The organism is Streptomyces sp. NPDC050738 (assembly GCF_040654175.1).
Taxonomy (GTDB): Bacteria; Actinomycetota; Actinomycetes; order Streptomycetales; family Streptomycetaceae; genus Streptomyces.
This window is the reverse complement of the sequence record NZ_JBFAHN010000006.1, coordinates 281,057-334,768: the sequence shown is the minus strand read 5'-3', so window position 1 is coordinate 334,768 and position 53,712 is coordinate 281,057. Positions and strand designations below refer to the sequence as shown.

Sequence of the window (53,712 nt, the reverse complement as noted above, 5' to 3'; positions counted from 1 at the left end):
CGGGTCGGTGATGGCCTTCGCCGGGCTGTACGAGTTCTGGCGGGACCGGACGCTTCCTGACGATCATGAGCTGGCGTGGTGGGCGACCTGCACGATCGTGACGACCGAGGCGGAGACGACGCCGCTGGCGGGGTACGGGGGTGGGGCGGGGCCCGCGTCGCTGGCGGAGATCCATCCGCGGATGCCGTTGATGCTGCCGCGCGAGCGGTGGTCGGACTGGCTGGATCCGGCGTTGACCGAGGCGGAGGAGGTGCGGGGGCTGCTCGCGCCGCCGCCGGCTGGGCTCGTGCGGGCCTTTCCGGTGCCGACTGCTGTGAGCAATGTCCGTAACAACGGGCCGGAGCTGGTGACCGAGCTGGACGGGCCGGAGGTCGGGACGTTGTTCTGACGTTTTGCGGGTGCGGGTGCGGGTGCGGGTGCGGGTGCGTTGTGGTGCGCACGGCCTGGCGGCCGCGCGGGGTTCCCACCCGCACCACCCGTGCAGGTTGAGGGGACAGTGCGGGCCTTCTTGTGGGGTGCTGAGCACCGTCGGCGGCCGCGGGTCCGGCGCACCGGGCGCTTCGGCGCCCCCTGCCCTTTTGAAGTGCGCTGAGCGCCGTTCGCGGCTGCGGCACCTTCCACCGGCAGGATGTGGTCCGTGAGCCGAGTCGAGAGTGTTGAGACGGACATCGGGGAAGCCCGCGTCACCTGGTACCCCGGGAAGAAGCCGTGGCTGGTCGTGGCCCTGGGGCACGGGGCCGGGGGTGGGATCGAGGCGCGGGATCTGCAGGCTCTTGCCGGGGCGCTGCCTCCGCTGGGGGTGACGGTCGCGCTGGTGGAGCAGCCGTGGCGGGTCGCCGGGAAGAAGGTCGCTCCCGCCCCGAAGACCCTCGACGTGGGGTGGCGGGCCGTCTGGCCCGTACTGGAGAAGCCCGGGCTGCCCGTCGTCGCCGGAGGCCGGAGCGCGGGCGCGCGGGTGGCCTGCCGGACCGCGGGCGAGCTGGGGGCCTGCGGGGTCCTCGCGCTCAGCTTTCCGCTGCATCCCCCGGGCAGGCCGGAGAAGTCCCGCAGCGAGGAGCTGCTGGGCGCGGGCGTCCCCACGCTGGTCGTACAGGGCGGGAACGATCCCTTCGGGAAGCCCGCCGAGTTCCCGGAGGGGGAGTACGGGCTGGTGGAAGTGGGCGGTGGGGACCATGGGTTCGCTGTCCCGAAGCGGGGACCGCTGACGCAGGAGCAGGCGCTGGGCGTCATCACGGACGGGGTCGCCGAGTGGGTGCGGATGCTCCGGGAATGTTGAGCACGGGACCACTGTTGTGGCGGACAGAAGGTTCTTGAGGGTCCTTACGGGCCCCGAACGTGGAGAGGGAGTCCGTCGCATGGGTTCGACCATCTGCCCGCGCCGCCCGCAAGCTGCTGACCTGGAGTGGACGGTGCTTTCGGGGGCCAAGGCCGCTTCCGTTCGAGCGGCGGACGGGATGGATGTTCGTCTATCCTCCGATTCGAGTGGGTCCGCATTCGGACCTGCCATGGCGTTGGAGGAGGTGGGTCCGGTCACTGGTACCGACACAGGGACCGAAGACGGCCACGCGGAGGAGACGACCGCCGAGCGCAATGCACGCTTCGAGCGGGACGCTCTCGGATTCCTCGACCAGATGTACTCGGCCGCGCTGCGTATGACGCGTAACCCGGCCGACGCCGAGGACCTGGTGCAGGAGACGTATGCGAAGGCGTACGGATCCTTCCACCAGTTCCGCGAGGGAACCAACCTCAAGGCGTGGATGTACCGCATCCTGACCAATACCTTCATCAACTCCTACCGCAAGAAGCAGCGCGAGCCGCTGCGCAGTGGTGCGGAGGAGATCGAGGACTGGCAGCTCGCGCGTGCCGAGTCCCACATGTCGACCGGACTCCGGTCGGCCGAGTCGCAGGCGCTCGACCACCTGCCCGACTCGGACGTGAAGGAAGCACTGCAGGCGATCCCGGAGGAATTCCGCATCGCCGTGTATCTCGCGGACGTAGAGGGCTTTGCGTACAAGGAGATCGCAGACATCATGGGGACACCCATCGGAACGGTGATGTCCCGACTGCACCGCGGCCGCCGGCAGCTGCGCGGCATGCTCGAGGACTACGCCCGTGACCGCGGGCTGGTTCCGGCGGGCGCCGGAGAGTCGGACGAAGCGAAAGGCTCGGGCTCATGAGCTGCGGAGAGCCGCACGAGACGGAATGCTCCGAGGTCCTGGACCATCTCTATGAGTTTCTTGACCATGAGATGCCCGACACGGACTGCACCAAGTTCGAGGTGCACTTTGACGAGTGCTCGCCGTGCCTGGAGAAGTACGGCCTCGAGCAGGCCGTGAAGAAGCTGGTGAAGCGGTGCTGCGGCAGTGACGACGTGCCTGCCGACCTGCGGTCCAAGGTCATGGGGCGGATCGATCTGATCCGGTCGGGGCAGGCGGTGCCCGAGCAGGACGTGACGGTGGCGAGCGCGGATTCGCCGGCTGCCGCCAAGGAGTGAACTTCCCCTTTCCGCAAGGGACTTGAAAGAGGCCGTGACGTCCGCGTCGCGGCCTCTTTTGCATGGGGAAAGCATCGGTCTGTCACCCGAAGGTGCTGCACGAAGCCCGAATCGGCCCCCTGGTGACCTCAGCGCGCCTATTCTCCCCAACCTGTACGAGGAAAGGGTGAGGAGAGGGTGAGGGCTGATGCGGGGACTGCCTGCAGGGGCGCGCGTCTACGTGCTGTGCGCCGTACTGGGGGCCCTGATGTGCGCCCTGCCCGCGGAGATGGACGGCGGCCGTACGCCGTGGCGCGCCGTCGCCCTGCTCGCCGCCCTCTACGCGGGGTGTGAGCTGCTCGGCCGCCGGTCGCTGGGGTCCGGGGCCTTCTTTCCCGTGCTGCTGGCCGCCGCCCTGCTGCTGCCGCCCGCGGCTGCCGCGCTGGTGGCTGTACCTGGAGCGCTCGCCGGCAAGGTCGAGGACCGGCCGTACACGGTGCGCAGAGTGTGGCGTGCCGCCCAACTCGCCCTCGCCGTATGGGTGTCGGCGCAGGTCTACGGGGTGGTGGGGGAGCGGGGAGCGGGTGAGCTTCCGTGGATGCTGGTGCCCGCACTGGTCACCACGCTGGCCTTCTGTCTGACCCTGACCGTGCTCGACGGCGGGATCCTCGCCACGGCGGAGAGGCTTCCGCTGCGGACCGCCTGGCGCGGGCTGCTGGTGCCCTCGCTCGCACCGCACCTGGTCCATGGTCTCGCGGGGCTGATGATGGCCGTCCTGTGGCGGAGCGTGTACGGGCCGGGGGCCGCGCTTTTCGTGCTGCTGCCGATGTACATCTCCAGTTGGGTGTTCGCCCAGTACCACCGGGAGCAGGCCGCTCATCAGGCCACCATCCGCGCTCTGGTCCAGGCGGTCGACATCAAGGACCGGTACACCCGCGGGCACAGCGAGCGGGTCGGGCAGGCCTCCGCGATGATCGCGCGGGAGCTGGGGATGGACGGGGAGCGGCTCGAGGTGCTGCGGTTCGCCGGAATCCTGCACGACGTGGGGAAGCTGGGGGTGCCCACGCGGCTGCTGCGCAAGGACGGGCCGCTGACGCCGGAGGAGCGGCGGGTCATCGAGCTGCATCCGGAGTACGGGCACGAGATGGTGCGCGGGATCGGCTTTCTGGGGGAGGCCCGGGCGGCGATCCTGCATCACCATGAGCGGCTGGACGGGAGCGGGTATCCGTACGGGCTCGCCGGGGAGCAGATTCCGGAGTTCGCGCGGGTGGTGGCTGTCGCGGATGCCTTCGATGCGATGACCTCCACGCGGTCGTATCAGCGGGCCCGGCCTGTGGCTGCGGCGGTGGAGGAGCTCCGGCGGTGTGCGGGGGTGCAGTTCGATCCGGGGATCGTCGATGCGTTTGTCGCCGCGCTCGGGCGGGAGGGGTGGCGGCCCGCCGTCACCGCCGATGACGGGGTGGGCGTCGGGGCGGGCGGGGCCGCTGGGCGAGGCCTTCTCCCGCACCCCGCCCCTTCCCGATCCTGGGGCTCCGCCCCGGACCCCGGACCTCAAGCGCCGGACGGGCTTGATCTGCCCGGGGTCGGTGCGCCGGACGGTCGCAGGGGGCTCGGGTGACTCGCCGGGTTCCGGTGGTCGTGCGCGGTGTGTACGGCGCCGCCTTTGCCGTCACCCTGCTCGGGGTCGGGTGGACCCTCTGGGGCGGGGTGGTCGAGCCCGGGGCCGCGCTCGCCTTCGGGGTGCTCGTCGCCGTCGGGGAGGTCGTGCGCCGGGGGCAGCTGGATCGCGAGCCGGCGCCGCTGGGGGCCGCCGGGGCGCTTGCGTACGCCCTTCTCGGGCAGGACGGGGGGCGTCCCACCAGTCACGGTGCGCTGCAGGTCGTGGCCGTCGTGGTGGCCGGGGCGCTCGTCGGGGCCGTGCCCCATGTGGCGCTGGGGCGGGGGCCCGACCTGGACCACATGGCCCGTCGGGTGCTGACCGTCGGGTTCGCCGCGGTCTGCTTCCAGCCGCTGTACAACTCCGGGCGGCTGATGGAGTGGGTGGGGGGCGGGCCGTACTTCGTGCTCGTCCTGCTGCTCCTCCTGGTGCTGACCGCACTCTGCGACGCCGTCCTCGCCGCCGCCATGGTGCGGGCCCGTACCCGCTATCCGTACGGCCCCCTCCTCCGCGACGAACTGCGCGGGCTGATCGGCATCGGCTCCGCCGTCTGCGCCACCGGCGTCGTCATGGCGCTGGGGGTGGCCGTCGCCGGGCTGTGGGCGCTTCCTGTCGTCTCCGTACCGCTCCTGCTCACCCAGCTCTCGCTGCGCCGCTACGCGGTCGTACGGACGACGTACGCCCAGACCATCACCTCGCTCGCCCGCGCCACCGAGGTGGCCGGGTACACCCCGCCCGGGCATGCCCGCCGGGTCGCCGCGCTCAGCCGGGCGGTCGGGCGAGAGCTGGGGTTCTCCGAGCCGGAGCTGACCGTCCTGGAGTACGCGGCCCTGATGCACGACATCGGGCAGCTGTCCCTCATCGATCCGGTGCCCGACGGGGCCACCGAACCGCTGCCCGCCGCCGAACAGCGCAGGATCGCGCTGCTCGGCGGGGCCGTGGTGCGCCAGACCGGGGTGGACGCCGAGGTCGCGGTCGTCGTGGAGCGGCAGGCGGATCCCTACCGGGAGCAGCCGCCGGCCGCCCGGATCGTACGGGCGGTCAATGCGTACGAGGACCTCACGGGGGGAAGCGGAGGGGTGGGCAGCCCCCTGGAGGCCCTGGAGAGGCTGCGGCTGGGGACCGGGCACGACTACCACCCCGCGGTGGTGGAATCACTGGCCCATGTCCTGTCCAGGGGCGGAGTCACCCCCGTCCCGCCTGGGTAACCACTGGGTAATGAGCGGGCATCCGGCCGGGCATGGTTGGATGCGAAGAGAGGGTGTCCGGGGGCTGTGACCTCAGCCTGAATACGACCTGAAAGCGACCGGCAGGCGGGAATCGTGAGGATCTTCGGGAAGGTACGGCATCGGCCCTCCGCCTCGTGGCGGCAGGCCACCGACCGCGCGTTCACGCTGATCGGAGACGGTCGGTACGAGGACGCGGGAGCGCTTCTGACCCGGGCGGCGGACCTGGAGCCATGGCTCTCGGAGTCCTGGTTCAACCTGGCCCTGCTGCACAAATTCCGGCACGACTGGGACCAGGCGCGGGCCGCAGGACTGCGGGCCGTGGCTCTCCTGGACCGGGAGACCGGCGCCCCCGACTGGTGGAACGTCGGGATCGCCGCCACCGCGCTCCAGGACTGGCCACTGGCCAGGCGGGCCTGGCAGGCGTACGGGCTGAAGGTGCCTGGCGCCACCGCTGCCACCGGTGAGCCGGTCGGCATGGACCTCGGTTCCGCCGCCGTACGCCTCTCCCCGGAGGGCGAGGCCGAGGTGGTCTGGGGCCGGCGGCTCGACCCCGCCCGCATCGAGATCCTGTCCATTCCGCTGCCCTCCTCGGGGCGGCGCTGGGGCGAGGTCGTGCTGCACGACGGCGTACCGCACGGGGAGCGGCTGACGGCCGCGGGCCCCTCCTTCCCCGTGTTCGACGAGATCGAGCTCTGGGCCCCCTCACCCGTCCCCACCTGGGTGGTTCTCCTGGAGGCGGCCACCGAGGCCGACCGGGACGCCCTGGAGCGGCTGGCGGCAGACGCCGGTTTCGCCGCCGAGGACTGGTCCTCTTCCGTACGGCTGCTCTGCCGGGCCTGCTCGGAGTCGAAGATGGCCAGCGACGAGGGCGACGGCGAGCAGCACCTGGACCCGCACGACCACAGCGAGCCGGGGCACCCCGGGCCCTATGGGCACCGTACGGCCGGCGAGCTCTGGTCCCCCGAGCGCGAATGCGGCCTCGCGGCGCCCGCGGGGCTGGTGCGCGGGCTGCTCGACGGGTGGGTCGCGGACTCCCCGGACACCCGTGAGTGGCGTGATCTGGAAGAAGTCTGCTGACCTCCCCCGTAGGCTGTACGGGATCGAATTCGGGTTTTGAGGAAGGCATACGGCGGACATGGCGCAGCAGGAGACGGACCAGCAGGCCGAGCAGCAGGTCAATGACGGTTTCGTCGTGGACACCGAGGACTGTGAGGCCCGCGAGGAGGCCTACCGCGCGCGCGGCACGGCCCGCCCCATCACCGTCGTCGGCAACCCGGTCCTGCACAAGGAGTGCAAGAACGTCACGGAGTTCGGCCCCGAGCTCGCGCAGCTGATCGACGACATGTTCGCCAGCCAGAAGGCCGCCGAGGGCGTGGGTCTCGCCGCCAACCAGATCGGCGTCGACCAGAAGGTCTTCGTCTACGACTGCCCGGACGACGACGGTGTCCGCCACACCGGTGTCGTCTGCAACCCGGTCCTGGAGGAGCTCCCCGCCGACCAGCGGGTCCTCGACGACGGCAACGAGGGCTGCCTCTCCGTGCCGACCGCCTACGCCGAGCTGGCCCGCCCCGACTACGCGGTCGTGCACGGCCAGGACGCCGAGGGCAACCCCATCAAGGTCCGGGGCACCGGATACTTCGCGCGCTGCCTGCAGCACGAGACGGACCACCTGTACGGCTACCTCTACATCGACCGTCTGTCGAAGCGCGACCGCAAGGACGCGCTCCGGCAGATGGAAGAGGGCACGCCGCGCTACGAGACCGTTCCGAACGCCTGACCCTTCAAGGTCGCGGGGCTAGGCGGCCGGTTCCGTCACCCGGAAGGTGCGGCGGTAGGCGTTGGGCGTCGTGCCCAGCGTGCGGAGGAAGTGGTGGCGCAGGCCGGCCGCCGTGCCGAAGCCGGCGCGGCCCGCGATCGCGTCCACTGTCTGGTCCGAGCCCTCCAGCAACTCCTGGGCGTACAGCACCCGTTGGCGCAGCAGCCAGCGGTAGGGCGTCGTCCCGGTCTCCTGCTGGAAGCGGCGGGCGAAGGTGCGCGGCGACATGTGGGCGCGGGTCGCGAGCTCCTCCACGGTCATCTCCTCCTCCAGATGGCGCGCCATCCAGGCGAGCACCTCGCCGACCCGGTCGCAGTTGGTGGGGGTGAGGGGGCGCTCGATGTACTGGGCCTGGCCGCCGTCGCGGTGCGGCGGGACCACCATCCGGCGGGCGATGGCGTTGGCGACCTGGGGGCCGTGCTCCTCGCGTACGAGATGCAGGCAGGCGTCGATCCCGGCGGCGGTGCCCGCCGAGGTGATGATCCGGCCGTCCTGTACGTACAGCACGTCGGGCTCGACGATCGCCTTCGGGTACTGGACGGCGAGCTCGGCGGCATGGCGCCAGTGCATGGTGCAGCGGCGTCCGTCGAGGAGCCCTGCCGCGCCGAGCACGAAGACGCCCGAGCAGACGCTCAGTACGAGGGCCCCGCGGTCCACGGCCCGGCGCAGTGCGTCAAGGAGCTCGGGCGGGAAGGTGCGCGAGGAGAAGTCCCCGCCCGCGGGCACCGCGATCAGGTCGGCCTCTTCCAGGCGGTCGAGGCCGAAGGGCGTGGTGAGGGTGAAGCCCGCGTGGGTGGTGAGGACGGGACCGGCGGCGGAGACCACCGCGAAGTCGTACACGGGCAGGCCCTCGTCGCTGCGGTCGATGCCGAACACCTCGCACACGACGCCGAGTTCGAAGGGCTGGACGTTGTCGAGCAGCACGACGGCGACATTCTTCAGCATGGAGCCAGTGTGGCAGTAATTCGAGGTTGCGTGACAGTCCTGCCACTCATTTTTCGGGCCGCCACGCGGGAAAGTAAATGCATGAACAACTTCCTGAACTACCTGACCGTCATCGCCGTCTTCGCCCTCATCGCCCTGCCGTCGCTCGCCGGGGTCGCCCGCGACCGGCGCATCGACCGGCAGATCGCACGGGCGGCCGCTCAGCGCCCCTCGGAGCGCTCCGCGGAGCGCCCCGCGACTCCGTACGAGCTGTCCGCCTGACCCCGCCGCCCGTCTCTGGGCGACGCCATGTCGAGCAGGACCATCGCATCGTGGTCGGCGCTGCCGGGCACCGCGTGGTACGCGACGAGGCGCTGCTCCTCGGTCCTGGCCAGGGTCATCGACTCGTACCCCAGGGTCACGTCGCCGACGTCGGGGTGGTGGAAGTGCTTGTGCCCGTCCACCCTCGCCTCCACGTCGTAGCGCTGCCACAGCCGGGCGAACTCCGGGCTCTTGACGGCCAGTTCGCCCACGAGCTCCACCAGGTCGGGTGCGTCGGGGTCGGTCCCGGCCATCGCGCGCAGCCGGCCCGCCGCGGCCGGGGCGAGCTTCTCCCACTCCGGGTAGAGGGTGCGGGCGCCCGGGTGCAGGAAGAAGAACCGCAGAATGTTGCGCTGCCTGGCCGGCCACTCCTCGATGCCGGCGAGCAGCCGGTAGCCGCCGGGGTTGGCCGCCAGGATGTCGTTGGTGCGGCTGACCACGTAGGCGGGATTGGGCCGCAGGGCCTCAAGCAGTTGGTGCACGCCGGGCCTGACGGTCCTGCCCGGTACGGGCTTTGAGCGCGCGGGGTCGCGCGCGGCGCCCTGTGCGGCGAGTCCCCTCAGATGCTCGTGCTCGTCGTCGTTGAGCCGCAGGGTCGCGGCGAGCGCGTCGACCACGGCGGGGCCCGGCCGGGTCTCCTTCCCCTGCTCCAGGCGTGTGTAGTAGTCGATGGACACCCCGGCGAGCGTCGCCAGCTCCTCGCGCCGCAGCCCGGGTGTGCGGCGAAGGCCGATGCCCTCGGGCAGACCCACATCGGCGGGGGTGACCCTGGACCGGCGGGCGCGCAGGAATATGCCGAGTTCGCTCATGAACGCCATTGTGGGGGAGGGGCGTTCGCGGTGGGGATCCGTGGGGGGCCCTGGCGCACCCAGGAACAGCGCGGTCTGCCGGGCACGGGCGGCCGGGACCAGGGTTGCCGCCATGGCTACCGAAACGCTTCTCCGCCCCTCCCGCCCGCAGGTCACCTCGCCAGGACCGGTCCTGGCCGCCTCTCTCATCGGCTTCTTCGTCATCGCGCTCGACGCGCTGGTCGTCAACGTGGCACTGCCCGCGATCGGCGGCTCGGTCCACGGGGGCGTGACCGGCCTCCAGTGGGTGGTCACCGGATACACGCTGATGTTCGCGGCACTGATGCTCTCCGCGGGCTCGCTCTCCGACCGGATCGGCGCGAAGAAGGCGTACGGCGGCGGGCTCGCCCTCTTCACCGCCGCGTCCGTACTGTGCGGCGTGGCACCGCAGTTGTGGCTGCTGATCGCGGCCCGCATGATCCAGGGATCGGCCGCGGCCCTCATGCTCCCCGCCTCCCTCTCCCTGATCCGCCAGGCCTACCCCGACGCGGGCCGCAGGGCCCGCGCCATCGCCGTCTGGACGACGGGCGGGGCGGTCGCAGCCGCGGCCGGCCCCATCGCGGGCGGTGCGCTGACCGGCCTCTGGGGCTGGCGGACGATCTTCTTCATCAACATCCCGGCGGGTGTGGTGGGCCTGCTCCTGCTCTCGCGCACGGCAAGCTCCCCGAAGCGCCCGGCACCGCTCGACCTGCCGGGCCAGGTGACGGGGGCGCTGACGCTGGCGTCCCTCACGTACGCGGTGATCGAGACGAGCCTGCCCGCGCTCGTCCTCACGGTGCTCACGGCGACCGTGTTCCTTGCGGTGGAAGCACGCCAGTCCCGCCCGATGGTGCCGCTGGGCCTCTTCCGTTCCCGTACGGTCTCCCTCGCGGTGGTGGCGGGCTTCGCGGTGAACGGGGCGTTCTACGGGGCGATCTTCCTGCTCTCGCTCTGGTTCCAGGAAGAGCGGGGCCAGTCGGCGCTCTCCGCGGGGCTGATGTTCGCTCCCATGACGGCGGTGGTGGCGCTGACGAACTACTTCGGTGCCGTACGCCTGACCGCCCGCTTCGGCGCCCGCACGATGATCGCGGCAGGCCAACTGGGCACAGTCACAGGCCTGTTGGCTCTGCTGACGGTCGACGCGCACACCCCGGCGGCCCTGGTCGCCGTGCTGATGGTCCCGGTCGGCTTCGCGGGAGCCCTGGCCGTCACCCCGCTGACGGCGCTGCTCCTGGAGAGCGTCCCCGCGGAGCGGGCGGGCACGGCGGCGGGCATCTTCAACACGGCCAGGCAGGCCGGGGGTGCGCTGGCGGTGGCCGCGTTCGGGGCGATGACGCTGCGAACGAGCCTTCTGGTGGCGGCAGTTGCCCTGCTCGCCACCACGACGGCGACACTGATGCTGCTGTCGCGCCGGCCGAAGGGCTAGTTGCCCGCGTGGTCGCCCGTGGCGCCGTCGATCAGCTCGCGCACGATATCCATGTGGCCTGCGTGGCGCGCCGTCTCCTCGATCATGTGGACGAGGACCCAGCGCATCGAGACGGTCTCCCCGTCCCAGGACGTACCGAGACCGTCGAGGCCGACTTCGTGGACCGCGAGGTCGGCTGCGGCGCGGGCTCGGCCGTAGAGGGCCACCATGTCGGCGATCGTCTCGTCGGGGCCGACGTTCAAGTCGTCCTCGGGGTCGCCGAGTTGTTCGGTCTCGCGCCCGAAGGTCCCGCAGAACCAGCCGTACTCCACGTACGAGAGATGCTTGAGCAGGCTCAGCAGATTCGTCCCCGACGGTGTCAGCGGGCGCCGCGCCTGCTCCTCGTCGAGGCCCTGGAGCTTCCAGAGCACCACGTCGCGGTGGCGGTTGATGCTGACGAGGAGGGTGTCCTTCTCGGGGCCGGCCAGGGGCGGAATGCGTTTCACCATGCCGGGACCGTAGCAGCGAGGAACCGCAGCAGCTCGGCGTTGAAGCGCTCCGGCTGCTCCACCCCGGGAAGGTGCCCGGCGCCCTCGATGACGGCGAGCGTGGCGTGCGGGACCAGGCGTTGGATGGACTCGGCGTCGCTGACGGGGGTGTATACGTCGTCGGCGCCGACCAGGATCAGCGTGGGGGCCGTGACCGCGGCGAGCGTCGCGCGGTGGTCGGGGCGTTCCGCGCGGCCGCGTAGGGCTGCTGCCGCGCCTTCGGGGTCGGTCGTACGCATCATGGCCAGGACATGGGCGGCCGCGTCGGGGAGTGCGTCGACGTTGTAGGCGGCGAGCATCATGTCGATCACCTCACCCGCGTATCCCGCCATCCCTTCGGCGAGGAGCCGGTCCGCGAGGGCGTTACGGTACGCCTTGCCCTCCTCGGTCTCCGCGAGAGGCGAGGTGTCGGAGAGGATCAGGGCCAACACCCGGTGAGGGTGGTGGAGTTGGAACTCCATGGTGATCTGGCCGCCCATGGAGACCCCGCCGATCACCGCGCGCGCCAGGCCCAGATGGTCGAGGAGGACCGCGATGTCGTCGGCGAAGTCCGACAGGAGGACCTTGCCGGGGGTGACGCTGGAATCGCCGTAACCGCGCAGGTCAGGGGCGATGACCCGGTGGCCCGCCGCGGCGAGGGCCTTCGTCTGCGCCGCCCAGAGCGTGCGGTTGAAGGGGTGCCCGTGGATGAGCACGACGGGCAGGCCGGACGACGGGCCGAGGTCGTCGTAGTGGAGCGTCGCCGCGTCGGCGGAGAAGTGACTCATGCGGCGCACTGTAGGGGCGGCGGGGTGCCGGGGCGCGATGATTTCGCTCCCCGGACACCCCCTGCGCGCTGTTAGAAGTCGTCGTCGAAGGAGACGGAGCCCTCGACCGCGACCTGGTACGCCGACGGGCGGCGCTCGAAGAAGTTGGTCAGCTCCTGGACGCCCTGCAACTCCATGAAGGAGAACGGGTTCTCCGAGCCGTAGACCGGCGCGAAGCCCAGACGCGTGAGGCGCTGGTCGGCGACGCACTGGAGGTACTCGCGCATGGACTCGGTGTTCATGCCGGGCAGGCCCTCACCGCACAGGTCGCGGCCGAACTGCAGCTCCGCCTCGACCGCCTCCCTGATCATGTCCGTGACCTGCTGCTGGAGCGCGTCGTCGAAGAGCTCAGGCTCCTCCTTGCGGACCGTGTCCACGACCTCGAACGCGAAGTTCATGTGCATGGTCTCGTCGCGGAACACCCAGTTGGTGCCGGTCGCCAGGCCGTGGAGCAGGCCGCGGCTGCGGAACCAGTAGACGTAGGCGAAGGCACCGTAGAAGAACAGGCCCTCGATGCACGCCGCGAAGCAGATCAGGTTGAGCAGGAAGCGGCGGCGGTCGGCCTTCGATTCCAGGCGGTCGATCTTCTCGACGGAGTCCATCCACTTGAAGCAGAACTGGGCCTTCTCCTTGATGGAGGGGATCTCCTCCACCGCGTCGAAGGCGGCCGCCCGGTCCTCCGGGTTGGGGAGGTAGGTGTCCAGGAGCGTCAGGTAGAACTGGACGTGGACGGCCTCCTCGAAGAGCTGACGCGAGAGATACAGGCGCGCCTCGGGGGAGTTGATGTGCTTGTAGAGGGTGAGGACCAGGTTGTTCGAGACGATCGAGTCGCCCGTCGCGAAGAACGCGACCAGCCGGCCGATCATGTGCTGCTCGCCGGGGCTGAGCTTCGCGAGGTCGGCGACGTCGGAGTGGAGGTCGACCTCCTCGACCGTCCAGGTGTTCTTGATCGCGTCCCGGTAGCGCTCGTAGAAGTCCGGGTAGCGCATGGGGCGCAGGGTCAGCTCGAAGCCCGGGTCGAGGAGGTTCTTGTCGTTGTTGCTCATGATTACTGGCACGCCTCGCAGGACTCGGGGTTCTCAAGGGAGCAGGCGAGCGCTTCGGCGTCGGTGGCCTCGGTGGCCTGCTGTACGGGGATGGGGGTCGACTTCGCGGCGGCGCGGGCGATCTTGGTGGCCGGGCGGGAGCGCAGGTAGTACGTCGTCTTCAGGCCCTGCTTCCAGGCGTACGCGTACATCGAGGAGAGCTTCCCGATGGTCGGCGTCTCCAGGAAGAGGTTCAGCGACTGCGACTGGTCCAGGTACGGGGTGCGCGCCGCCGCCATGTCGATCAGGCCGCGCTGCGGGATCTCCCACGCGGTGCGGTACAGCGCACGCACGTCCGCGGGGATCCAGCTGAAGTCCGCGACCGAGCCGCTCGCCTCGCGCAGCGCCTCACGGGACTGGGCGTCCCAGACGCCGAGCTTCTTCAGGTCCTCCACCAAGTAGGCGTTGACCTGCAGGAATTCACCCGAGAGCGTCTCGCGCTTGAAGAGGTTGGAGACCTGGGGCTCGATGCACTCGTAGACGCCCGCGATCGAGGCGATCGTCGCGGTGGGGGCGATCGCCAGGAGCAGGGAGTTACGCATTCCGGTCGCGGCGATACGGGTGCGGAGTGCGTCCCAGCGCTCCGGCCAGGTGGGCGTGACGCCGTAGTGGTCGGGGTGCAGGACACCGCGGGCCGCGCGGGTCTTCTCCCAGGCGGGGAGGGGGCCGTTGCGCTCGGCGAGGTCCGCGGACGCCTCGTACGCCGCGAGCATGATCCGCTCGGAGATACGGGTGGACAGCGCCTTCGCCTCGGGGGAGTCGAAGGGCAGCCGCAGCTGGAAGAAGACGTCCTGCAGGCCCATCGCGCCCAGGCCCACCGGACGCCACTTGTTGTTGGAGCGGCCCGCCTGGTCGGTCGGGTAGAAGTTGATGTCGACCACGCGGTCCAGGAAGGTGACCGCGGTGCGGACCGTCTCGTCCAGGCGCTCCCAGTCGATCCCGCCGTCGGCCACGAAGGAGCCGAGGTTGACCGAGCCGAGGTTGCAGACGGCCGTCTCGCCGTCGTTGGTGACCTCGATGATCTCGGTGCAGAGATTCGAGGAGTGGACGACGGTGCCGGGCTCGGCGGTCTGGTTGGCCGTACGGTTCGAGGCGTCCTTGAAGGTCATCCAGCCCTGGCCGGTCTGCGCGAGGGTGCGCATCATCCGGCCGTACAACTCCCGGGCGGGGATGGTCTTCAGGGCCAGACCCGCCGCCTCGGCCTTGCGGTACGCGGCGTCGAAGTCGTCGCCCCACAGGTCCACCAGCTCGGGGACGTCGGCGGGGGAGAACAGCGACCACTGGCCGTCGGAGTCCACGCGGCGCATGAACTCGTCGGGGATCCAGTGGGCCAGGTTGAGGTTGTGCGTACGGCGCGCGTCCTCGCCCGTGTTGTCGCGCAGCTCCAGGAACTCCTCGATGTCGGAGTGCCAGGTCTCCAGGTAGACCGCGGCCGCGCCCTTGCGGCGGCCGCCCTGGTTCACCGCGGCGACCGAGGCGTCGAGGGTCTTGAGGAACGGGACGATGCCGTTGGAGTGGCCGTTCGTGCCGCGGATGAGCGAGCCGCGCGAGCGGATGCGGCTGTACGAGAGGCCGATGCCGCCCGCGTGCTTCGAGAGGCGGGCGACCTCGTGGTAGCGGCCGTAGATGGAGTCCAGCTCGTCCAGGGGGGAGTCCAGGAGGTAGCAGGAGGACATCTGCGGGTGGCGGGTGCCCGAGTTGAAGAGGGTGGGGGATGAGGGGAGGTAGTCGAGGCGGCTCATCAGGCCGTAGAGCGCGGCCACTTCGTCCACGGCGCGCGGGGTCTCGTCCTCGGCGAGGCCGGAGGCCACGCGCAGCATGAAGTGCTGTGGGGTCTCGATGACCTTGCGGGTGATGGGGTGGCGGAGCAGGTAGCGGCTGTAGAGGGTGCGCAGGCCGAAGTAGCCGAAGCGGTCGTCGGCGGCCGTGTCGACGAGCGCGTCGAGGCGGGCGAGGTGTGCTTCGACGAAGGCGTGGGTGCGGTCCGCGATCAGGCCCTCGCGGTGGCCGACGGCGACGGACGTCGAGAAGGACGTGACGCCCTGGGTCGCGGCTTCCTCGGCGATGGAGATCGTCAGGAGGCGGGCGGCGAGGCGCGAGTAGGCCGGGTCCTCGGAGATCAGTCCCGCGGCGGCTTCCGTGGCCAGCTCCCGGAGTTCGGCCGCGTCCGACCCTGCGTGCCGGCCGCGGAGCGCGGCGGCGGCGACGCGGCCCGGATCCGTGTCGGTGAGGTCGGCGGTGAGGTCGGTCAGGGTCCGCAGCAGTGCGGTTCCTGGTCCATCGGCGTCCTGCTCGGTGCTGCTGGTGATGGGGGCAGCAGGTGCAGTGGGCGCAATGGTCACGGTGCGCTCTCTCTCGCTCGGCAGGCGGGCCGGCGGGGGCACACGGGTGACGTACGAGGGCGCGTGGGGGCAGCACTCCGTACAGCATCCGCAGGCCCAACCGCGAGGCCCGGACGTATCGTGTCCGCTTCGGTCGAAGCGGGCGTGCTGACGGCAGGTCTTCGGACTTTTCACACCGTTGCGGGACAGTTCCGGACTCGCACCGGATTCCCCTGCGGCGACAGCGAGCACGAGCATACATGTGGGGGGCGCTCGATGTGGCACCCCCCATATGTTGTGTCGGGTCGCGTCAGAGCTTCAAGCTGTACGTCAGCAAAGAGACGTTGGGGACGGGAGCCCAGTCGCGCTCCGGGGTCCTTGTGAAGCCCAGGCGGTCGTACATCCGGTGGGCCGCGAGCATGGTTCGCTGCGTCGAAAGAACAAGGTTCTCGACGTGGGGCGTGGCTCGGGCGCGGTCGATGCAGGCGCGTACGAGGGCTTCGCCGACGCCCTGTCCGCGGGCGGCCGGGTCGACGGCGAGGGTACGGAACTCCGCCTCGTGCGGGCCGGCGATGTCGGCCCAGCGGCTGCCGGGCGGGGCGTAGGTCACGCCGCCGAGGAGGTGGCCGTCGTCATCGCGTACGGCGACGAGGACGTCGGCGCCGATGGCGCGGGCGGGGACGTCGCGGAGGGTGTCGGCATAGGGGTCGTCCTCGCCGAGGTCGAGGAAGCCGGCGTGGAGGTAGACGGCGGCGGTGAGGTCGCCGAGGGCGGCGTATTCGGTGGGCTCCGCGCGGCGGATGGTGATGTCCATGGGCGCAGTGTGCCCAGGCGGCTGGGCCGGGGCGGGGGATTTTTTCCCCGATCCCGCCCCTTCCCGAAACCGGGGCTCTGCCCCGGACCCCCGGGCTCGGTTTGTATGCGCGGGTGCGCTGTGGCTGGTCGCGCAGTTCCCCGCGCCCCTGGCTCTGCGCATTTCAGCCCCCGGACCCCCGCTACGGGGCTCGGGGCCTGGAGCCTGCCCCAGTTCGGGAAGGGGCGGGTAGGGGACTGCGCCGCAGGCGACCCGCACCCGCACCCGCACCCGCACCCGCACCCGCACCCGCACCCGCACCCGCACCCCCAACCCGCCCCCGACGTCAGTGCGTGGTCGCCGTCGCCGGCGGGAGTTCGGCGTCCACGCCCTTGTCGCCCACGTCGGCCGTGTAGTCCGACGGGGACGTCTCGTCGACGCCCTCGGGGGCCTTGGCCGCCTTCAGGATGAAGGTCAGGACGACCACGACCACCACGTTCAGCACGAACGCCGTCAGGCCGATGTAGCCGATCTCCCCGATACCGGGGATCTCCTTCGACGAGCCGCCGAAGTGCTTCTGCGTCGGCGAGGCGACGCCGAACGCGGCGAAGGTTCCGTACGCCATACCGGCCGCCCAGCCCGCCAGCAGCGCCCAACGGTGGAACCAGCGGGTGAACAGGCCGCCGACCAGCGCAGGCATCGTCTGGAGGATCCAGATGCCGCCCAGGAGCTGGAAGTTGATCGCGACCGTCTTGTCCATCGTCAGGACGAAGGCGAGCGCCCCCACCTTCACCAGGAGCGAGACCAGCTTGGAGACCTTGGCCTCCTGCGCCGGGGAGGCGTCCGGCTTGATGAAGTCCCGGTAGATGTTGCGGGTGAAGAGGTTCGCCGCCGCGATCGACATGATCGCCGCAGGCACCAGCGCACCGATGCCGATCGCCGCGAAGGCGACGCCCGCGAACCAGTCCGGGAACATGTTCTCGAAGAGCTGCGGGATCGCCAGCTGCCCGTTCTTGACCTTGATGCCGTCCGCGATCGCCATGAAACCGAGCAGGGCGAGGAGCCCCAGCATCAGGGAGTACAGCGGCAGGATCGTGGTGTTGCGGCGGATCACGTTGCGGCTGCGCGAGGAGAGCGTCGCGGTGATCGAGTGCGGGTACATGAAGAGCGCGAGCGCCGAGCCGAGGGCGAGCGTGGCGTAACCCCACTGGCCCGCCTCGCCGGGGGCAAGTGCCCCGGTCGGTTTGCCCGTTGCCGGGTTCAGCGTCGCGAACTTCTTGCCCGCCGCCGCGAAGATGTCGTCGAATCCGCCCAGTTTGATGGGGATGTAGATGATCGCGACAATGATGACGAGATAGATCAGGCCGTCCTTGACGAACGCGATGAGGGCAGGTGCCCGCAGACCTGAGGAGTAGGTGTACGCGGCGAGCACCGCGAAGGCGATCAGCAGCGGCAGGTCCTTGATGAACCAGTTGCTGCCCTCGCCGCCGACACCCATGACGTCGAGTACCGCCTGGATGCCGACCAGTTGGAGCGCGATGTACGGCATCGTGGCGAGGATGCCGGTGATCGCGACCGCCAGCGACAGGCCCTTCGAGCCGAAGCGGCCGCGTACGAAGTCGGAGGTGGTGACGTATCCGTGCTTGTGCGAGACCGACCACATGCGCGGCAGGAAGGTGAAGATGAGCGGGTAGACCAGGATGGTGTACGGAACGGCGAAGAAGCCGGCCGCGCCCGCCGCGTAGACCGCCGCCGGGACCGCCACGAAGGTGTAAGCCGTGTAGAGGTCGCCGCCGAGCAGGAACCAGGTGACCCAGGTGCCGAACGACCGTCCGCCCAGGCCCCATTCGTCGAGACTCGCCTCGTTCTCGGCCTTGCGCCAGCGCGAGGCCATGAAGCCGATGACCGTGACGGCCAGGAAGAAGAAGATGAAGACGCCGAGAGCGACGCCGTTGACGCCGGTCTTCATGAGGACGCGCCTTCCGTGCGGGCCGAGTCGGCCTTGCGGGCGCGCTGGTCACGCTGCCACAGCTTGTACGCGACCATCGTGAGCGCGGTCGAGATGAGCACCCAGAGCATCTGGTACCAGTAGAAGAACGGGATGCCGATGAAGTCCGGGTCGACCTTCGCGTAACTGCTCACCCAGAGCATGGAAACGAAGGGCGCGATCAGGCAGAGCGCGATGATCACGCGCACCGGCGTGACCACGGGTGGTGGTGGTTTCTCTTCTGGCATGTGGTGGCTCCGTCCCCTCACTCAGCACCTGTTGTAATGCGCAGGAAATCTAAGCGAGGGGTCTCATCCGACGGAACCCCTGTCCGCATATCGGAATGGCATCAACAGCCCATGAAAAGGAGCCGAACCCGGCTCCCGGGTCCGACTCCTGGTGGTCCGTCCGCATCCGTGCCCGGCGGGGCCGGCCGCGTCAGCCGTTGGGGCGCTGCAGTGTCGCGACGAACTTGTAGCGGTCGCCGCGGTAGACCGAGCGCACCCACTCCACCGGCTCGCCCCGCTCGTCGATCGAGTGCCGCGACAGCATCAGCATCGGCAGGCCCACGTCCGTACCGAGCAGGCCTGCCTCGCGCGGGGTGGCGAGCGAGGTCTCGATCGTCTCCTCGGCCTCAGCGAGGCGTACGTCGTAGACCTCGGCCAGGGCCGTGTAGAGCGAGGTGTACTTCACCAGGGAGCGGCGCAGCGCGGGGAAGCGCTTGGCCGAAAGGTGGGTGGTCTCGATCGCCATCGGCTCGCCGCTCGCCAGGCGCAGGCGCTCGATCCGCAGGACCCGGCCGCCGGCTGTGATGTCGAGCAGCCCGGCCAGCTTGTCGTCGGCGGTGATGTAGCCGATGTCCAGGAGCTGCGAGGTGGGTTCCAGGCCCTGGGCCCTCATGTCCTCGGTGTACGAGGTGAGTTGGAGGGCCTGCGAGACCTTGGGCTTCGCGACGAAGGTGCCCTTGCCCTGGATGCGCTCGAGGCGGCCCTCGACGACCAGCTCCTGCAGCGCCTGTCGGACGGTCGTGCGCGAGGTGTCGAACTCGGCGGCCAGGGTGCGCTCCGGCGGCACGGGCGTGCCGGGCGGGAGGGTCTCGGTCATGTCGAGCAAATGCCTCTTGAGCCGGTAGTACTTGGGCACGCGCGCAGTACGCCCGGGCGTCGTGCCCTCAGTCTCCGTACTGCCCCCGTCAGTGCCCATGGCCTGCCTCTCCGAGTGCTGCGCTGCTGCCGTCACCGGCTCCTCCGTCTGTTGCGGCTCACATGGTGGCACGGTGCGCTGTCAGGGCGTCGGCCTCCCGCAGGTGTCGGTCCGATAACAGACGCGACAGGCCTTCTTATACACCCTTGACACCCCTAAAGGTCTAGGCCAAGCTCCCGGTACTGGTCTAAACCATTAAAGACCAGGTCCCAGCCCCACGTGCAGTACACGACGCATGGTTGTTGCGGCGGAACGGCGTTCTCGGGTGGTGGGGGGAATCTCTTGCATCCCTGAGGAGGGTGTCGTGAAGCGCAAGCTCATCGCGGCTATCGGCGTTGCGGGCATGTTGGTCAGCATCGCTGCGTGCGGCTCGGACAGCGACAAAGACAGTTCAAAGAAGGCCGGCGCGGACAGCTTCAAGGGTCAGACCCTGACCGTGTGGGCCATGGACGGCTCCACGCCTCCGAACTGGACCAAGGACCTGACCGCCGCCTTCCAGAAGAAGACCGGCGCGACGCTGAAGTTCCAGACCCAGAAGTGGGACGGAATCCAGCAGAAGATCACGACGGCTCTCTCGGAGTCGACTCCGCCGGACGTCATCGAGGTCGGCAACACCCAGACCCCGGCGTACGCGGCCACGGGCGGCCTCGCCGACCTGGGCGACCTGAAGAAGGAGATCGGCGCCGACTGGAGCGAGTCGCTCAACGCGTCCTCGGTCTACGACGGCAAGCAGTACGCCGCCCCGTGGTACTTCGCCAACCGCGTCGTCCTCTACAACAAGAAGGTCTGGGCGGACGCCGGCATCACCGGTACCCCCAAGACCCGCGCCGAGTTCTTCGCGGACCTCGACAAGATCAAGGCCAAGGGCAAGGCCGAGCCGCTCTACATGCCCGGCCAGAACTGGTACTTCTTCGACGGCCTCTCCATCGGCCAGGGTGCGGACCTCGTCAAGAAGGAAGGCGACAAGTACGTCTCCAACCTCTCCGACCCCAAGGTCTCCGCGGCCATGGAGCTGTACAAGAAGTACGCCTCCTACTCCAAGGCCCCCAAGGACAAGGACGAGGCCACCCCGCAGCAGGCCGAGGTCTTCGCCAAGGGCAACGTCGGTGCCTTCATCGGCATGGGCTGGGAAGCCGGCACGGCCATCACGGCCAACAAGAAGATCGAGAAGGACATCGGCTACTTCACCATCCCCGGTGAGACCGCCGAGAAGCCCGAGGGTGTCTTCCTCGGCGGCTCGAACTTCGCCGTCGCCGCGGGCAGCAAGAAGCAGGACCTCGCCAAGGAGTTCCTGAAGCTCGCCCTCTCCGACCAGTTCGAGGGCGCGCTCTCCAAGGAGAGCGGTGTCGTCCCGAACAAGACGTCGCTGAACTCCAACCTCTCGGCCAGCCCGGCCGGTGTCGCGGCCGCCGCGGGCGCCGTGTCCGGTGGCACCACCCCGCTCATCCCCGAGTGGGCCCCGGTCGAGAACGCCCCGAACCCGATCAAGAGCTACATGACCGCGGTTCTGAACGGCAAGTCCCCGGCCGAAGCCGCCAAGGCGGTCGAGGCGGAGATCAACAAGCGTCTCTCGCAGAAGAACTGATCGCACGCGCCGGGGGGCGGGATTCCGCTCCCCGGCGCTCTGCGCTTTTCTGCGCAGCCTTGACCGTACGGCCGAGAAAGAAATGGCGAGCATGTCAGTGCAGACTGAACACGCGGACAGGTCGGGCGCAGTCCCGGTGCCAGGCGTCCGCAAGGGTGATACGCCCCCCGGTGGCCTCTATAAGGCTTCGCGCCCTAAGCGGTCCGGTGCCTGGACCCCGTATCTGCTCCTCCTGCCGGCGCTGCTCGCCACTGCGGTGCTGTTGGGCTGGCCGCTGGTCAAGAACGGCATGCTGTCGTTCCAGAACCTGAACCCGCGCCAGCTGATCCTCCACCTGACCGAGTGGAACGGCGTCGACAACTACAAGGAAGTCCTGGGTGGTTCGGACTTCTGGAAGGTTGCCGAACGCACGGTCTTCTTCACCGCCGCCAACGTTGTCCTGACCATGCTCATCGGCGGTCTGGTCGGCCTGCTGCTCGCGCGGCTCGGCAAGAAGATGCGTCTGCTGCTCCTGCTGGGCCTCGTGCTCGCCTGGGCCATGCCGATGATCGCCGCGACCACCGTCTACCAGTGGCTCTTCGCCCAGCGCTTCGGTGTCGTCAACTACGTCCTCGACAGCCTCGGCTGGCACTCGATGGCCGACTACAACTGGACAGGCAGCCAGCTCTCCACCTTCTCGGTGGTCACCCTGCTGATCGTCTGGCAGTCGATCCCGTTCGTGGCGATCAACCTCTACGCGGCGTCGACGACGATTCCCAAGGAGCTGTACGAGGCCGCCTCGCTCGACGGCGCCGGGGCCTGGAAGAGCTTCACCTCGGTGACCTTCCCGTTCCTCAAGCCGTTCCTGCTGGCCACGACGTTCCTCGAAGTGATCTGGATCTTCAAGTCGTTCGCCCAGATCTTCGCGATCAACGGCGGCGGCCCCGACCGGCTCACCGAGACCCTGCCGGTGTACGCCTTCGTCGAAGGCGTGGGCAACCAGCACTTCGGGATGGGCGCGGCGATCTCCTTCCTGACGATCATCGTGCTGCTGGTGCTCACCGGTTACTACCTGCGCATCGTGCTCAAGCAAGAGGAGGACGAACTGTGAGGCGCTCACTGTTCAGCCGTTTCTGGCCCAACGCTACGGCGATCGTCCTCTTCGTGGGCTTCGCCTTCCCCGTCTACTGGATGTTCTCCACGGCCTTCAAGCCGAGCGGCGACATCATCACCGACACCCCGGTGTGGTTCCCGACCGATGTCACTCTTGATCACTTCAAGAAGGCCATGGCCGCGGACCACTTCTGGACCCTGGTCCGCAACTCGCTGACCGTCACGATCGTGTCGGTGGTCCTCTCGCTGGTCATCGCGCTGCTGGCGTCCTTCGCCATGGCGCGTATGCGCTTCAAGGGCCGGCGCGGAGTGCTGCTGACCTTCATGGTCGCGCAGATGGCCCCCTGGGAGGTCATGATCATCGCGGTCTACATGCTGGTCCGCGACAGCGACATGCTCAACAGCCTGGTCCCGCTGACCGTCTTCTACATGATGATGATGCTGCCCTTCACGATCCTGACGCTGCGCGGCTATGTCGCCGCGGTGCCCAAGGAGTTGGAGGAGTCGGCCATGGTCGACGGCTGCACCCGGACCCAGGCCTTCGTCAAGGTGATCTTCCCTCTGCTCGGCCCCGGCCTGATGGCCACCTCGCTCTTCGGCTTCATCACCGCCTGGAACGAATTCCCGCTCGTGCTCATCCTCAACAAGGACATCGAGTCGCAGACGCTTCCGCTCTGGCTCTCCCAGTTCCAGACGGCGTTCGGCGACGACTGGGGTGCGACCATGGCCGCCTCCTCGCTCTTCGCCGTACCGATCCTGATCCTCTTCATCTACCTGCAGCGCAAGGCGGTCAGCGGTCTCACCTCCGGCGCCGTGAAGGGATAACGCCGTCATATGACGACCATCGCACGCTCCACCGACACCCTGACGCGCGACGCCCTCGCCGTCCTCCAGCCCGGCTTCACCGGGACCACCGCGCCCGAGTGGCTGCTGCGGCAGATCGACGAAGGGCTCTCCTCCGTCGGCCTCTTCGGCCGCAACATCGAATCGCCCGAGCAACTTGCCGCGCTGACGCAGCAGTTGAGGGATGTACGCGAGGACATCCTCGTCGCCATCGACGAGGAGGGCGGCGATGTCACCCGCCTGGAGGTCCGCAACGGCTCCTCCTTCCCGGGCAATCTCGCGCTCGGCGCCGTCGACGACCCGGATCTGACCCGTCTGGTCGCCCACGAGCTCGGCCGCAGGCTCGCCGAGTGCGGCGTCAACCTCAACTGGGCGCCGTCCGCCGACGTCAACTCCAACCCGGGCAACCCGGTCATCGGCGTACGGTCCTTCGGCGCCGACACCGCCCTGGTGGCCCGGCACACGGCCGCGTACGTCGAAGGCCTCCAGGCCGCCGGCGTCGCCGCCTGCACCAAGCACTTCCCGGGCCACGGCGACACCGCCGTCGACTCGCACCACGCGATGCCCCGCATCGACGCGGACATGGAGACCCTGCACGCCCGCGAACTGGTGCCCTTCAGGGCCGCCATCGCGGCGGACACCAAGTCCGTGATGAGCGCGCACATCCTGCTGCCCGCCCTCGACGCGGAGCGTCCGGCGACGCTCAGCCCCCACATCCTCACCGGGCTGCTCCGGGGGGAGCTCGGTTATGACGGGCTGATCGTCACCGACGGCATGGAGATGCAGGCCATCGCCGCGGTGTACGGCATCGAGCGCGGCTCCGTCCTCGCCATCGCGGCCGGCGCCGACGCGATCTGCGTCGGCGGCGGACTCGCCGACGAGCAGACCGTCCTTTCACTGCGCGACGCGCTGGTCGCAGCCGTCCGCAGTGGTGAACTTCCCGCAGAGCGGCTGGCCGACGCCGCCGCACGCGTCCGCGCGCTCGCCGCGTGGACGCGCCAGAGCAGGGAGATATCGGTGCCGGGCGCGGCAGTGCAGGAGGGGACCGCGCCCGGCAACGAGAACAGCGACGAGATCGGGCTCATCGCGGCCCGCCGTGCGCTCAAGGTGACGGTGACCGAGGCCCACACCGCGCTGGAGTCGGCTCCGTACGTGGCCGCCTTCACGCCCGTCGCCAACATCGCCGTGGGCGACGAGACCCCCTGGGGCGTCGCCGCCGAGCTGGCCGCACTGCTGCCGGGCACGGAGACCGGGACCTTCGGCGCGGACGCGGCCGTGGACTCGGTGCTTGCCGCCGCCGGCGAGCGGCGCATCGTCGCCGTCGTACGCGACGAGCACCGCCACCCCTGGATGGCAGCCGCGCTCGACGCACTGCTGGCCGCCAGGCCCGACACGGTCGTCGTCGAGATGGGCGTACCGCAGGCGGCTGCGCGCGGAGCGCTGCACATCGCCACGCACGGCGCGGCACGGGTGTGCGGGCGGGCCGCGGCCGAGGTCATCGCCTCCTAGCGCGTACGGGAACGCACAAGGGGCCCGGACACCATCGCGGTGTCCGGGCCCCTTCGCGTGCGTGCCCCTACAGGCCCTGCCACTCCGGCTTGGCCGCGTACGTGGCGCGGAAGTACTCCGCCAGCTTCAGCTTCGACGCCGCCGCCTCGTCCACGACGACCGTCGCGTGCCGGTGCAGCTGCAGCGCCGAGGCCGGGACCAGCGCGGAGAGCGGTCCCTCGACCGTCGCCGCGACCGCGTCCGCCTTGCCCTCGCCCGTGGCCAGGAGCACCAGGTGGCGGGCCTCCAGGATGGTGCCGATGCCCTGGGTGATGACGTGGTGGGGGACCTGGTCGATGTCGTTGTCGAAGAAGCGCGCGTTGTCCACGCGCGTCTGGTTCGTCAGCGTCTTGATCCGGGTGCGCGAAGAGAGCGACGAGCACGGCTCGTTGAAGCCGATGTGCCCGTCCGTGCCGATGCCCAGGAGCTGCAGGTCGACGCCGCCGGCGTCCGCGAGGTCCTTGTCGTACGCCTCGCAGGCCGCCTGGACATCGGCGGCGGAGCCGTCGGGGCCCATGAAGGACGAGGGGGTCAGCCCGAGCGGCTCGACGACCTCGCGCAGAACGACGGAGCGGTACGACTCGGGGTGGCCCTGCGGCAGACCGACGTACTCGTCGAGCTGGCAGATCCGCGCCGTCGAGGCATTCACGGCGCCGGAGGAGACCTTGGCGGCCAAGGCCTCGTAGATGGGCAGCGGGGTAGAGCCGGTGGCAACGCCGAGCAGAGCGTCGGGCTTGCGGCGGATCAGGGCGGCCATGGCCTCCGCGATGAGTTCGCCGCCTGCCTTGGCGTCCGGGACGATGACAACTTCCACGCTGGGCCTGCCGATCTGGAGGGTGGAGCGTAATGTGGTATAGACCAATCTAACAGAGCTGACGCGCTCCGGCTGGCGGTTGCGTCTGCTCCCATGGTCGACTGGAAAGGCCCCCGGGACCCATTCAGGGGCACCCATCTGGAGGCAGTCGCGATGTCCGAGCAGCCTGGCACGATCATGTCCGCGGAGATCGCGGAGCAGCCGGCCGTGCTGCGGCGGATCCTGGACCAGGGGGCGCCGAGGATCCGCGCCGTCGCGGACGCCATCAACGCCAGACATCCGCGCTTCGTCCTGCTGACCGCACGCGGCACATCGGACAATGCGGCGCTGTACGCCAAGTACCTGCTGGAGATCCGCCTCGGCCTGCCCTGCGGGCTGACCTCCATGTCCACGACGACGGCGTACGGGGCCCGGCCCGACCTGCGCGACGTCCTGGTGGTCGTCGTCAGCCAGTCCGGCGGCTCGCCCGACCTGGTGGCCTCCACCCGGGCGGCGCGCGAGGCGGGCGCGATCACCCTCGCCGTCACGAACAACCCGGACTCACCTCTGGCCGCGGTCTCCGAGTACCACATCGACGTCCTGGCCGGCCCGGAGAAGGCGCTGCCCGCCACCAAGACGTACACCGCGTCCCTGCTCTCCCTCTACCTCTTCGCCGAGGGGCTGCGCGGCGGCGACGGAGCCGCCGCCCGGAACCTGCCGGAACTGACCGAGGCGGTGCTGGCCCGTCAGGACGAGATCCGGCTGCTCGCCGCCCGCTACCGCTTCGCGGGACGCATGGTGATCACTTCCCGCGGATACGGCTATCCGACGGCCAAGGAGGCCGCCCTCAAGATGATGGAGACGAGCTACATCCCCGCTCTCTCCTACTCCGGCGCCGACCTGCTCCACGGCCCGCTCGCCATGGTCGACAACGTCTCGCCGGTGATCGCGGTCGTCACGGACGGGTCGGGCGGCGAGGCGCTCCAGCCGGTGCTCGACCGCCTGCGCGGACGCGGCGCGGACCTGGTGGTGATCGGCCCCAAGTCGCAGGTCGACGCGGCCTCCGCGGGCTTCGTACTGCCGACGGAGGGTGTGCCCGAGGAGCTCCAGCCGCTCCTGGAGATCCTCCCGCTGCAGCTTCTCGCGTACGAGGTGACGATCGCCCGCGGCCAGGATCCGGACGCTCCCAGGGCCCTGGCGAAGGTCACCGAGACCAGCTGACCCCCGGCTCTACGCGAGGGAGCCGCCCGTCGCGTCGATCCAGTGGCCCGTCACCCAGCGCGCGTCGTCCGAGGCGAGGAAGGCGACCACGTCCGCGATGTCGGACACGGTGCCGACCTTGCCGAGCGCGGACAGGGCCGCGGACTGCGCCCAGGCCTCGTCGTTGCCGCGCAGCCAGCCCGCGTTGATGTCCGTGTCGACGATGCCGGGGGCGACGGTGTTGACCGTGATCCCGCGTGAACCGACCACCTTGGACAGGTACTTGGTGAAGATGTCGAGGGCGGCCTTGGACATGGCGTACGCGATCACGTCGGGCATCAGCGCCGCGCGCGAGAGGCCCGTGGAGATGTTGATGACGCGGCCGCCGTCCCGCAGCCGTTCCGCGCCCAGCTGGGCCAGGAAGAAGGGCGCCTTGGTGTTCACCGCGAAGAGCCGGTCGTACTCGGCCTCCTCGATCGCGCCGAAGGCGCTCGATGCGCCGATCCCCGCGTTGTTCACGAGGATGTCCAGGCGGCCGTCCGTCTGCCGGTCGAAGGCCTCCCAGAGCGCTGCGGCGTCACCCGGCACGCCCAGTTCCTGGCCGATCGCGAAGGCCGAGCCGCCCGCCGCCCCGATGGCCGCGACGGTCTCCTTGGCCGCCGCCTCGTTGGAGCCGTAGTGCACCGCGACGCGCGCCCCGTCCGCGGCGAGCCGCTCCGCGATGCCCCGCCCGATGCCCCGGCTGCCGCCCGTGACCAGTGCCGTCCTGCCCGTCAGCGTGCCCATGGCTACGCCCCCTCTTTTCTCTAGCGGTCGATACAGAAAGAACCGTATCAGATTCTCTAGCGGACGCTATAGAATCGACGGCATGGCGACGAAACAGCGCGGCCGGCCCCGCTCCTTCGACCGCGAGGCGGCCCTGGAGCAGGCCACGATGGCCTTCTGGGAGCACGGCTACGAGGCGACCTCCATCGCGGACCTGACGCGCGCGATGGGCATCGGAGCGCCCAGCCTGTACGCGGCCTTCGGCGACAAGAAGGCGCTCTTCGACGAGGTCGTGCAGGGGTACGGGCAGACGTACGGGGCCTTCACGGGCACGGCGGTCGACGAGGAGCCCACGGCCCGGGCGGCCTTCGCGCGCGTGCTGCACGAGGCGGCCGCGGTCTTCACCGACCCCGGGCACCCGCCGGGCTGCATGGTGATCTCGGCCGCGACCAACTGCACGTCGCCGGAGGTGGAGCAGGACCTGCGCGCGATGCGCAACACCAACATCGGCCGCTTCGAAGCGGCGATCCGAGCCGACGTCGACCGCGGCGAGCTCCCGCTGGACACGGACTGCGGGACGCTGGCGCGCTACGTCGCCGCGGTGTTCCAGGGCATGTCGCAACAGGCGCGCGACGGGGCGGCCAGGGAGGAGCTGGAGAGGGTGGCGACGATGGCGATGCTGGCCTGGCCGTGACGGCCGGCAGCCGGAAAACACTTCGGGCCACGGCGTCAGGATCGGACAGGACCCTCAGCCTGTCCGGCCGACACCGCAGCCCGGAGCTGCAACGACCAGAGGATGTGCGGTCCGCCGGCCGAGGGGGAGGACTTGGCGCAGTCAGGGCAGAGAGCGCCGCGTACCTCGTCTCCGCCCTCCTGTGCGGGGAGAGCGGAAGCTTTCTTCGCCTGCCATTGTGGACTAGACCATTCCCCGCTGTCCATGCGTGCGACGGGCCTATTTTCGACAGGTACGCTCGCAGCTGTGCCCTCCATGAACGACCTCGTACGCCAGCACACCGCTCTGAGTGACACCGACCTCGAGTGGCTCCATCTGCTGGTCTCGGAGTGGCAGCTGCTCTCCGACCTGTCCTTCGCCGACCTCGTCCTGTGGGTGCCCACCCTGGACGGGACCCGCTATGTGTCCGTGGCGCAGATGCGGCCCAACACGGGCCCCACCTCGTACCAGGACGACATGGTCGGCCACCTCGTCCCGCGCGGTCGCAGGCCGCTGCTCGACGCGGCCCTGGACGAGGGCCGCATCGTGCGCGAGGGCGACCCCGAGTGGCGTGAGGAGGTCCCTGTCCGGGTCGAGTCGATTCCCGTACGCAGGGAAGGCCGCGTCCTGGGTGTCATCGCGCGCAATACGAACCTGCTCACCGTCCGCACCCCCTCCCGGCTGGAGCTCACCTACCTCCAGTCGGCCTCGGACCTGGCGCAGATGATCGCCGCAGGATCGTTCCCCTTCCCCGGCCAGCAGGTCGACATGGACGCATCGCCGCGCGTGGGTGACGGAATGATCCGCCTGGACGCGGACGGCGTCGTCCAGTACGCCAGCCCCAACGGCCTCTCCGCCTATCACCGCCTGGGCCTCGCCTCCGACCTCGTCGGCCAGCACCTGGGCAGGATCACCGCCGAACTCGCCCCCTCGCGGGGCCCGGTGGACGAGGCCCTGGAGAAACTCGCCAGCGGTTATGCCCCGCGCGAGACCGAGGTCGAGGGCAACGGCGGCGTCATTCAGCTCCGCGCCATCCCGCTCGCGCCCAAGGGGAGCCGGATCGGTTCGCTCGTGCTCCTCCGCGACGTCACGGAACTCCGCCGCCGCGAACGCGAGTTGATCACCAAGGACGCCACCATCCGGGAAATCCACCACCGGGTGAAGAACAACCTCCAGACGGTGGCCGCCCTGTTGCGGCTGCAGTCGCGGCGGATGGATTCCGAGCAGGGCAGGGACGCGCTCAATGAGGCGGTCCGCCGCGTCGGTTCGATCGCGATCGTGCACGAGACGCTCTCGCAGAATCTCGACGAGCGCGTCGAATTCGACGAGATCGCCGACCGGGTCATCGCGATGGTCGCGGAAATCTCCCCGGGCCGGGTCAACTGCCGCCGTACGGGCCGCTTCGGAATACTGGACGCGGAAGTCGCGACCCCGCTCGCCATGGTGCTGACCGAAGTTCTGCAGAACGCCCTGGAGCACGCCTTTCCGCAAGGGGAGCAGGACCGCGGCACGGTCGAGGTCTCGGCGGTACGCGGCGGAGGCACCCGCGAGGACGCCCGGCTGCTGATCACCGTCCAGGACGACGGCCGCGGACTGCCCGAGGGCTTCGACCCGCAGCGGGCCGGCAATCTGGGGCTGCAGATCGTACGGACCCTCGTGGAGGGCGAGTTGGGCGGCTCCTTCGACATGGTCCCGGCGCCGGAGCGCGGCACCAGGGTCGTCCTCGACATCCCGGTCAAGCCCCAGAAATAGCAGCGAGCCCCGGACCGAAGTGAATCGGTACGGGGCTCAAAGCTGTTGGTGTCGTTCCGGGTACTGCGCGCTGCGGCTCAAGGGCGGCGGTGATGCGTACGCGGTGTACGCGCGCCGCCAGGCTCAGGCTTGGAGCAGGGTGGTTCAGGCGGTCGCGTTGCGCGCCCGGTTGCGAGCGGCACGGCGCTTCATTGCGCGGCGCTCGTCCTCGCTGAGGCCACCCCAGACGCCGGAGTCCTGGCCGGACTCGAGCGCCCACTGCAGGCACTGCTCCATGACGGGGCAGCGGCGGCAGACGGCCTTGGCTTCCTCGATCTGCAGCAGCGCGGGACCGGTGTTGCCGATGGGGAAGAACAGCTCCGGGTCTTCCTCACGACAAACGGCGTTGTGACGCCAGTCCATGGCTGCTACCTCTCCTAGGTGTTACAAGCGGGTTGCTTGTGAATGTGAACGCTTTCACGAATCCCCCCACAGGTGAAGTGCCGAAAGTCACTTGACGTGACATCGTCCTTCGGGTTAGCAGAGGGGTTCCGGTGCTTCAGGGGGCCGATGGTGCGGGCCGTTCCGAGCGCCATGAAGAGATTCGCAAACCTCGGCGGCGGATACAACCCCTTCCGAGAAGTTTTTTTGGATTCCTCGGTGTCTGCTAGGTCACAGCCGTACTTCCATGGGGTGGAGCTCAGCCCAAACGTTCGAGTTAAAGGACTTTCGGCCCTTCCACTCACACAATCACACGCAGTGCACGGCGTACGCCTGTGAACGTCACGCTCGTACGCAGTCCCAGGTGGTCGCCGTCCATCTGAAACGGCAGTGGAACCTTGGAATGCAAGGAGAAGTCGGTCAGGTCGTGCAGGGAAACGGCGTGCTTTCCGTGCGGACCGCGTTCGGGTGTCGAAGTGAGCAGCTGGGTGCCGTAGCGGGCCGCCGCGGTGGGCGAGAGCTTCGAGAGCGAGAGCACGTCCAGCGCGGTCTCGAAGGAGGCCTCGGGGGAGGCGTACATGGGGCGATTGCCCAGGTAGGTGTAGGGGGAGGTGTTGCAGATTATGGACAGGACGAGGTCGGTGACCGGGTCCGCGCCGGGCCGCTCCAGGGTGATCGGACCGTGCCGGCGGTTGGGCTCGTCCAGGAACTGGCGTACGACCTGGCGTACGTACAGCGCGTGCGTCGAACGCTTCCCGCGTTCCCGCTGCTGTTCGACCCGTCCCACTACGCCCGCGTCGAATCCGAGGCCCGCGCAGAAAGTGAACCAGCGCGAAGGAACCCCTTCGTCGTCCGTGCCGGGTGTACCGGCCGCCAGACCGAGACTGACGGTGCGCTCACGGCGCTCACGGAGCGCATCCAGAATCGCCCCGGTCGCCTCGACGGCGTCGTTCGGCAGCCCCAGCGCGCGGGCGAAGACATTGGTGGAGCCGCCGGGGACGACCGCGAGGCCCGGCAGGCGGTCCAGGTCGGGACCGTGGTGCAGGAGGCCGTTGACGACCTCGTTGACCGTGCCGTCGCCACCCAGAGCGACGACGAGGTCGATGTCCTTGCTCTCCGCCGCCCGGCGGCCGAGGTCCCTGGCATGGCCCCGGTACTCGGTGGTGATCGCTTCCAGCTTCATCTCGCTGGCGAGGGCGTGGATGAGCACGTCGCGTACGCGCGCACTGGTGGTGGTGGCAGCTGGATTGACCACAAGGAGAGCGCGCATGGGCAGAAGATTACCTACCGTCTGGTACCTGGCCCAGTCCGGGCCCGTGAGGTGCCCGTTACGCTGCTGTGGTGAGCAGTGAGCAGACCCCCCCGAACCCGGCCGCCCCCCGTCCCGCCCGCCTGACGTACGCGGCGGCCCTCTGCGCTCTGGAGGGTGCGGCACTGGTCGTCGCCGGCGCGTACCTGCTGATCCGTGGTGCGGCGGATTCCGGCGGCGGTACGGAAATGGGTGCGACGACCGCGGTGACGCTGGTCGTGCTCGCGCTCATCCCGCTGATCGCGGCCCGCGGACTGCTGCGGCAGAAGGGCTGGAGCCGGGGGCCCGCGATCATCACGCAGATCATCGCGGTGCCGGTGGCCTACACCCTGCTCACGTCGGGGAACGGGCTGATCCCGGCCGGCATCGCGCTCGCGGCCGTCGCCGTCACCGCGCTGGTGCTGCTGGTGAACCCCGCGACCGCGAAGGCCCTGGACATCAGGGGCCCCCGCGACGCGTAACGGCTACCCCTCTACTCCTCGACGAGGAGCTTCTCGCGCAGCTGCGCCAGGGTTCTGGCGAGCAGGCGCGAGACGTGCATCTGGGAGATGCCGACTTCCTGGGCGATCTGCGACTGCGTCATGTTGCCGAAGAAGCGCAGCAGCAGGATCCGCTTCTCCCGGGGCGGGAGATCCTCCAGCAGCGGCTTCAGCGACTCGCGGTACTCGACGCCCTCCAGCGCCTCGTCCTCCGAGCCCAGCGTGTCCGCGACCGCGGGCGACTCGTCGTCCGTGTCGGGGACGTCCAGCGACAGCGTGGAGTAGGCGTTGGCCGACTCCAGGCCCTCCAGGACCTCTTCCTCCGAGATGCCAAGGCGCTCGGCCAGCTCATGGACCGTGGGGGAACGGCCGTGCTGCTGGGAGAGCTCCGCGGTGGCCGTCGTCAGCGAAAGACGCAGCTCCTGGAGGCGGCGCGGCACCCGTACCGCCCAGCCCTTGTCGCGGAAGTGACGTTTGATCTCGCCGACGACCGTGGGTGTCGCGTACGTGGAGAACTCGACCCCGCGCTCCGGGTCGAAGCGGTCCACCGACTTGATCAGGCCGATCGTGGCGACCTGGGTCAGGTCGTCCAGCGGCTCGCCCCGATTGCGGAAACGGCGTGCCAGGTGCTCGACCAGGGGCAGATGCATCCGCACCAGGGCGTTGCGCAGCTCGGCCTTCTCCGGGGAGCCGTCGGGGAGCTTGCCCAGTTCGACGAACATTTCCCGCGCCGCACTGCGGTCGCGCGGATCGCGCTGTTCTTTCCGCTCGTGGTGCTCGTGCTGCTGCTCGCTCATAGGACCCGCCTGCTCTGCCTTCGCCTGCTCTGCGGCGTCGAGAAGTCCATCCACCGGGTGCGGCCGGGCCTGCTGCTCCGGGATCGATCCCGTGCTCACCATGTCCCTCACCGGACCGTCCTCGTTCACGCCGGCCCGGGTCCCGCGCCGCGCTTCTTGTACAGGCTGATGGAGACCGTACGGTCGTCGGCGACCGTGGCGTCCACCTGGCCCGCGAGCGCGGAGAGCACCGTCCAGGCGAAGGTGTCGCGCTCAGGGGCGCGTCCGTCAGTCGTGGGGGCCGACACGGTGACTTCGAGAGAGTCGTCGATCAGCCGGAACACACAGCTCAACACCGAGCCGGGCACGGCCTGCTGAAGCAGGATCGCGCACGCCTCGTCGACCGCGATGCGCAAGTCCTCGATCTCGTCGAGAGTGAAGTCCAGACGCGCTGCGAGGCCGGCGGTCGCCGTACGCAGCACCGACAGGTAAGCACCCGCAGCCGGCAGCCGGACTTCCACGAAGTCCTGATTCCCGGGCTCGCCTGCGATAGGGGACACCCTCACCTCCAAGGTGGCACAAGCTCGTTCGGGTTCTCCGGAGGCGCTCCTCCAGGAACCATGCGCGGTGACGCTATCGCGATCCGTCGTCGCGTGTCGTCGTGGCCCCGGTTCTCCCGCCCCGAAGGCTGTCACTCATGGTAAGCCTACGGGTACGGACAGTGGCTAGGGGTCTGCGGGCCCAATTGTGAAGCGGGGGCGTCGGGTTGACGTACCCAGACGTCAGACGATCGAACCGTCGACAAAGCACCAGCGCCAGCTCTCGCCGGGCTCGAAGCTCCGCATCACGGCGTGACCGGTCTCCTTGAAGTGCAGCGTCGCATGCTGGAACGGCGACGAATCGCAGCAGCCGACATGGCCGCAGACCAGGCAGAGCCGCAGTTGGACGGGGTGCGATCCGGCGGCAAGGCACTCCAGGCAGGTCTCGCTCAGGGGGACGGGCTCGGGGCGCGGCAGTTCGGCTGTGTGCTGGCACTCGCTCATGATGTCCAGGTTAATTGCGGTCCGAGTGACCTGAGCGTGAGGGCGGGCGGAAAGATGGATGCATTGCCGCTGGTGGCACTGGTGGCGGGCAGCGCCGTCGTGGCGGGAGTGGCGCGCCGGACACCGATTCCGGCGCCGCTGCTGCTGGTCGCGGTGGGGCTGATCGCGGCGTACGTGCCCGGGGTGCCCGAGTACGCGCTTGACCCGGGGATCGTGCTGCCGCTGATCCTGCCGCCGCTCCTCTACACGGCCGCCGTGGACTCCTCCTACCTGGACCTGCGGGCCAATTTCCGGCCTGTGGCGCTGCTTTCGGTGGGGTACGTGCTCTTCGCGACGCTGGCCGTGGGGTGGCTGGCGTATCTGCTGGTGCCCGATCTGCCGCTGACCGCCGCGCTGGTCCTGGGGGCCGTCATCGCGCCGCCGGACGCGGTGGCGGCGACCGCCATCGCGCGCAAGGTGGGGCTGCCCTCGCGGATCACCACGATCCTCCAGGGCGAGTCGCTGGTGAACGATGCGACGGCCATCACCGCGTACAAGGTGGCGCTCGCGGCCGCCGTGGGGGAGGGGGCCAGCTGGGCGGGCGGGATCGAGGAGTTCGCGCTGGCGGCCGTCGGGGGTGTGGGGGTCGGACTGGTGCTGATGGTGCCGCTGCACTGGCTCCGTACGCATCTGACGGAGGCCCTGCTGCAGAACACGCTGTCGCTGCTGATCCCGTTCGTCGCGTACGCGGCCGCCGAGCATGTGCACGCGTCCGGGGTGCTGGCGGTGGTGGTCGTGGCGCTGTATCTGGGGCACAGGTCGTGGCAGGTCGACTTCGCGACGCGGCTGCAGGAGGAGGCCGTGTGGAAGATGGTCTCCTTCATTCTGGAGTCGGCCGTCTTCGCGCTGATCGGGCTGCAGTTGCCCTTCGTACTGAAGGGGCTGGGGGAGTACGAGGGGTGGGAGGCCGGCTGGTACGCGGTCGCCGTCTTCGTGCTCGTGGTGGTGGTGCGCTTCGTGTGGGTGTTCCCCGCGACGTTCCTGCCACGGGTGCTTTTCGCGCGCATCCGTGCCCGCGAACCCGACACGGACTGGCGGGCGCCGCTGATCGTGGGGTGGGCGGGGATGCGGGGGGTGGTCTCGCTGGCCATCGCCTTCTCCATTCCGGTGGCGGTGGACGGGGAGAGCTTCCCCGCGCGCAATCTCGTGCTCTTCCTCACGTTCACGACGGTGATCGCGACCCTGGTCGTGCAGGGGCTGACGCTGCCGCCGATGATCCGGCTGCTCAAGATCCCGGGCCGCGATGTGCACGCCGAGACGCTCGCCGAGGCGCAGGCGCAGAGCGAGGCTTCGCGGGCGGCGGAGGAGCGGCTCGACGCACTGCTGGCGGAGGAGGAGAACGCGCTGCCGCAGCCGCTGGCGGACCGTCTGCGTACGGTCCTGGAGCGGCGGCGCAATGCGGTGTGGGAGCGGCTGGGGGCGGTGAACGCGGTCACGGGGGAGAGCGCCGACGAGACGTACCGGCGGCTTGCCCGGGAGATGATCGAGGCGGAGCGGGCGGTGTTCGTGGAGCTGCGGGACGCGCGGCGGATCGACGACGAGATGCTGCGGACGCTTCTGCGGCGGCTGGACCTGGAGGAGGCGGCGGCGTACCGGGAGGCGGCGGAGTAGCCCCCCGATCCCGGGGCTCGCAGCCCCGGCCCCGCCTTCGCAGGGGCTACGCCCCCAGCACCCCCGATCACGGCCTCCGGCCGCTCGTCCTCAATCGCCGGACGGGCTTGATTTTGCTGACACCGGCTTGAGGGTCCGGGGCGGAGCCCCGGGGTGGGGGTGCGGTTCAGGGGCGTCCTGTGATCACTGCCGCCACCCTCGTTCCGCGGGGGAACGCGCCCTCCTCCGTCAGTGCGGTCAGCCCCATCAGCATCTTCGCCACGTAGACCCGCTCGACCGGCAGTCCGTGGCGTTGCTCGAAGTCCCCCGCGAAGGCCTCCAGTTCGGGCGTCGTACGCGCGTAGCCGCCCGCGTGGAAGCGGTCGTCCAGCGTCCAGGCACCCGCCGGCCCCCCGAACGCCTCGCGCTGAAGCCGCCGTACCTCCTTCCCGAGGAAGCCGCCCTTCAGCACCGGAAAGCCGATCGCCCGCTGCGCAGGCGCGAGACCCGCCGCGAGCCCGGCCAGCGTGCCGCCCGTGCCCACGGCGACCGCCGCCACGTCCACCGTCAGGTCCACCGCGTCCCGGAGCTCCCGGCCCAGCTCCGTACAGCCGTGCACCGCCAGGGAGTTGCTGCCGCCCTCGGGTACGACATACGCATCAGCGAAGGCGGGCGGGACCGACTTCGCGCGGTACGTCGCCCGGTCCACGAAGTGCAGGCGCATGCCGTCCGCCGCGCACTGCGCCAGCGAGGGGTTCAGCGGGCGGCCGGCCAGTTCGTCGCCCCGTACGACACCGATCGTCGCGAAGCCGAGCAGGCGGCCCGCGGCCGCCGTGGCGCGCAGATGGTTGGAGTACGCGCCGCCGAAGGTGAGCAGCGGGCGGCCCGCCGCGGCCGCCAGGTTCGGGGCCAGCTTGCGCCACTTGTTGCCCGTGAGCTCCGGGTGGATCAGGTCGTCGCGCTTGAGCAGCAGCTGGACGCCGTGGCGGGCGAACCGGTCGTCGGAGACCGGCTGGAGCGGGGAGGGGAGGTGCGGCTGGAGCGGCGGCAGTGGACGCGGTGGTTCCGGGGACATGGGGCGATTGTCGCCGCCTTTCCCCGCCGGAGGGCCGAACAGTCTCCTTCGTTTGTGTAATGGCGCGGCGACTCCCCGTGGTGGAAGGCTCGCTGGCGCAGGTCAGCGCTTGATCGAGAGGGAGTCAGATGTCGGTTGGCGAAGAGATCCGCGAGCAGCAGGCCCCGCCTCAGCAGAGTCTGGGCACGGCTGCCGCGCGGAACTTGGCGACCACCACCAAGTCCGCGCCGCAGATGCAGGAGATCACCTCGCGGTGGCTGCTGCGGATGCTGCCGTGGGTGCAGGTGCAGGGTGGTACGTACCGGGTGAACCGCCGGCTCAGTTACTCCGTGGGAGACGGGCGTGTCACGTTCGTCCAGACCGGCGACCGCGTGGCCGTCATCCCCGCCGAGCTGGGCGAGCTGCCCGCGCTGCGGGACTACGAGGACGAGGCGGCCCTCGCCGAGCTCGCACAGCGGTGCGCGCAGCGGGAGTTCGCGGCAGGCGAGGTGCTGGCCGCGGCGGGATCGGTCAACGACCGGGTGTTCCTGCTCGCCCACGGACGCGTCGAGAAGATCGGCTCCGGGCAGTACGGCGGCGAGACCGTCCTCGGAGTGCTCGCCGACGGCGCGCACCTGGGGGACCAGGCGCTCCTCGACGGGGACTCCACCTGGGAGTACACCGCCAGGGCCGCCACCGCCTGTACGGTGCTCGAGCTCACCCGGGCCGATGTGCTCAACCTGGCCGAGCGTGCGGGCTCGCTCCGGGAGCACCTGGACCGGCTCGCGTTCGTACCGGAACAGCGGACCAACAAGCACGGCGAGGCGGCGATCGACCTCTCCGCGGGACATGTGGGCGAGGCGATCGTCCCGCACACCTTCGTGGACTACGACGCGGCGCCGCGCGAGTACGAACTGAGCGTCGCGCAGACGGTGTTGAAGGTGCACAGCCGGATCGCCGATCTCTACAACCAGCCCATGAACCAGACCGAGCAGCAGTTGCGGCTCACGGTCGAGGCGCTGCGCGAGCGCCAGGAGTACGAGCTCATCAACAACCGTGAGTTCGGGCTCCTGAACAACGCCGACTACAGCCAGCGGCTGCAGCCGCACGACGGGGCGCCCGGCCCCGACGACATGGACGAACTGCTGTCGCGCAGGCGCGGATCGAAGATGATCCTCGCGCATCCGCGGGCGATCGCCGCCTTCGGACGGGAGTGCAACAAGCGCGGGCTCTACCCCGACAGCATCGAGGTGGCCGGGCACCATGTGCCCGCCTGGCGCGGGGTGCCGATCTTCCCCTGCAACAAGATCCCGGTCTCCGACGCCCGGACGACCTCGATCATCTGTATGCGTACGGGCGAGGCGGAGCAGGGTGTCATCGGCCTGCAGCAGGCGGGCATCCCGGACGAGATCGAACCGAGCCTCTCGGTGCGGTTCATGGGCATCGACGAACAGGCGATCATCTCCTACCTGGTGACGGCCTACTACTCGGCGGCGATCCTGGTACCGGACGCGCTGGGCGTGCTGGAGAACGTTGAGGTCAGTCGCTGGCGCTGAGTGCGTGGAGAGTGCGGGCCCGGGCCGGTGTCCCGGGCCCGGGCCCGCACCCCGTGAGGAAGGTGGATCGGCGTGATCACTGCACAATCCGCGACCGAGGGCCACGAGGCAGCCGCTCTCCTGGAGCGGACCCGGATCGCGGTCAACCCCCGGCTCCGCTCGGCGATCGAGACGCTGCCGGGCTCCCTGCGCCGTATCGCGATGTACCACTTCGGCTGGGAGCTGCCCGACGGCACCCCGGCCGCCGGGCAGGCCGGCAAGGCGATCAGGCCCGCGCTGGTGCTCGCCGCGGCGCAGGCGGTGGGCGGGCGTACGGAGCCTGCCGTACGGGCGGCGGCCGCCGTGGAGCTGGCGCACAACTTCACCCTGCTGCACGACGACGTGATCGACCAGGACCCCACCCGCAGACACCGGCCCACCGCCTGGACCGTCTTCGGCATACCGGACGCGATCGTCGCCGGTGACGCACTGCTCGCGCTCGCGCTGCGGCTGCTCGCCGAGGACGCCCATCCGGCCTCCAGGGCGGCCTCGGAGCGGCTCGCGGCCTGTGTCATCGAGCTCTGCGCCGGCCAGCAGGCGGACTGCGCCTTCGAGGACCGCAGCGATGTCACGCTGGAGGAGTGCCTGACGATGGCCGAGGCCAAGACCGGTGCGCTGCTCGGCTGTGCGTGCGCGCTCGGTGCGCTGTACGCGGGAGCGGACGGCGAAGTGGTCGACGCCATGGACGCGTTCGGCCGGGAGGCCGGGCTCGCCTTCCAGCTGATCGACGACCTCATCGGCATCTGGGGCGACCCCGACCGGACCGGGAAACCGGCCGGTGCGGATCTGGCCGCCCACAAGAAGTCGCTGCCCGTGGTCGCCGCCCTGTCCTCGGGCACGCCCGCCGCGGCCGAACTGGAAGGGCTCTACCGGGGGCCGATGAACGCCGCTGCCATACGGGCCGCGACCGAGGCCGTGGAGCGGGCGGGCGGCCGGGACTGGGCGCAGATGCAGGCGGCCGACCGGATGTCCCGTGCGGTGCACCACCTGGCGCGGGCGGTGCCCGACCTGGCGGCGGCGGGAGGGCTGTTGTCGCTGGCGGAGTTCGTGACGCGGCGTAATCACTGAACAGTTTTCCGGACGGGCGGATGAGGGGACTGTGGGCCTGGCGCGCCCACGTCAGGCCTCATCCGCCGTACGGCACGGTGGCGGGCTGTAGAACTGCCCGCGATCGACGTACCGCTTCCGGAAGGACCCCCGCCCGTGCCCACTGCCCGTCACACTCTCGGCGCTGCCGCAGCCGCCGCGTTCCTCGCCCTGGCCGCCCCTTCGGTCGCGTACGCGGACGGCGTTCCGGACGCCGACGCGCTCACCACGGTGGAGACCCCGGTGAGGTCCAAGGTGAACAGCCCGCTCGACCTGAACCGCACCGCGAACCAGGTCGGCACCGTCGCCGGGACCGTGCTCGACAAGGCGTCGACCGAGAGCAACCCGAAGGCCGGGGTCACGGCACTCGGCGGCTGACCGCCGTACCTGAGCCTTGTGTGCCCCGTCGCGGATCCGTGGCGGGGCACCCGGCTGTTCGGGCCCCAACTCTAAGATCAGCCCGGACAGTTGCCCGGCTCAGCAGCCGGACGGTCGGACGGTCGGACGAGAGGGTCATGGGGATGGGTGTGGCGATACGGCAGGCGGGCGCGAACGACCGCGAGGTGCTGGTGCGGCTGTTGGACAGCGCGTTCCAGCAGGACCCGGTGAGCGGGTGGGTCTTCCCCGACGAGGCGCACCGGCGGGCGGTGCACGGGAAGTTCCTCGGCGTCTTCATCGACATCACCCTCGCCGAGGGGCGGGTCGATCTCCTGGAGGACGGATCCGCGATGGCCCTGTGGCTCGACGTGCCCGCAGGCGAGCCCGAGGGCGAGGACGAGGTCCCCGCCCTGATGCGCGAGACGGCCGACCGGGAGAACGAACGGGCCGAGATGGTGGGCCGGTTGATGGGGGCTGTCCATCCGCACGACCGGGCCCACGCGTATCTGCTCATGATCGGGGTGAGCCCCGAGCGGCAGGGCGAGGGGCTGGGGACCGCGTTGATGGCGCCGGTCCTGGAGCGCTGCGACCGTGAGGGGACGCCCGCCTATCTGGAGGCGAGCAGCGCGCGCAGCAAGGTGCTGTACGAGCGGCTCGGGTTCGTCTTCATGGGGAGGACCGTGGAGCTGCCCGACGGGCCTTTGATGTGGCCCATGTGGCGCGAGCCGCGCGGCTGACCGTCATTCCGCCGGGACGATCCGCTCGACGAGCGCGTCGACGAGCCGGGCGGTGGTGTCCTCGCCCAGGAGGCCGGGCAGGGTGAGGTGTTCGATCAGCAGGCCCGTCATGGAGACGTACAGCAGCCGTACGGTCTCGGCGTCGCCCGGCATGCCCGAGTCCAGGTGGAACCGGATGTTGGCGTCCAGGACGGCCTGCAGGGCCTCGGTCAGTTCCGCGCGCAGGGCGGGCCGCCGGGTGGCCTCCAGGCGCAGTTCGAGGAGCGCCAGATAGCCGTTGCGCTCCTTCTCCATGCGCTCGACGAGCCACCGCATGAGGCCGGTGACGAGCGCGCGTGAGGGCCCGGGGCGCAGGGCCTCGGCGACCTCCGCGGGGTCGGGCGTCATTCGTACGTGGATGTGGCGCCCGGCCTGGGTCAGCAGGTCGTCGCGGCTGGCGAAGTAGTTGGACGCGGTGCCGGCCGGGACGCCGGCCTGCGCGTCGACCGCGCGGAAGGTGAGCCCTCGCGCGCCTTCCAGGGCGAGTACGTCGATCGCCGCGTCGACCAGGGCGGTCCTGCGTTCCGGATTCCGTGCCATGTCTTTCTCCTGCTCCTCTGAACTCCCCGTGCATCAAAAGGTCTTGTGCAACCACTACACATGGAGCACTATAGCTGTCGTGGTTCACGGACGGCCACATCCCCGAGACCAAAGAGGCCGGTTTGCGCAAGCTCTCGTACTACGTCGGTGCCTCCATCGACGGCTTCATCGCAGCGCCCTCCGGGGCCTACGACTTCTATCCGATCGGCGCATCCTTCCTGAAGGACTTCCTGATCGGCGAGTATCCGGAGTGCCTGCCCACACACGTGCGCGGCCCCCTCGGCATCGACGGCGTGCCGAACACCCACTTCGACACGATCGTCCAGGGGCGGACGACCTACGGCGCGGCGCTGGACATCGGCGTCACGAGCCCGTTCGCGCACCTGCGCCAGTACGTGGTCTCGCGCTCGATCGCCGAGAGCCCCGACCCCGCGGTCGAGATGATCTCCGGCGATGTCCTGGCCGCGGTGCGCGCGCTCAAGGCGGAGGAGGGCGGGCTCGGGATCTATCTTGCGGGCGGCGCCGATCTGGCGGCGCAACTCCTCCCGGAGATCGACGAACTGATCATCAAGGTCTATCCGATCGTCGTCGGCGCGGGCATTCCGCTCTTCTCGGCCGAATTCGGCGTCGTCGACTTCGCACTCGACGAATTGAAGAGCTTCGACAACGGGACGATCGTGACGAAGTACTCCAGGAAGCGGTAATTCCGGACTTGATCACTCCTTGTGACGGCGGGCCCGTGGCACCGCTACAGTCCCGCTCATGACAGCACAGTCGTGGGCCGGCTGGTACCGGGACCGCCATGGATCGGAAGCCTTCGTCATCACCGTCGAAGGGCGGCAACTGCACACCAGCATCAGGGGTGTTGAGTACGTGGGGGACTCCTTCGACGCGCTCGCACCCGCGCGGGACATATCGGCGGCGGCAGGAGACGGCGCGCTGGGCGACTGCGTACTGGAGTGGGACATGCCGCTGCCGGTCCTGTCGACCGGCGGCGAGGTGCACCAGGCCACCCTCAGCTGCCTGCTGGCGCTGCGGCGGCCGGACACCGACCTCGGCGTGACCCTGCACTCGGGCGGTGCGCGGTACTCCGCAGGGAACAACGACGGCGACTTCGGGGCCGCGCTCGCACTGATCCAGGAGCAACTGCCGCCGGGGAGCTCGCTCCAGGCGCCGTTCACCGTGAACGTGTAGCGCTCTGCGGGTGCCCGCGGACGGCCTTCGGCCCCGCACCGGATCCCCCTCCGGTGCGGGGCCGCCCCCGTGTCCCCGTGCGGTGCGGGTCAGGCCGTCGTGCGTGCGCGGGCGTACCAGGCGATCAGTACGGTGGCGACCGCCGACGGGATCGCCGCGATCAGGCCGGCGACGCCGCTGGAGAGCGCGAAGCTCAGCAGCATCCCGACGATGAACAGCGCGGCCAGCGGGCGCGGCACCGTGCGTGCCCGGAAGAGCGCGATGCACACGAGCACCGAGCCGGCGATCTGGGCGAGCGCGCTGGGCGCCAGGATGTTGGTGTAGAGGTCGGTGTGGTCGTTGATGTACGCGACGAAGCTGTGGCCCGAAGCGGTGGGCAGGGCGGCGGAGTCGGTCGCGTACCCGTACAGCACACCGATGGCCCCGAAGCCGGAACTGACCAGCGCGCCCGACGCGATCAGCAGTACGGAGCCGATGCGGGCGAGTGCCGCGCCGCGCTCGCGGACCAGGACCAGGACGGCGAAGGCGAGGCCGACGCAGAACAGGGCGTAGAGCGGTCCTCCGTAGGCGAACACCGCGTAGAAGCGGTCGCGGTGGCCGGAGGCGTCGCCATAGCTGTATCCGTTGTGCGGGTCGCCGCCCGGCGTGAGGACGGCGAACAGCGCGTTCACGACGGAGCCGACCGCGACGACCGCGAGTGCGGCGGTGGCCAGGGTGCGCATGCCGGTGGCGAGGGGCGCGGCGGCGACAGGTGCGGCGAGGTGCTTGGTGTCGGTCATGGGTCTCTCCCCGAAGTGGTGGCCGAGCGGCTGAGGTTCTGTCACAGCACTCTGGCCGTGCGGGAGTCGGTGCCACATCGGGGGAGGCACGGGACGATTCTGCGTGCTGCCACGGATACCGCGAACAGTGACCGCGGCCCTACCGTGAGTGCATGCGTGAGCGTGTGAAAGCTTTGCGTTCAGGAGCCTGGCTCCGGCCGGCGGCCACCGGGATCGTGGTGCTCGCGGGCGCCGTGACCGGGCTCGTCTGCGCAGTCCTCCTCACCGTCCGACCGGCGCCCGCCGCAGGCGACATCCTGCTCTTCGCCGGGGCCGCAGCCGTCGGGGCCGTGTCCCTCGCGCTCGGGCTCTTCGTCGCCCGGCGCCGGCCCCGCAACCCCGTCGGACCCCTGCTCGCCCTCACCGGTCTGATGCCCCCGCTGATCATCGGCATCGACACGTACTGCGGCGCGGGCCTGGCCAGGGGCCGTCCGCTCCCCGGGGCCGAGGCGGTCCGCCAGCTCACCGCCGGCTGGTGGACCCTCTGGTACGTCCCGGTGATGCTGCTCGTCCTCCTCTTCCCCGACGGCCGCCTGCCGGCCGGACGCCGCCCCCGGCTGGTCCTGTGGGGCGTGCTCGTCGTCCCCCTCGTTTTCGATGTGCTGGCGATGCTCGACCCGACCCCGTACGACCCGCCCTTCCAGGACTTCGGCCACCCGCTGCCCACGATCCCCGCCGGCTACGCCTGGATCGCGCTGCCCCCGCTCGCCCTGATGATGGCGCTGCTCGTCCTCTCGGCCCTGGTGATGCGCGGCCGCTACAGGGCGGCACGGCCCGTCGAGCGGGCGCAGGTGAAGTGGTTCGCGCTCGGGGCGCTCGCGCTGCCCGGGACGCTGCTCTGCTGCTGGGCGGACTACCTGGTCCTCGGCGAGGTGGGGGCGCTGATCTGGCTGGGGCTCATCGCCCTGTACGCCGGTGTGCCCGCGCTCACCGCGCTCGCCCTCCTGCGTCACGACCTCTACGACGTGGACCGCGTCGCGGGCGCGGTCGCCACCTGGGGCGTGGTCACCGCCGGGCTCCTCGCGGCCTATTCGGCGGTGGCCTTCGCGGGCGGGTTCGCCGTCGGGCGGGGCGGCGCGGTGTCGGCCGCGGCGCTCACCGCGCTGGTCGCGGCGGCGCTCGTACCCGTCAAGAACCGGATACGGCGGCGGGTGGACCGGCGGCTCTTTCCCGTACGGCAGGCGGCGCTCGCCGCCGTGGACGCGCTGGAGTACGAGGTCCACGAAGGCCGTGCGCGCCCCGAGCAGCTGGAATCCGTGCTGCGCGAAGCGCTGCGCGCGCCGGGGCTGCGGGTGGGCTACCTGCTGCCCGGCGGGAGCGAATTCCGGGACGCGGACGCCGAGTTGGTGGCGGGGCGTAGCCAGGTCCCGGTGCGGCTCGGCAGCCGTACGATCGGGATCGTCGCCGGGGCGGACTGCCCGCGCGAGGTCGCCGCGGCCTGCGTCCTGCTCGTCGAGACCGTACGGCTGCGCCTCGAACTCGGCCAGGCGCTCGGCGACGTCGAGGCCAGCCGGGCCCGGATGCTCCGCGCCGGATACCGCGAACGGGCGCGCCTGGAAAGGGACTTGCACGACGGGGCCCAGCAGCGGCTCGTCACCCTCGGCATGGCGCTGCGCCTCGCCCAGCGCCACCTCGACGACGGAAGCATCGACGTGGACGGACTCCTGGACCAGGCGGTGGCCGAACTGGGCACAGCGGTCGCGGAGTTGCGCGAGCTCGCGCACGGCCTGCGTCCCTCCTCGCTCGACGACGGACTCGGGCCCGCGCTCGAAGCGCTCTGCGCCCGCGCCCCCATCGCCCTCGACTGGCGCCTGGAGCGCCCCGAACTGCCCGACGAGGTCGCCACCACCGCGTACTACGTCGCCAGCGAAGCCGTCACCAACGCCGTCAAACACGCGGGCGCCGAGCGGATCGGGCTGCGCGTCCACGAGGAGGGCGAGTCCATCCGTATCGCCGTCGAGGACGACGGCTGCGGCGGCGCGGGGGTACGCCCCGGGTCGGGGCTCGCAGGACTCGCCGACCGGGTGGCCACCCTCGGCGGGATCCTTCGGGTCTCAAGTCCGGCCGGAAACGGCACAGTCGTGGAGGCGGTCCTGCCATGCGCATCGTGATCGGCGAGGACTCCGCGCTCTTCAGGGAGGGTCTCGCACGACTGCTCGCCGACGCCGGCCACGAGATCGTGGGCCGGGCGGCGGACGCCCCCGCACTGGTCGCAGCGGTCTCCGCGACCCGCCCCGACCTGGCGGTCATCGACATCAGGATGCCGCCCGACCTGACCGACGACGGGGCGCGCGCGGCCCGTCTCGTACGGGAGGAGTTCCCCGACCTCGGGATCGTGCTGCTCTCCCAGCACATCGAGACGCGCAACGCCGTCGAGCTGGTGGCGCGCGGCGGGTTCGGCTACCTCCTCAAGGACCGGGTCTTCGACGTGGACGACTTCCTGGAGGCGCTGCGCAGGGTCGCGGCCGGCGGCTCGGCGCTCGACCCGGAGGTGGTGGCGCGGATGCTGGGCGCGCGGCGCGACCCCCTGGCCACGCTGACGCCGCGCGAGGCGGAGGTGCTGTCGCTCATGGCGGAGGGCCGCACGAACCTCGGGATCGCGCGCAGGCTCTGGCTTACCGAGCGGACGGTGGAGACCCATGTGGGCTCCATCCTCTCCAAGTTGGGCCTGGCGACGGGGGAGGAGCACAACCGGCGGGTGCTCGCGGTGCTGGCCTATCTCACCTCGGCCTGACGCACGCGGCCGCACGCCCCCCCTGCGCTCTAGCGTCCCCGCCGCGCGGCACCCCGCGACCGCTCGGCCGTCAGCACCCCGCAGGAGACCCCCTTCTGCCCCATGCGTACGCAGGTGAAGTCGCGCCGTGCGAAGAGCTCGCCGAGCAGCCGGTCGACCTCGGCCTGGTGGCCTTCGGGCCAGCCGGGCTGCGGGTAGAGGTCGTCGATCACATACGTACCGTGCGGCTTGACCAGCTTCAACGCGGCGTCCAGGTGCGTGAATTTGCCCGGCCAGGTGTCGGCGAAGATCAGATCGAAGGGCTGACCGCGGTACGTGTCCAGCCACGCCCCGCCGTCCCCCGTCACAAAGCTCACCCGCGGGTCGTCGCCCAACTCCTTGCGGGCGACGCCCTGCACGCTCTCGTCGAGCTCGACGCTGATCAGTTCCACACCCTCGGCGGCCATCCCGCTGAGCAGCCAGGCGGAGCCCGCGCCCACCCCGGTGCCGAGTTCGAGGATGCGGCCGCCGGACGGCACCGCCGCGGCGAGCGTGGCGAGGAAGGCACCGGTGCGGTCCTCGCAGGACAGGGTGAAACCGGCGTCCGATGCGGCGCTGCGCAGGGCCGCGAGGGCCGCGGGCCCCTCCGGTACGGGAGCGTGGTCGAAGTCGTACATCATGAGGCCCCTCCGGAGATGTCGATGCACCCGAATCTAGCCGCTCACCTGCGGGAGCGAACAGCAATTGCGGCTACATGAGCGGAGACAGGCCGAGCGGGCCCTCGGGCTCCTGGTGTCCGGGCGTGCTGTGCCAGTAGTCGCGGGTCTCCACGGCGAGCCCGTCCGCCTCCCGGAAGCGTACGAACACACACCCGGCCAGCGTGCACGGCTTCCCGTCCTCCTCGGCCAGCACCCTGAACTCGGCGACGGCGACGCCGCCTTCGGTCAGCAGCGGCTCGCCGAAGCGCACGTCGAGGGCGTGCTCGTCCTCGAAGGAGCGCCGGATGTACGCGGTGATCTCGCCGCGCCCGCGGTGCGGGGCGCGGAAGGGCATGGACCGGTGGACGCAGTCCTCGGCGTACAGCTCCGAGATGGCGTCCGCGTCACCGCTCCTCCACCCGAACTCCCAGACACGCACGAACCGTTGAGCGGCGTCCTTGATGTCCATGGCTGATCCCCTTCACTCCGCCGACGCACCAGCACAGGGCCGCCCCCACGACGTACCAGAACAGGTCCGGCGCGTTGAAGGTCGACCCGAGGAGCGGCCGCAGGGCGGCCGGGATCCCCACGATCTGCAACAACTCGACGGCCCAGCTGAATCCCAGCGCGATGCCCGCGGCGACGGCGGTGCGCAGCCGGGGCGCGACGACGACCACGACGGCGCACACCATCACCGTGTACAGGGCGTCCCCCGCGTACTTCGCGAACTCCCCGCCGCCCCAGGCCCGCACGGCAAGTCCGGCGGCGACGGTCACCACCGCGCCGGCGAGTGCCCACAAGCGTCTGCTCATGCCGGAAACCTTACGCACTGAGCGGATTCCGCTGAGAGCGTGCGCAGCCGCCCCGCGCACCGGACTCCGGGCAGGGTGGCAGTCATGACCATGAAGCTACTGATCCTCGGCGGTACCGAATTCGTGGGCCGGGCCGTGGCGGAGGACGCCATCGGCCGGGGCTGGGACGTCACGGTCCTCCATCGCGGCACCAACCCCGCCCCGCCCGGAGCCACCGCGCTGCACGGCGACCGCACGACCCCCGACGGCCTGGCGGCGCTGGGCGACGGGTCCTGGGACCTGGTGGTGGACACCTGGTCGGCGGCCCCCGCGGTCGTACGGGAATCCGCCCGCCTCCTCGCGGCGCGGGCCGGCCACTACACGTACGTCTCCAGCCGCTCCGTCTACGCCTACCCGACCCCCGCAGGCGCCGACGAGACCGCCCCGGTGGTCGAGTCGGACCCCGGCCTGACGGGCGAGATCCCGTACGCGGAGGGCAAGGCCGGCGGCGAATTGGCGGCCGTCGAGTCGTTCGGCGACCGCGCGCTGCTGGCCAGGGCGGGCCTGATCATCGGCCCGTACGAGAACATCGGCCGCCTCCCGTGGTGGCTGAACCGCATCGCCCGGGGCGGCCCCGTCCTGGCGCCGGGCCCGCGCGACCTGCCGCTCCAGTACATCGACGCCCGCGACCTGGCGGCCTGGGTCCTCGACGCGGCGCAGGCGGGCCTGTCGGGCGCGTACGACACGGTCAGCGCGCCCGGCCACACCACGATGGGCGAACTCCTGGACGCCTGCGTCGCGGCGACGGGGTCCGCGACGGCGGAGCTGCGCTGGACGGACCCCGAGCCGATCGCCGCGGCGGGCATCGAGCCGTGGATGCAGCTCCCGATCTGGATCCCGCCGGGCGAGCTGCACGACTCGGTGCACCAGGGCGATGTCTCCAAGGCGCTTGCGGCGGGCCTGAGTTGCCGCCCGATCGGGGAGACGGTGACGGACACCTGGACCTGGCTGCGGTCCCTGGGCGGCACGGCCCCCCAGCGCAAGGACCGGCCGGTGGTGGGCCTGGACCCGCGGCTGGAGGAGAAGGTGCTCCGGGGCTGAGCGGCGTTACGGACTGAGGTCCAGGGTGCGGACCGGTTCGCCGGCCCACCGGCCCGGCGCGGTGGTCGCGATGACCGCTCCGTCGGGGCGATCGGGGGTGGGCTGCGCCGCGTACTGGCTGTGTGCCGCTGCCCACCCCTCCTGTCGCGCGACCACGAGGGTGGCTGCCAGGTCCAGATCGAGGACGGTGATGCCAGGCAGGGACGCCAGGTGCTCCGCCGTGCCGGGGCGGGCGCGGTCGGCTTCGACGAGAGCGCAGGCCGGGGCGTACAGGAACCAGCCCGCCTCTGCGTGCGCCCGATGGATGAGCCGGGACGCGAGGACGTTCCCTTGGCCGACCGCGGCCATCGCGGTGTCGTCCAGAACGATGTGCATGGCATCGCTCACTGCACGGCCCCCTGTGCCAGGCGGCGGTCGAGCTCGCTGTCCAGGTCATGCTGCTCGGCCGGAGTCGGGGCGTAACCGTTCCACTCCCGCAATGCGGTCAGTGCCTGCTCGGCGCGCTCGGCCCGCTCGGCCGGGGTCAGCAGGGTCTCGGCGAGACGGGCCAGGTATGCGCGCAGCGACAGGCCCTCCGCGGTGGCGATGGCGGCGAGGCGGTCTCTGGCTTCCTCGGGGATACGGACGTTTGCATCGGACATCGTCGTGCTCCTTCCCATGGCATCAGGGTACGGGTACGTACCCGTACCCGCCATGCGATCTGGACAACTGCGACCGAATGGGCCCCGGCCGTCCCGGCTAGCGTGGCCCCATGACAGCCCTCCTGCACCTCACCGAGCGCACCCTGTGGGACGCCGCCCTCACCTCCGGTACGTACGAGATGTCCACCCGCGGCCGCACCCTCCAGGAGGAGGGCTTCATCCACACCTCGCTCCGCCACCAGGTCGTCGCGGTCGCCGGATTCCTCTACGGCGACTGGACCGGCCCCGGCGACCTCGTCCTCCTCACCATCGACAGCGACCGCCTCGCCGCGCCCCTGCGCTACGAACCCCCGGCTCCCGGCGCCGAGGACTTCCCCCACATCTACGGCCCGGTCCCCGTCGACGCCGTCGTCAAGGTCCAGCCCTGGAACGGCGGTTACGACCTCGACTGGTCCGACGCCGCCTGGCTGAATGCGCCCGCGGCCATCGACCGCGACGGCGACCACCTTCTCGTCACCACCCGCGACAAGACCGACTTCTGGCGCACGACGAGCTACGGCTTCGTGCACGACGACGGCCATGCCCTCCTCACCGACCTGCCCGCCGGATCCGCCGTGGAGGTCACCTTCGACTCCGCCGGCTTCACCGACCTCTACGACCAGGCCGGCCTCATGGTCCGTGTCGACGAGAGCACGTGGATCAAGGCGGGCATCGAAGTCACCGACTCCGCACCGCACTTGGGTGCCGTCGTCACCCACGGCAGCTCCGACTGGTCCATGGCCCCCGTCCCCGACTGGGCGGGCCGCCGCGTCACGGTCCGTGCGAGCCGCGTCGGCGATGCGGTCACGATCCGCGCCCGCTGCGAGGACGGCCCCTGGCGCATGGTCCGCCTCGCGCCGCTCGCCCCCGATGCCGCCGCCTCCGCGGGCCCCTTCTGCTGCTCGCCGCAACGCGCGGGCCTTCAGGTCCGCTTCACCCGCCTCGCGGTCGGCCCGGCCGATACGGAACTGCACGCGGACCCGGCCCCGATCAACCCCGCACGGAACTGAGCACCAGCTCCACGGCCGCGTCCAGCTGCTCCAACTCCCGTGCGCTCATCGTCGGGTTGGCCGCCCGCATCGCCCTCGCCCCCGCGAGATCCCCGGCTCCATCGCGCCCCTTCAGCAGCGCGGCGAGCCCGGCGCGGGCGCCCTCCGCCAGCTCCGGTGATCCCTCGGCACCGCCGCCGCCTCGTCGGCGGTGAGCGTCCTCATGCCGTCGCGGTAGCGCCGCAGCACCCACGCGTCGTCCAGCGCGTACACGTCGGCATCGCGCCCGGAACCCAGCAGCTGATCGGTCGGCATGGCCCGAACCTACCGGCCCCGTCTAGAACTTGGCGGTACGCAGGCTACGCACCGAGAGCCCGACCCCCGCCGCCACCAGGCACACCGCTCCGCACCCCGCGAAGAACGCCGCAGCCCCCCAGGCCGCCGCGACCAGCCCCGCCAGCGGCAGCAGCAGCGGGCTCAGTCCCAGCGTGCAGAGCCCGGTCACGGAGGAGACCCGGCCCAGATAGCGGGGGTCGGTCTCCTTCTGGAGCAGGGCGTTGCCGATCACCATGGCCGCCCCGCTCGCCGCCCCCGTCACCGCCCCGAGCGCGACCGCGAGCCCAGGCGAGGGGATGCGCCCGACCAGGGTGATGGCGACCGCCGTGAGGACCAGGGCGCCGGTCAGGAAGAGCCCGGCGTACGGAATGCGGCGCGCGGCCGTCAGCACCAGCGCGGAGACCGCACCGCCCACCGAGAAGGCGGCCAGGATTCCGGCCAACACCCCTGTGCCCCAGCCCCGTTCGCCGGTGAGCAGCACCAGACCCACCGCCACAGGGCCGCTGAAACACATCTCGCCCAGGCCGATCACGATCACCAGCCGGGTGAGGTGTCGGTTGCGCCGGAGGTAGCCGAACCCGTCGCGGAAGTCGGCCCAGGCGCTCGCCCGCGGACCGGTCGTCTCCCGTACGGAAAGCGGCTCCACCCGTACGCCGAGCAGCAGCACCAGCGACGCCCCGAACAGCAGCCCCGCGCCCCCAAGCGCCGCCGAAGGGCCCCCGACGCCCAGCACCAGCCCGCCGATCAGCGGCCCGACCGCATTGCTCAGCCGTACCGCCAGCGCGCGCATCCCCTGCACACGGCCCAGCTGGTCCTGCGGCGCGATCTGCGGCGGCAGTGCGCCGACGGCCGGCATGAACAGCGCGTCCACGGTGCCGAAGACGACGGCCAGCACGTACAGCAGCCACAGCTCGGCCCCCGCCGCGTACACGGCCACGGCCACCGCCAGGATCACCGCGCACCGCACGGCGTCGCTGACGACGACCACCCTTCGCGCCCCGAACCGGTCGGCGACCACCCCGCCCCCGAGCATCAGCACGGCGCGCGGCACGGCACCTGCGGCGAGCACGGCGCCTGCCTGGGCGGGGCCTGCCGTACGGGTGACGGCCCAGGTCAGCGCGAGAAAGTAGACGACGTCCCCGGTGACCGAGGCGGTGTAGGCGCCCACCCAGCGCAGGACGTTGGTGTCGCGGTAGGCGGCGGCGGTCGTCGCCGTCACTCCTCCACCAGGGGAAAGGCCTGCAGCTGTACGGAGACGCGCTCCGACCCCGGTGAACTCGCTTGCCGGTTGCGGTACTTGGCGACCGTCGCGACGATCTCCGCCTTCATCGCGTCGAGCTCGGCGGGGGTGAGCTCCACCGTGTAGTCGGCGAAGATCGCGGCCGCGTGCCAGTCGTCGGAGAGCAGCGGAACCGTGCTCGCCACCCTGCGCAGCTGCTCCCCGTACGCGAGGACGACCGCCTGCGTGTAGGCGCGGCTGTCGGCGTCGTCGGAAGCGGCGTGGGCGTGGTCGGCCGGGTCGTGGAAGGACTGCCGGTGCACGGCACGCCACCACCGGTCGCGCCGGTTGCCCCGCTCGGCGTCCTCCTCGATGAGGCCGCCGGCCGCGAGGCGCCGCAGGTGATAGCTGGCGGCACCGGGGTCGAGGTCGTACAGCCGGGCCAACTGCCGTGCGGTGGACGGGCCGTACTGCCGCAGCCGCCCCAGAAGGGTGAGCCGCAGGGGATGGGCGAGGACGCGGAGAGTGGCGGCATCCAGGGATATGTCGCGGTCCGGATCGGGGGAGAGCGGGGCTGTCGGATCGGTCATGGGAACGAGACTAGAAGCAGAAGAACTCTTCCGGAAGGGTTCTTCCCCATCTGGATCCACCTACCCCCGCGCCCGCCTCTGCATCATCGCCATCACAGCCATCCCGACCCCCACCACGATCACTGCCGCCGCCAGCCACGGCCAGGGGCTCCACTCCTCCGTGCACGTCTGGCCCGTCCCCGACGTCGTGCACACCGTGCCGGGCCCCGACCTGTTCAGATACGCCACGTACAGCAGCGGCGCCCCCACCCCCGACACCAGCCCGGGCAGGCCCCGTTCGGAGTCCTTGAGCCTGATCAGGACCACCACCAGCGCCACCGCGACCGGCAGTACGAACACCCCGATCGACAGCACGGTCAGCAGCGCCAGCATCAGCCCCGCGCCCGCCGCCGCCCACCCGGCGAAGAATCCCCACGCGCGGGCCTGCCCCCGCACCTGCCCGTCCCCAACTGTCCGAAGTTCGTGCACGCGTGCCTCCCCAATCCCGCTGGTACCCCTGTCACCCCGCCGCCGTAGGATGCACCGGTCCATCCATACGGGGAGATGCCCAATGAGCGACATCAGCATAGATACGGCCCGCGTCACCGCCGCCGCTGCCGATACCGAAGCCCTCTCGCGTCAGGTGATGGCGCGCCTCGCGGGCTCCCTCGACACCAGCGACACGGTGTACGGCGCGCACTACGGCAACGGCTGGCAGAGCCCGGTCCAGCTCAAAGTGTGCGCCCAGAAGTGGGAGGAGCACATGGTCGAACTCGCCAAGAAGATGGGCGACTTGAGCGCCAGGCTCCACGACTCCTCGCACAGCTACACCTCCACCGACGCCGAGGCCGAATCCCGCCTGCGCTCCGGGCTCAACGACCTCGGAAAGGCCTGACCATGGTGTCGTACCAGGGCATCAACAACGCCCGCCCCACCCTCTGGCACACCGCATCCGAGGAGTGGCACGACCTGGCGAAGTACAGCCTGGACGCCGCCAAGGACCTGCGCGAGTACGGCGCGAAGCCCCTCGCCGACAACTGGACCGACGCCGTCGGGGCCGATGCCGCCGCGCAGTTCGAGAAGCTGGCCAACCAGCTGGAGTCGGCGTACGACATCCTCCTCGCCGTCCAGATGGTCGCCGACGGCATGACCACCACCCTGGAGACCGCGCACAGCACCATGCGCGAGGCCGTCGAGCTCGCCAACCGCTACGGCCTCACCATCGCCGACGACGGCACGGTCACCGCCCCGCCCCCGCACAACCGCACGGAGGCCGAGGAGATCGGCCCGTACCGCACCCAGGTCCAGGACCTCGTCGACCAGGCCGTCCAACAGGTCACCACCGCCGATGAGTTGGCGGCAGCGGAGTTCCAGAAACTCGCGAACCAGACGGGCCTCGACGACCCCACCAAGGCCCTCAACGAGCTCCAGACGCACGCCTCGCAGACCGAGATGAAGATGCTCGCCGCCGACATCCCGGTCGGCAAGAGCCCCACCACGGTCGCCAACTGGTGGAACGGCCTCACCCCCGAGCAGCGCAGGCAGATGCAGCTCGCCGAGCCGGTCGCGCTCGCCAACCTCGACGGGATTCCGGCCGACGTACAGAAGGACCTGCGCGGCAACGGCAAGTACGACCGCGTGAAGATGGTCCAGTACGCCCTCGACAACTGGGACAAGGACGACCCGACCGACTTCGGCAACAACTGCACCAACTTCGTCTCCAACGCCCTGCACGCCTCCGGCATGAAGGAGAAGACCTCCATCTGGGGCACGTCGGACGACGACACCTGGATGATCGGCAACCGCACCGGCATCGACAACGTCGACAAGCGCC

General features: G+C 70.4%; 59 protein-coding genes, 2 pseudogenes and 1 riboswitch (2 of these 62 only partly in view). Of the genes and pseudogenes, 32 read left to right on the top strand and 29 right to left on the bottom strand.

The features are described from left to right. From AB0H78_RS18520 to def, 8 genes are all read left to right on the top strand, one after another. A protein-coding gene (locus AB0H78_RS18520; RefSeq protein ID WP_363235478.1) for an SOS response-associated peptidase crosses the window boundary here: on the top strand, window positions 1-388 show its end. It extends 431 nt beyond the left edge of the window; 388 of the gene's 819 nt are visible here — the last part of the coding sequence; its start codon lies beyond the left edge, outside the window; the stop codon is at window positions 386-388. A 240-nt stretch (window positions 389-628) separates the two neighbouring features. Next, window positions 629-1,276: an alpha/beta family hydrolase gene (locus AB0H78_RS18515; protein WP_363235477.1), complete on the top strand. Its 648-nt coding sequence runs from the start codon at window positions 629-631 to the stop codon at window positions 1,274-1,276. 244 nt (window positions 1,277-1,520) lie between these two features. Further along, window positions 1,521-2,177: a sigma-70 family RNA polymerase sigma factor gene (locus AB0H78_RS18510; RefSeq protein WP_206969350.1), complete on the top strand. Its 657-nt coding sequence runs from the start codon at window positions 1,521-1,523 to the stop codon at window positions 2,175-2,177. Next, window positions 2,174-2,494 (top strand): mycothiol system anti-sigma-R factor, encoded by a 321-nt coding sequence (gene rsrA / locus AB0H78_RS18505; RefSeq protein WP_363235476.1) that lies wholly within the window; start codon window positions 2,174-2,176, stop codon window positions 2,492-2,494. The genes AB0H78_RS18510 and rsrA overlap by 4 nt, the downstream gene beginning before the upstream one ends. Before the next feature lie 187 nt (window positions 2,495-2,681). Continuing rightward, window positions 2,682-4,091 carry an HD-GYP domain-containing protein gene (locus tag AB0H78_RS18500; protein ID WP_363235475.1) on the top strand — a complete coding sequence of 470 codons (1,410 nt, stop codon included), beginning with the start codon at window positions 2,682-2,684 and terminating at the stop codon, window positions 4,089-4,091. Window positions 4,092-4,105: 14 nt separating this feature from the next. Further along, entirely contained in the window at window positions 4,106-5,338 is a 1,233-nt protein-coding gene (locus tag AB0H78_RS18495) for an HD domain-containing protein (protein WP_363235654.1), read from the top strand. Between the two features lie 114 nt (window positions 5,339-5,452). Next, window positions 5,453-6,436: a hypothetical protein gene (locus AB0H78_RS18490; RefSeq protein ID WP_363235474.1), complete on the top strand. Its 984-nt coding sequence runs from the start codon at window positions 5,453-5,455 to the stop codon at window positions 6,434-6,436. 58 nt (window positions 6,437-6,494) lie between these two features. After that, window positions 6,495-7,136, top strand: coding sequence for a peptide deformylase (gene def, locus AB0H78_RS18485; RefSeq protein WP_363235473.1), 642 nt, complete (start codon window positions 6,495-6,497; stop codon window positions 7,134-7,136). Window positions 7,137-7,154: 18 nt separating this feature from the next. Here the strand turns inward: def and AB0H78_RS18480 are convergent, their stop codons facing one another. Next, window positions 7,155-8,120, bottom strand: a complete 966-nt coding sequence (locus AB0H78_RS18480; protein WP_363235472.1) for a helix-turn-helix domain-containing protein — start codon at window positions 8,118-8,120, stop codon at window positions 7,155-7,157. An 81-nt stretch (window positions 8,121-8,201) separates the two neighbouring features. Between AB0H78_RS18480 and AB0H78_RS18475 the strand changes: the two genes are divergently transcribed. After that, complete coding sequence (locus AB0H78_RS18475) at window positions 8,202-8,381, top strand: hypothetical protein (RefSeq protein ID WP_363235470.1); 180 nt, start codon at window positions 8,202-8,204, stop codon at window positions 8,379-8,381. Here the strand turns inward: AB0H78_RS18475 and AB0H78_RS18470 are convergent. Next, the gene (locus AB0H78_RS18470; RefSeq protein WP_363235652.1) at window positions 8,321-9,238 is read right to left on the bottom strand and encodes a helix-turn-helix transcriptional regulator; all 918 of its coding nucleotides are present in this window, start codon (window positions 9,236-9,238) and stop codon (window positions 8,321-8,323) included. The two genes, AB0H78_RS18475 and AB0H78_RS18470, sit on opposite strands and share 61 nt — an antisense overlap. A 103-nt stretch (window positions 9,239-9,341) precedes the next feature. Here AB0H78_RS18470 and AB0H78_RS18465 point away from each other — a divergent pair, with 103 nt between their 5' ends. Beyond that, window positions 9,342-10,673: an MFS transporter gene (locus AB0H78_RS18465; RefSeq protein WP_363235469.1), complete on the top strand. Its 1,332-nt coding sequence runs from the start codon at window positions 9,342-9,344 to the stop codon at window positions 10,671-10,673. Here AB0H78_RS18465 and AB0H78_RS18460 read toward each other — a convergent pair. From AB0H78_RS18460 to AB0H78_RS18425, 8 genes are all read right to left on the bottom strand, one after another. Then, the gene (locus AB0H78_RS18460; protein ID WP_363235468.1) at window positions 10,670-11,161 is read right to left on the bottom strand and encodes a DinB family protein; all 492 of its coding nucleotides are present in this window, start codon (window positions 11,159-11,161) and stop codon (window positions 10,670-10,672) included. The genes AB0H78_RS18465 and AB0H78_RS18460 overlap by 4 nt on opposite strands. Beyond that, window positions 11,155-11,967, bottom strand: coding sequence for an alpha/beta fold hydrolase (locus tag AB0H78_RS18455; protein ID WP_363235467.1), 813 nt, complete (start codon window positions 11,965-11,967; stop codon window positions 11,155-11,157). The genes AB0H78_RS18460 and AB0H78_RS18455 overlap by 7 nt, the downstream gene beginning before the upstream one ends. Window positions 11,968-12,038: 71 nt before the next feature. Next, window positions 12,039-13,052, bottom strand: coding sequence for a ribonucleotide-diphosphate reductase subunit beta (locus AB0H78_RS18450; protein ID WP_363235466.1), 1,014 nt, complete (start codon window positions 13,050-13,052; stop codon window positions 12,039-12,041). Between the two features lie 2 nt (window positions 13,053-13,054). Continuing rightward, window positions 13,055-15,433, bottom strand: a complete 2,379-nt coding sequence (locus tag AB0H78_RS18445) for a ribonucleoside-diphosphate reductase subunit alpha (protein WP_363235465.1) — start codon at window positions 15,431-15,433, stop codon at window positions 13,055-13,057. A 134-nt stretch (window positions 15,434-15,567) separates the two neighbouring features. Further along, a riboswitch (cobalamin riboswitch) is annotated at window positions 15,568-15,683 on the bottom strand. Window positions 15,684-15,722: 39 nt separating this feature from the next. Further along, the gene (locus tag AB0H78_RS18440) at window positions 15,723-16,226 is read right to left on the bottom strand and encodes a GNAT family N-acetyltransferase (protein ID WP_363235464.1); all 504 of its coding nucleotides are present in this window, start codon (window positions 16,224-16,226) and stop codon (window positions 15,723-15,725) included. Between the two features lie 325 nt (window positions 16,227-16,551). Next, on the bottom strand, window positions 16,552-18,174 hold the full coding sequence (gene mctP, locus AB0H78_RS18435; RefSeq protein ID WP_363235463.1) for a monocarboxylate uptake permease MctP: 1,623 nt from the start codon (window positions 18,172-18,174) through the stop codon (window positions 16,552-16,554). Continuing rightward, window positions 18,171-18,440, bottom strand: a complete 270-nt coding sequence (locus AB0H78_RS18430; protein ID WP_363235462.1) for a DUF3311 domain-containing protein — start codon at window positions 18,438-18,440, stop codon at window positions 18,171-18,173. The genes mctP and AB0H78_RS18430 overlap by 4 nt, the downstream gene beginning before the upstream one ends. 190 nt (window positions 18,441-18,630) lie before the next feature. Next, window positions 18,631-19,395, bottom strand: coding sequence for a GntR family transcriptional regulator (locus AB0H78_RS18425; RefSeq protein ID WP_363235461.1), 765 nt, complete (start codon window positions 19,393-19,395; stop codon window positions 18,631-18,633). Window positions 19,396-19,699: 304 nt separating this feature from the next. On the opposite strand from AB0H78_RS18425, the gene AB0H78_RS18420 reads away from it, so the two are divergent. The 4 genes from AB0H78_RS18420 to AB0H78_RS18405 all read left to right on the top strand — a co-directional run bounded on the left by AB0H78_RS18420 (window position 19,700) and on the right by AB0H78_RS18405 (window position 24,424). Further along, a complete protein-coding gene (locus AB0H78_RS18420; protein WP_363235460.1) occupies window positions 19,700-20,980 on the top strand; it encodes an extracellular solute-binding protein in 1,281 nt (426 codons plus the stop codon). A 91-nt stretch (window positions 20,981-21,071) separates the two neighbouring features. Continuing rightward, window positions 21,072-22,070: a sugar ABC transporter permease gene (locus tag AB0H78_RS18415; RefSeq protein ID WP_363235459.1), complete on the top strand. Its 999-nt coding sequence runs from the start codon at window positions 21,072-21,074 to the stop codon at window positions 22,068-22,070. Further along, complete coding sequence (locus tag AB0H78_RS18410; protein ID WP_363235458.1) at window positions 22,067-22,897, top strand: carbohydrate ABC transporter permease; 831 nt, start codon at window positions 22,067-22,069, stop codon at window positions 22,895-22,897. Before AB0H78_RS18415 ends, AB0H78_RS18410 begins: the two co-directional genes overlap by 4 nt. A 9-nt stretch (window positions 22,898-22,906) precedes the next feature. Then, window positions 22,907-24,424 carry a glycoside hydrolase family 3 protein gene (locus tag AB0H78_RS18405; RefSeq protein WP_363235457.1) on the top strand — a complete coding sequence of 506 codons (1,518 nt, stop codon included), beginning with the start codon at window positions 22,907-22,909 and terminating at the stop codon, window positions 24,422-24,424. A 67-nt stretch (window positions 24,425-24,491) separates the two neighbouring features. Here AB0H78_RS18405 and nagB read toward each other — a convergent pair whose 3' ends face one another. Further along, entirely contained in the window at window positions 24,492-25,277 is a 786-nt protein-coding gene (gene nagB / locus AB0H78_RS18400) for a glucosamine-6-phosphate deaminase (protein WP_363235455.1), read from the bottom strand. A 153-nt stretch (window positions 25,278-25,430) separates the two neighbouring features. Here nagB and AB0H78_RS18395 point away from each other — a divergent pair, with 153 nt between their 5' ends. After that, complete coding sequence (locus tag AB0H78_RS18395; RefSeq protein ID WP_363235454.1) at window positions 25,431-26,477, top strand: SIS domain-containing protein; 1,047 nt, start codon at window positions 25,431-25,433, stop codon at window positions 26,475-26,477. Between the two features lie 9 nt (window positions 26,478-26,486). Here AB0H78_RS18395 and AB0H78_RS18390 read toward each other — a convergent pair whose 3' ends face one another. Beyond that, entirely contained in the window at window positions 26,487-27,242 is a 756-nt protein-coding gene (locus AB0H78_RS18390; RefSeq protein ID WP_363235453.1) for an SDR family oxidoreductase, read from the bottom strand. A gap of 82 nt (window positions 27,243-27,324) precedes the next feature. Between AB0H78_RS18390 and AB0H78_RS18385 the strand changes: the two genes are divergently transcribed. Together AB0H78_RS18385 and AB0H78_RS18380 are read left to right on the top strand one after the other, a co-directional pair. Next, window positions 27,325-27,915 carry a TetR/AcrR family transcriptional regulator gene (locus tag AB0H78_RS18385; RefSeq protein ID WP_363235452.1) on the top strand — a complete coding sequence of 197 codons (591 nt, stop codon included), beginning with the start codon at window positions 27,325-27,327 and terminating at the stop codon, window positions 27,913-27,915. Window positions 27,916-28,209: 294 nt separating this feature from the next. Continuing rightward, entirely contained in the window at window positions 28,210-29,685 is a 1,476-nt protein-coding gene (locus tag AB0H78_RS18380; protein WP_363235651.1) for a PAS domain-containing sensor histidine kinase, read from the top strand. Window positions 29,686-29,829: 144 nt separating this feature from the next. On the opposite strand, the gene AB0H78_RS18375 is transcribed toward AB0H78_RS18380, so the two are convergent. Together AB0H78_RS18375 and AB0H78_RS18370 are read right to left on the bottom strand one after the other, a co-directional pair. Continuing rightward, a complete protein-coding gene (locus AB0H78_RS18375; RefSeq protein ID WP_004937597.1) occupies window positions 29,830-30,087 on the bottom strand; it encodes a WhiB family transcriptional regulator in 258 nt (85 codons plus the stop codon). 319 nt (window positions 30,088-30,406) lie between these two features. Then, window positions 30,407-31,375, bottom strand: coding sequence for a diacylglycerol kinase family protein (locus AB0H78_RS18370; RefSeq protein ID WP_363235451.1), 969 nt, complete (start codon window positions 31,373-31,375; stop codon window positions 30,407-30,409). A 71-nt stretch (window positions 31,376-31,446) separates the two neighbouring features. On the opposite strand from AB0H78_RS18370, the gene AB0H78_RS18365 reads away from it, so the two are divergent. Next, window positions 31,447-31,875 carry a hypothetical protein gene (locus AB0H78_RS18365; protein ID WP_363235450.1) on the top strand — a complete coding sequence of 143 codons (429 nt, stop codon included), beginning with the start codon at window positions 31,447-31,449 and terminating at the stop codon, window positions 31,873-31,875. 11 nt (window positions 31,876-31,886) lie between these two features. On the opposite strand, the gene AB0H78_RS18360 is transcribed toward AB0H78_RS18365, so the two are convergent. The 3 genes from AB0H78_RS18360 to AB0H78_RS18350 all read right to left on the bottom strand — a co-directional run bounded on the left by AB0H78_RS18360 (window position 31,887) and on the right by AB0H78_RS18350 (window position 33,712). Then, the gene (locus AB0H78_RS18360) at window positions 31,887-32,792 is read right to left on the bottom strand and encodes an RNA polymerase sigma factor SigF (protein ID WP_363235449.1); all 906 of its coding nucleotides are present in this window, start codon (window positions 32,790-32,792) and stop codon (window positions 31,887-31,889) included. Window positions 32,793-32,815: 23 nt separating this feature from the next. Next, a complete protein-coding gene (locus AB0H78_RS18355) occupies window positions 32,816-33,229 on the bottom strand; it encodes an anti-sigma regulatory factor (protein WP_363235448.1) in 414 nt (137 codons plus the stop codon). 222 nt (window positions 33,230-33,451) lie between these two features. Beyond that, window positions 33,452-33,712: a UBP-type zinc finger domain-containing protein gene (locus AB0H78_RS18350; RefSeq protein WP_363235447.1), complete on the bottom strand. Its 261-nt coding sequence runs from the start codon at window positions 33,710-33,712 to the stop codon at window positions 33,452-33,454. 54 nt (window positions 33,713-33,766) lie between these two features. Between AB0H78_RS18350 and AB0H78_RS18345 the strand changes: the two genes are divergently transcribed. Beyond that, entirely contained in the window at window positions 33,767-35,362 is a 1,596-nt protein-coding gene (locus AB0H78_RS18345; protein ID WP_363235446.1) for a Na+/H+ antiporter, read from the top strand. Between the two features lie 166 nt (window positions 35,363-35,528). Here AB0H78_RS18345 and AB0H78_RS18340 read toward each other — a convergent pair whose 3' ends face one another. Then, window positions 35,529-36,416: a pyridoxal-phosphate dependent enzyme gene (locus tag AB0H78_RS18340; RefSeq protein ID WP_363235445.1), complete on the bottom strand. Its 888-nt coding sequence runs from the start codon at window positions 36,414-36,416 to the stop codon at window positions 35,529-35,531. A gap of 128 nt (window positions 36,417-36,544) precedes the next feature. Here AB0H78_RS18340 and AB0H78_RS18335 point away from each other — a divergent pair, with 128 nt between their 5' ends. The 4 genes from AB0H78_RS18335 (at window position 36,545) to AB0H78_RS18320 (ending at window position 40,191) form a co-directional block, all read left to right on the top strand. Then, window positions 36,545-37,951, top strand: coding sequence for a family 2B encapsulin nanocompartment shell protein (locus AB0H78_RS18335; RefSeq protein ID WP_363235444.1), 1,407 nt, complete (start codon window positions 36,545-36,547; stop codon window positions 37,949-37,951). A 72-nt stretch (window positions 37,952-38,023) separates the two neighbouring features. Further along, complete coding sequence (locus tag AB0H78_RS18330; protein WP_363235443.1) at window positions 38,024-39,058, top strand: family 2 encapsulin nanocompartment cargo protein polyprenyl transferase; 1,035 nt, start codon at window positions 38,024-38,026, stop codon at window positions 39,056-39,058. Window positions 39,059-39,193: 135 nt separating this feature from the next. After that, window positions 39,194-39,454, top strand: coding sequence for a hypothetical protein (locus AB0H78_RS18325; RefSeq protein ID WP_363235442.1), 261 nt, complete (start codon window positions 39,194-39,196; stop codon window positions 39,452-39,454). Window positions 39,455-39,597: 143 nt separating this feature from the next. Further along, window positions 39,598-40,191, top strand: a complete 594-nt coding sequence (locus AB0H78_RS18320; protein WP_363235441.1) for a GNAT family N-acetyltransferase — start codon at window positions 39,598-39,600, stop codon at window positions 40,189-40,191. Between the two features lie 3 nt (window positions 40,192-40,194). Here AB0H78_RS18320 and AB0H78_RS18315 read toward each other — a convergent pair whose 3' ends face one another. Then, window positions 40,195-40,770 (bottom strand): TetR family transcriptional regulator, encoded by a 576-nt coding sequence (locus tag AB0H78_RS18315; protein ID WP_363235440.1) that lies wholly within the window; start codon window positions 40,768-40,770, stop codon window positions 40,195-40,197. Window positions 40,771-40,892: 122 nt separating this feature from the next. Here AB0H78_RS18315 and AB0H78_RS18310 point away from each other — a divergent pair, with 122 nt between their 5' ends. Next, entirely contained in the window at window positions 40,893-41,474 is a 582-nt protein-coding gene (locus AB0H78_RS18310) for a dihydrofolate reductase family protein (protein ID WP_363235439.1), read from the top strand. A gap of 58 nt (window positions 41,475-41,532) precedes the next feature. Further along, a complete protein-coding gene (locus AB0H78_RS18305) occupies window positions 41,533-41,964 on the top strand; it encodes a DUF6304 family protein (RefSeq protein ID WP_363235438.1) in 432 nt (143 codons plus the stop codon). An 89-nt stretch (window positions 41,965-42,053) separates the two neighbouring features. On the opposite strand, the gene AB0H78_RS18300 is transcribed toward AB0H78_RS18305, so the two are convergent. Next, window positions 42,054-42,743 carry a hypothetical protein gene (locus AB0H78_RS18300; RefSeq protein ID WP_363235437.1) on the bottom strand — a complete coding sequence of 230 codons (690 nt, stop codon included), beginning with the start codon at window positions 42,741-42,743 and terminating at the stop codon, window positions 42,054-42,056. 152 nt (window positions 42,744-42,895) lie between these two features. On the opposite strand from AB0H78_RS18300, the gene AB0H78_RS18295 reads away from it, so the two are divergent. After that, entirely contained in the window at window positions 42,896-44,893 is a 1,998-nt protein-coding gene (locus tag AB0H78_RS18295) for a histidine kinase (RefSeq protein WP_363235436.1), read from the top strand. Beyond that, on the top strand, window positions 44,881-45,516 hold the full coding sequence (locus tag AB0H78_RS18290) for a response regulator transcription factor (RefSeq protein ID WP_363235435.1): 636 nt from the start codon (window positions 44,881-44,883) through the stop codon (window positions 45,514-45,516). The genes AB0H78_RS18295 and AB0H78_RS18290 overlap by 13 nt, the downstream gene beginning before the upstream one ends. A 29-nt stretch (window positions 45,517-45,545) precedes the next feature. Here the strand turns inward: AB0H78_RS18290 and AB0H78_RS18285 are convergent, their stop codons facing one another. The 3 genes from AB0H78_RS18285 to AB0H78_RS18275 form a co-directional block, all read right to left on the bottom strand. Further along, complete coding sequence (locus tag AB0H78_RS18285; protein ID WP_363235434.1) at window positions 45,546-46,175, bottom strand: class I SAM-dependent methyltransferase; 630 nt, start codon at window positions 46,173-46,175, stop codon at window positions 45,546-45,548. 70 nt (window positions 46,176-46,245) lie between these two features. Continuing rightward, window positions 46,246-46,662, bottom strand: a complete 417-nt coding sequence (locus tag AB0H78_RS18280) for a nuclear transport factor 2 family protein (RefSeq protein WP_363235433.1) — start codon at window positions 46,660-46,662, stop codon at window positions 46,246-46,248. Continuing rightward, complete coding sequence (locus AB0H78_RS18275) at window positions 46,598-47,005, bottom strand: DUF2809 domain-containing protein (RefSeq protein ID WP_363235432.1); 408 nt, start codon at window positions 47,003-47,005, stop codon at window positions 46,598-46,600. Before AB0H78_RS18275 ends, AB0H78_RS18280 begins: the two co-directional genes overlap by 65 nt. A 90-nt stretch (window positions 47,006-47,095) precedes the next feature. Between AB0H78_RS18275 and AB0H78_RS18270 the strand changes: the two genes are divergently transcribed. After that, complete coding sequence (locus AB0H78_RS18270) at window positions 47,096-48,085, top strand: NAD-dependent epimerase/dehydratase family protein (protein ID WP_363235649.1); 990 nt, start codon at window positions 47,096-47,098, stop codon at window positions 48,083-48,085. 6 nt (window positions 48,086-48,091) lie between these two features. Here the strand turns inward: AB0H78_RS18270 and AB0H78_RS18265 are convergent, their stop codons facing one another. Together AB0H78_RS18265 and AB0H78_RS18260 are read right to left on the bottom strand one after the other, a co-directional pair. Further along, window positions 48,092-48,460 (bottom strand): hypothetical protein, encoded by a 369-nt coding sequence (locus AB0H78_RS18265; protein ID WP_363235431.1) that lies wholly within the window; start codon window positions 48,458-48,460, stop codon window positions 48,092-48,094. 8 nt (window positions 48,461-48,468) lie between these two features. Then, window positions 48,469-48,726: a hypothetical protein gene (locus AB0H78_RS18260; protein WP_363235429.1), complete on the bottom strand. Its 258-nt coding sequence runs from the start codon at window positions 48,724-48,726 to the stop codon at window positions 48,469-48,471. A 110-nt stretch (window positions 48,727-48,836) separates the two neighbouring features. Between AB0H78_RS18260 and AB0H78_RS18255 the strand changes: the two are divergent. Beyond that, window positions 48,837-49,154: pseudogene (locus AB0H78_RS18255) on the top strand (DUF952 domain-containing protein); the annotation flags it as partial. Window positions 49,155-49,193: 39 nt separating this feature from the next. Next, on the top strand, window positions 49,194-49,775 hold the full coding sequence (locus AB0H78_RS18250) for a DUF1349 domain-containing protein (protein ID WP_363235648.1): 582 nt from the start codon (window positions 49,194-49,196) through the stop codon (window positions 49,773-49,775). Between the two features lie 207 nt (window positions 49,776-49,982). Here AB0H78_RS18250 and AB0H78_RS18245 read toward each other — a convergent pair. The 4 genes and pseudogenes from AB0H78_RS18245 to AB0H78_RS18230 form a co-directional block, all read right to left on the bottom strand. After that, window positions 49,983-50,069 (bottom strand): annotated as a pseudogene (locus AB0H78_RS18245) (aminoglycoside phosphotransferase family protein); the annotation flags it as partial. 22 nt (window positions 50,070-50,091) lie between these two features. Then, window positions 50,092-51,309, bottom strand: a complete 1,218-nt coding sequence (locus tag AB0H78_RS18240) for an MFS transporter (protein WP_363235428.1) — start codon at window positions 51,307-51,309, stop codon at window positions 50,092-50,094. Continuing rightward, on the bottom strand, window positions 51,306-51,899 hold the full coding sequence (locus AB0H78_RS18235) for a winged helix-turn-helix domain-containing protein (protein WP_363235427.1): 594 nt from the start codon (window positions 51,897-51,899) through the stop codon (window positions 51,306-51,308). The genes AB0H78_RS18240 and AB0H78_RS18235 overlap by 4 nt, the downstream gene beginning before the upstream one ends. A 60-nt stretch (window positions 51,900-51,959) precedes the next feature. Then, window positions 51,960-52,367: a hypothetical protein gene (locus tag AB0H78_RS18230; RefSeq protein WP_363235426.1), complete on the bottom strand. Its 408-nt coding sequence runs from the start codon at window positions 52,365-52,367 to the stop codon at window positions 51,960-51,962. Between the two features lie 82 nt (window positions 52,368-52,449). Between AB0H78_RS18230 and AB0H78_RS18225 the strand changes: the two genes are divergently transcribed. Together AB0H78_RS18225 and AB0H78_RS18220 are read left to right on the top strand one after the other, a co-directional pair. After that, window positions 52,450-52,773: a type VII secretion target gene (locus AB0H78_RS18225; protein WP_363235425.1), complete on the top strand. Its 324-nt coding sequence runs from the start codon at window positions 52,450-52,452 to the stop codon at window positions 52,771-52,773. A 2-nt stretch (window positions 52,774-52,775) separates the two neighbouring features. Beyond that, window positions 52,776-53,712 carry the 5' portion of an amidase domain-containing protein gene (locus AB0H78_RS18220; protein WP_363235424.1) on the top strand. The gene runs 323 nt beyond the window's last position, so the window shows 937 of its 1,260 coding nt (coding positions 1-937); its start codon is at window positions 52,776-52,778; the stop codon falls past the right edge of the window.

Bases quoted from the DNA above. Each gene is read 5' to 3' on its own strand.
- rsrA (WP_363235476.1), top strand. From the start codon at position 2,174: ATGAGCTGCGGAGAGCCGCACGAGACGGAATGCTCCGAGGTCCTGGAC.
- mctP (WP_363235463.1), bottom strand. From the start codon at position 18,174: ATGAAGACCGGCGTCAACGGCGTCGCTCTCGGCGTCTTCATCTTCTTC.
- AB0H78_RS18350 (WP_363235447.1), bottom strand. From the start codon at position 33,712: ATGAGCGAGTGCCAGCACACAGCCGAACTGCCGCGCCCCGAGCCCGTC.
- AB0H78_RS18290 (WP_363235435.1), top strand. From the start codon at position 44,881: ATGCGCATCGTGATCGGCGAGGACTCCGCGCTCTTCAGGGAGGGTCTC.
- AB0H78_RS18440 (WP_363235464.1), bottom strand. From the start codon at position 16,226: ATGGACATCACCATCCGCCGCGCGGAGCCCACCGAATACGCCGCCCTC.
- AB0H78_RS18405 (WP_363235457.1), top strand. From the start codon at position 22,907: ATGACGACCATCGCACGCTCCACCGACACCCTGACGCGCGACGCCCTC.
- AB0H78_RS18305 (WP_363235438.1), top strand. From the start codon at position 41,533: ATGACAGCACAGTCGTGGGCCGGCTGGTACCGGGACCGCCATGGATCG.
- AB0H78_RS18515 (WP_363235477.1), top strand. From the start codon at position 629: ATGTGGTCCGTGAGCCGAGTCGAGAGTGTTGAGACGGACATCGGGGAA.
- AB0H78_RS18260 (WP_363235429.1), bottom strand. From the start codon at position 48,726: ATGTCCGATGCAAACGTCCGTATCCCCGAGGAAGCCAGAGACCGCCTC.
- AB0H78_RS18460 (WP_363235468.1), bottom strand. From the start codon at position 11,161: ATGGTGAAACGCATTCCGCCCCTGGCCGGCCCCGAGAAGGACACCCTC.
- AB0H78_RS18265 (WP_363235431.1), bottom strand. From the start codon at position 48,460: ATGCACATCGTTCTGGACGACACCGCGATGGCCGCGGTCGGCCAAGGG.
- AB0H78_RS18450 (WP_363235466.1), bottom strand. From the start codon at position 13,052: ATGAGCAACAACGACAAGAACCTCCTCGACCCGGGCTTCGAGCTGACC.
- AB0H78_RS18425 (WP_363235461.1), bottom strand. From the start codon at position 19,395: ATGGGCACTGACGGGGGCAGTACGGAGACTGAGGGCACGACGCCCGGG.
- AB0H78_RS18300 (WP_363235437.1), bottom strand. From the start codon at position 42,743: ATGACCGACACCAAGCACCTCGCCGCACCTGTCGCCGCCGCGCCCCTC.
- AB0H78_RS18280 (WP_363235433.1), bottom strand. From the start codon at position 46,662: ATGGACATCAAGGACGCCGCTCAACGGTTCGTGCGTGTCTGGGAGTTC.
- AB0H78_RS18430 (WP_363235462.1), bottom strand. From the start codon at position 18,440: ATGCCAGAAGAGAAACCACCACCACCCGTGGTCACGCCGGTGCGCGTG.
- AB0H78_RS18295 (WP_363235436.1), top strand. From the start codon at position 42,896: ATGCGTGAGCGTGTGAAAGCTTTGCGTTCAGGAGCCTGGCTCCGGCCG.
- AB0H78_RS18500 (WP_363235475.1), top strand. From the start codon at position 2,682: ATGCGGGGACTGCCTGCAGGGGCGCGCGTCTACGTGCTGTGCGCCGTA.
- AB0H78_RS18470 (WP_363235652.1), bottom strand. From the start codon at position 9,238: ATGGCGTTCATGAGCGAACTCGGCATATTCCTGCGCGCCCGCCGGTCC.
- AB0H78_RS18235 (WP_363235427.1), bottom strand. From the start codon at position 51,899: ATGACCGATCCGACAGCCCCGCTCTCCCCCGATCCGGACCGCGACATA.
- AB0H78_RS18340 (WP_363235445.1), bottom strand. From the start codon at position 36,416: ATGTCCCCGGAACCACCGCGTCCACTGCCGCCGCTCCAGCCGCACCTC.
- AB0H78_RS18315 (WP_363235440.1), bottom strand. From the start codon at position 40,770: ATGGCACGGAATCCGGAACGCAGGACCGCCCTGGTCGACGCGGCGATC.
- def (WP_363235473.1), top strand. From the start codon at position 6,495: ATGGCGCAGCAGGAGACGGACCAGCAGGCCGAGCAGCAGGTCAATGAC.
- AB0H78_RS18415 (WP_363235459.1), top strand. From the start codon at position 21,072: ATGTCAGTGCAGACTGAACACGCGGACAGGTCGGGCGCAGTCCCGGTG.
- AB0H78_RS18395 (WP_363235454.1), top strand. From the start codon at position 25,431: ATGTCCGAGCAGCCTGGCACGATCATGTCCGCGGAGATCGCGGAGCAG.
- AB0H78_RS18380 (WP_363235651.1), top strand. From the start codon at position 28,210: ATGAACGACCTCGTACGCCAGCACACCGCTCTGAGTGACACCGACCTC.
- AB0H78_RS18285 (WP_363235434.1), bottom strand. From the start codon at position 46,175: ATGATGTACGACTTCGACCACGCTCCCGTACCGGAGGGGCCCGCGGCC.
- AB0H78_RS18345 (WP_363235446.1), top strand. From the start codon at position 33,767: ATGGATGCATTGCCGCTGGTGGCACTGGTGGCGGGCAGCGCCGTCGTG.
- AB0H78_RS18335 (WP_363235444.1), top strand. From the start codon at position 36,545: ATGTCGGTTGGCGAAGAGATCCGCGAGCAGCAGGCCCCGCCTCAGCAG.
- AB0H78_RS18390 (WP_363235453.1), bottom strand. From the start codon at position 27,242: ATGGGCACGCTGACGGGCAGGACGGCACTGGTCACGGGCGGCAGCCGG.
- AB0H78_RS18360 (WP_363235449.1), bottom strand. From the start codon at position 32,792: ATGGTGAGCACGGGATCGATCCCGGAGCAGCAGGCCCGGCCGCACCCG.
- AB0H78_RS18225 (WP_363235425.1), top strand. From the start codon at position 52,450: ATGAGCGACATCAGCATAGATACGGCCCGCGTCACCGCCGCCGCTGCC.
- AB0H78_RS18275 (WP_363235432.1), bottom strand. From the start codon at position 47,005: ATGAGCAGACGCTTGTGGGCACTCGCCGGCGCGGTGGTGACCGTCGCC.
- AB0H78_RS18375 (WP_004937597.1), bottom strand. From the start codon at position 30,087: ATGGACTGGCGTCACAACGCCGTTTGTCGTGAGGAAGACCCGGAGCTG.
- AB0H78_RS18475 (WP_363235470.1), top strand. From the start codon at position 8,202: ATGAACAACTTCCTGAACTACCTGACCGTCATCGCCGTCTTCGCCCTC.
- AB0H78_RS18270 (WP_363235649.1), top strand. From the start codon at position 47,096: ATGAAGCTACTGATCCTCGGCGGTACCGAATTCGTGGGCCGGGCCGTG.
- AB0H78_RS18385 (WP_363235452.1), top strand. From the start codon at position 27,325: ATGGCGACGAAACAGCGCGGCCGGCCCCGCTCCTTCGACCGCGAGGCG.
- AB0H78_RS18480 (WP_363235472.1), bottom strand. From the start codon at position 8,120: ATGCTGAAGAATGTCGCCGTCGTGCTGCTCGACAACGTCCAGCCCTTC.
- AB0H78_RS18455 (WP_363235467.1), bottom strand. From the start codon at position 11,967: ATGAGTCACTTCTCCGCCGACGCGGCGACGCTCCACTACGACGACCTC.
- AB0H78_RS18320 (WP_363235441.1), top strand. From the start codon at position 39,598: ATGGGTGTGGCGATACGGCAGGCGGGCGCGAACGACCGCGAGGTGCTG.
- AB0H78_RS18370 (WP_363235451.1), bottom strand. From the start codon at position 31,375: ATGCGCGCTCTCCTTGTGGTCAATCCAGCTGCCACCACCACCAGTGCG.
- AB0H78_RS18465 (WP_363235469.1), top strand. From the start codon at position 9,342: ATGGCTACCGAAACGCTTCTCCGCCCCTCCCGCCCGCAGGTCACCTCG.